Origin of the sequence: Variovorax sp. 3319 (genome assembly GCF_031456585.1) — a bacterium.
GTDB classification, from domain to species: Bacteria; Pseudomonadota; Gammaproteobacteria; order Burkholderiales; family Burkholderiaceae_C; genus Variovorax; species Variovorax paradoxus_P.
In genome coordinates this window covers 1-56,107 of sequence record NZ_JAVDUZ010000016.1, presented here as the reverse complement: position 1 = coordinate 56,107, position 56,107 = coordinate 1, and the positions used below count along the sequence as shown (strand labels likewise).

Here is a 56,107-nt window from a genome sequence, read left to right as displayed (position 1 = left end):
GGCCGCGGCGGCACCGTCCAAAATCGCGTCGATGGCCTTGAGGAACTGGACCGGGGAGCATCCGGGCGTGATGACACCCTGCGCACGACGCAAAAGGGCCGCCGTGTGGAGATCCGCGGCGGCCGGATCCATCAACAAAAGAAGCTTGGTGGGCTCAGTTCCGTCCGGGGTTTCGAACGTTCTCTTCACGACGTCGGCGCTTTCCATGCGTCCCAACATGTCCACGACCACCAGGTCCGGGCGCAACGTTTCAAGGTCCGCACCGATCTCGCTCAAGGCGCGGCCGTCCGCAATCACTGTATGCGGGGTCGCTGCATGAAGCATCAAGTTGATTCCGTGGCGCACGATGCCATAGCGGCTCGCAATCAATATTTTCTTTGACACGCAATGTCCTCTCGTAAGCGTGCAAACTTATGCACGTGATTTCCTGTCGATGAGCGACTTTAGAAATTCACCCGTTCCACATGCATCCCTCCCGCGTCCCACCAGCGTCCCATGAGATTCCCGTGAACGCGGACGTGCTGAGGCTCTTTGGAACGCCGACGCTGTCGCTGGCCGGCTCACGGCGCCAGGAGGCGCTGCAATGGCACAGCCATATCGGTCTCATCGCCTTGCTGGCCTGCGTCCCCGGATGGCACTCGCGCGAATCACTGGCGGCGCTCATCCGCCCTGACGCGGCACCGGCGGTGGCCCGGGCATATCTTCGAAGACTCCTTCACCGAGCCCGTGCGCTGTTGCCACAAATGACGGCGCTCGAGATCGACGCGACGCGGGTTCGCTGGAACGGCGGCAGCGACGTGGCCGCATTCGACCAGGCAGTGGCACGTAAGGAGTGGCAAGCTGCGGTGTCGCTGCATCGCTCGCCCTTTCTACAGAGCGTGGGCACCACGGGCCAGGACGCCATCGACGATTGGTTTCACGAGACGCGAGTGAGGCTTGCCGGCGCGCAGCAAATGGCGCTGCTTGCACTGATGACACAGTTGTACCCATCATCCGAAGTCGATCTGTCCGAGTTCATGCAGCAGCTCGCCGAAAACTCTCCGTTGGACGAAAGCTGCATCCAGTTTCTTTTGCTTCATGCGCGCACGCCCCTCGAAAAGCACACGGCTGCGACCGCGTACCATGTTTTCGAACGTCGCATGGAACAGGAACTGGCGGCGAAGCCTCGCCCGGAGACGCTCGCGTTGTTTCGCGAGCTCCAGGGCCGCAGCGGCAGCGCGCCGGCCGCGCCCAACCGGACGCGCGAGGCGCAGGAAGAACGGATAGGCGCTATCGACGAACTCCCGGACTATGGTGACGAGCAGCTTCTGGGCCGGGGGCACGAATTGGAGCTGCTGCGCGAGCTTCTCACAGAGAACGAGGCTCGCCTGATCGCAATTCACGGCATGGGAGGCATCGGCAAGACCCGACTCGCGCGCCGCCTGTACGACGACGTGGCCACCGAGGTTCCCAAACGCGCGCTGTGGGTCAGCCTGGAATCCTGCTCACCGCAGCACGATCTGATGAGCATCGTTGCCTCTCGGCTGGGTGTTGCAGGGCCGCGCGAGACAGCGGAATCGCGCGTCGTCGACCGGTTGCGAGGCCAGAAGACGATCTTGTTTCTCGACGGATTCGAAGCGCTCATTGCGGACACCGATGGGCTCGCGCGACTGGTCGACAGAGCCCGGGATCTGCGCTGTGTGGTCACGACCCGCCAAGCGATCCGCTTGCCGCAAGAGCGCCTGCTCCTTCTCAACGGTCTGGATTGGGACGGCACAAACTCGGAAGCCGCTCGCCTCTTCCACTACCATGCCGGTCGTAGTGGGTACCTCCAGAATGATGCAGATGGAGCGGCGGTTTGCCAACTGGTGGGGTATCTCGAGGGTCACCCGCTGGCGATTGAACTTGCTGCGGCATGGGCACCCCTGCTTCCGGTAAAGAGCATCCTTCTCGAACTCAAGAAGGACTTCCGCTTTATCGATGCGCCGACTTCGCGCACTTTGCACGGCCGCAAGGACCTGCGCGAGATCTTCGAAGCCGAATGGGCGCGCTTAGACAGCGCTGAGCAAACAGCACTGTCCGCCATCTCTGCGCTCGAAGGCAGGATCGATCTTGCAGCCGCGCGCGCAACCATCGGCGACGACGGACCGAGCACCCTCTTGCGCCTGGCGAACAAGTCGCTGCTCGGACGCGCGGCAGACGGATCCTTGACGATCCATCCGCTCCTGCGCCAGTTTGTCCGGTCGAAGGCACAGCCGAGCAGCTGAGAGGCTCGGCGGCCGCTTGTTCATGCCATGAACATCAAGACGGCTTCGTTGCTCTGCGCCGCCAACGTCAAAAAGGCCTGGAGCGCTTCGTACTCTGTCTGGCACTCCTGGCGATCCTCGTCGCGGCCCGTCCAGTCTTCCGGATAGATTTGTTCAGCCTGCACACGCGAGAGTTCAAATCGTGACCAGAGCGCCTCGAAACCGATGCTGTCGAGTTGGTGGCTGAGTGCTTGAACGTCCTTGGCTGTGTTGAAACGATAGGCCCCATAACCACAGTCGGTCCCGGAAATTTCAGAGCCTCCGAGCACCGCGTTCGCCAGGACGCCGACCCGCTCCCATGCCGCGCCCACCAGCAGGAAGTGAATCAGTTGCCACGAGCGCACGATCTCAAGGTTATGTTCATCCGTCTGCGCGACTTGGTCGACCGTGTCCTCGACGCCGACCTCCTTTTGCAACACTTGGGCGAGTTGGGTCTCCGGAAGTCTTTGAAAGTGGCAAGAAATGGCCATGGAAAGCGCCTTTGAAAGTTGTCGGCATGGGCGTGTACGCCCGATGGTTAGAAGCGGATTCTCCATTCAGCTGCGCGGGCAGAACTCGTGCCGGGGAATGAGGCCCCTCATGCATCCGCAGTAACCCCTCGGTTCGCTTTCACGATGAAGCTAGGCGGATGCAAAACCATGTTCTTCGGTTCGCCTTGCGCACCCTTCCCCGCACCATCGCAACCCGGCTCATGATTGCCGCAGCCAACCGGTCCATTCGCCCGGAGGTCTCGGCGGCAGAACAGGAGGCTCTCGAGGGCAGTTTCGAGTTTTCTTATGGCGACCCGCCGGGTCGGGTGGCCAGAAGTTGGGGCGACGGCCCACTGGTGCTGCTGGTCCACGGCTGGGGAGGCCGTGCGGAGCAGATGGCGCCTGTGGCGAAGGCCCTTGCCAAACTCGGCTATCGCGCGGTGGCGATCAACGTCACCGGCCATGGAAGCTCAGCAGGCGGATCCACCGCATGGTCGCATTTTGTGCACGACCTTGCCGCGCTCGGCCGCGAACTGAAAGTCCCGGTGCGAGCACTCGTGGGCCATTCGGCCGGAGGACTCGCAGCCATGGTTGCCCAATGGCGCGGCCTCATCGAGGCAGAACGCTACGTTTGCATTGCATCGCCTTCATACCCTTACCCGCCTCTCGAGGGCGTTGCACGACGGCTCGCTCCTCCTGCGGGATTGCTTCGTCGCTACCGCGCCTATCTGGCGAGCGAGCTTCAGGCGGACTGGTCTCAGCTCGAAGGCTGCGAAGCATTTGCAGGCCTCGGTAGCCGGCTCATGCTGATCTACGACGAAAAGGACCGGTTCGTCGCGCACACGCAGGCTGATCGCATCGCCTCCGTCTGCACGGGAGCGCGCGTGCACAAGACTTCTGCATACGGGCACACGCGGCTGCTCATGGCGGCGGAGGTCCGCGATGAAATCTGCAGGTTCATCTCTGAGTCCACGTGAACCGGGTCGAGCTTAGCCCGTTCTCCAATGCCGCCCTCACCCCCTGCACCAGCTCATGCACGCGCAGGATGTGCTTGGAAAGTTACCAGACGTAAATTTGGTACGCAAACATAAGTCGAAGTGTGGGCGCCTGAAATCCTTGTTCGCATGGATCCGCGACTTCCGCTCGAGCAGGGAAGGTTTGTCGCCGCTGCGAAGACCGTAGATGGCGAACTCGCGTGAGCTTCCAACGTCCGGAGAAATCGATGAAATTGTGGTTTGGATCAGCCCGGAAAAAAGCGGTGCCAAGCGTCACGCCGGCGCCGCCCTCGCCCGGCAGCAACGATCGCGCGAAATCTGCCTTGCACCGCGAGGTGGTCGATGTCGCCCTGCACGGCACGCTTATCCGCCATGGCATCCCAAGATCGTGGGTGGTCGCGGAGCTTCAGACGGCGCCTCCAGTCGCCGCCCAACCGCGCTCGGACATCTGCTTGATCGTTCGCCAGTGGGGCGGACTGCCCTGGATCCGCGCGGCAGCCTTCCAGCGGACGTTCATGCGCCGAATCAGTCTGCTCGACCGCAACCAGCATTTGTGGCTTCGATGCGTCGCATGGCAGTTCAAGCTTCATGAGGAGGGCGAAGGTGGCCGCGGGGCCCATCCCCCTTTCGCGGTCACGGAGCCCGCGCCGTTGACGGAACTGTTCGCGTCCCAGGAAGCGCCGGCCGTCCCAAAGGCAGAGCCCCCACAACCTCGGCAAGAGTCGGCAAAGGAAAGACAAAGCCGACTCGCCGCAGCCAGCGCCAAGCTCCTGGGCGGCCGCTGGCGCGATTCCAACGTTGCCGAATTCGAAGACACGATGCCCCTCGAGAGGGCGCATTGAATTGACCGCCATCAACCGCACCGATTGCATGAACAGCCATCTCAGAAACCATCCACAACGCCGCCGAGCGCCCTCGGCGATCCGTGGCTTCACACTGATCGAAGTTCTGGTCACGGTCACGATCATCGGGCTGCTTGCAGCGTTCGCGATCCCCCTGTACGGCGACTATGTGCGGCGTGGACAGATCACCGAGGCGGTGACCTACATGTCCGACTACCGGGTGAAGCTCGAGCAGTATTTTCAGGACAACCGAAGCTACGGCACCGCCGGCGCCAAATGCGCGAACCTCGCGGGCACGGCGCCCGCGTGGAGCGATTTCAAGCCCGCGAATGCGCGCTTCTTCACCTACGACTGCACGGTGACAGCGACGGGCGGCTACAAGCTCACGGCCACGGGTGCACTGAGCCGTGCCATCGGCCACGAGTACACCGTGACTGAGACCGGCGCAAAGTCGACCACCAAATACAAAGGCGAAGCGTTCACGACAAAGAATTGCTGGCTGCAGGCGGGGGCCGAATGCTGAGCGCGAAACAGCAGCGCGGCTTTTCCATGGTGGAGGTGCTCGCTGTCGTCGCGGTGCTGTCCCTCATGCTTGCAGCCCTCGCGCCCGGCGTGATGGACTGGGTCCGTGCCGCACGCGTTCGGAACGCGGCGGAAGCGGTCTACAGCGGTCTGCAAAAGGCCCGCATCGAAGCTATTAAGCGCAATGTGCCTGTGACCTTCTGGCTTGTCTCTGCGCCCGACTCGGGTGCGCTTCCCGGAAAAGATTGCAAGGTGAATGCGAAGTCGGCCTCGTGGGTCGTCAGCCTGGAGTCCCCCGCCGGCCAATGCGAGGTCAGCCCATCGACCACCACCACGCCCAAGATCGTGGCGACCCATGGCGCGGGCACTGTTGCAGCTGGCGTCTCGGTCTCCGGCTTGGCCAACGACGGAACAACACCAGCCATGTCCGTCACTTTCAACCCTTTGGGGCAGACGACGATGAACTCGGCCGCCTTGAGCCGCATCAACTTCGACCACGAGGCCGAAAGTGCCCGGAAGTACAGCGTACAGGTGTCCGAGGCCGGGGACATCAGGCTGTGTGACCGTGTGGTCAAAAACGCGGGCGACCCGAGGAGGTGCGCATGATGAAGCTGCGCATGAGGCAGCGCGGAACGCGGGAGCGCGGCTCGGTCCTGCTGGAGGCCGTGGTCGGCATCTTCGTGCTGTCGTTCGGCGTACTGGCGATCGTGGGACTCCAGGCCGCGATGAACCACGCACAAGGCACGGCCAAATTCCGCGCCGACGCCGCCAACCTGGCCGCCGAACTGGTGGGGCTGATGTGGGCTGACCAACCGGGCCTCGCGTTCTACACGACGGACCAATGCAAGAACCGTGGTGCCTGCCGCCAATGGGCGGAGAAGGTCGCGAGCGTTGTTCCCAAGGGCGAGGCTGAAATTCAGAATCTCGGATCAGGCGCGGTCGAAATCAAGATCAAGTGGACCTCGGCCATGGAGGGGGAGCATGTCTATGTGCTGCGCACGAATGTCAGCTTCTGAGTTCACTGGCCCGCGCACGGGGCAGGCCGGCTTCACCATCATCGAACTGATGATCGGTCTTCTGGTCGGCCTTTTCGTGACGTTGGGCGTCACCTACGTACTCATGAACATGGAGGGGCAAAAGCGCACCGTCACCAGCGGCAGCGACGCGCAGCTCACCGGCGCCCTTGCGCTCGCCACCCTCACCCGCACCCTCCAGCCCGCGGGTTACGGCTTCAACCAAGTCCCCGGCGTCATCGGCTGTGCCTTGGCCAACAAATACGGTGGCGCCGAATTCAAGGGACTGCCCGAGCGGCTCGTTCCGGTGGTAATCGAGGACGGCAAGGACGGCGCTCCGGACATCGTTCGTGTGTTCGCGAGCGGCAAGGAGTCGTATGCGATGCCGCTTCGGCTCAAGGAGACCTACAGCCCCTCCACACCTCTTACCAAGGAGCAGTTCGTGCCCTTGGCACTGGCCGGAGTCCAGCCCAAGGATTCGACGTATGCCGGCGACCTTATGGTCGCAGCCATTGATGCCATCCAGCCTTGCGAGATTTTTCATGCCTCTTCCGTCGCGGCAGGAGCCATCGGCCGAAAAGACGATGGAGGATGGAACGCCTCGGGCTTTCCCAGCCAGAACTACAGCAGCGGCAACTACCTCATCAACCTCGGGCAGCCTTTAGACGCGACCCTCGCCGTATCGCCTGACGGTGCTTTGACCCTGAAGACACTGACGTTCTCCAGCACGGGCGTGCCGAGCTACACCAGTGCCCTGCCCGTGCACCGCGACATCGTCAACCTCCAGGCGCTGTACGGCAAGGACACGACCTCGCCGCCGGACGGCGCCATCGATGCATGGAACACGGATACGCCCACCACCAATGCACAGTGGCAGCAGGTGGTTGCAGTGCGTGTCGCCGTGGTCGCGCGCAGCACCCAATTCGAGCGCGAAGAGGTCACGCTGCAAGCCCCCGAATGGGATGTAGGCAAGGAGATCAAGGTGAACGGAGCGAAAGCCTGCAGGGCCAACAGCGGCAGCGAGTGCCTGAGTCTGGACGTGTCGACCTTTCCGGAGTGGAAGCACTACCGCTACAAGGTGTTCGATTCCATCATTCCTTTGCGCAACATGGTTTGGAAGGCAGCGCTGTGAAAAGGCTACCGAACTCCGGCCGCCGAGGCTCACCCCGGATGCGCGGCGCGCAACAGGGCATCTCACTGCTCTTCACATTGATGGCCTTGGTGGTGATGGGCCTCGGCGCCATAGCGCTCGTGCGTTCGGTAGAAACCGGAACGACCGTGATCGGCGAACTCGGATTCAAGCAGGACGCGCTTGCCGCAGCGGCCGCAGGAACGGAGGAAGCCATCGCCTGGCTCAACAGCCGGGCAACCGGGGCTGCGCTGGAGACGGACGACAAGACCGCGGGGTACTACGCGACCGGCATCGATTCCCTCGACCCCACTGGCAACCAGACCACTAAGGAAAAACCGCTGCGGCTCGTGAGGTGGGCGAAGACCTGTTCGGACGACTTCTCGCCATGCGACGTGGATGCCTATGAATCGAAGGTTTCGGTCAACGGCAACACGGTCAAATGGGTGATCACCCGGCTTTGCGAGAAACAAGGCCCCGCCGGTGAACTGAACACCTGTGCGAGGCCGCCCCTTTCTGCCAACGCTGTCGCGAACGATCGCGGTGAAGTAACGCCCGACGGGCGCATCACCGTGGGCAACACCACACCTTACTTCCGGATCATCGTCCGCGTCGATGGACCACGCAATACCGTGAGCTACACCGAAGCAATGGTGCATTTCTGACGGAAACCTCTTTCTTCACTACTTCAATGTCATGAAACCACCACGCGCTTTAAAGACGGCTTCACAGACCCGCATCGCGCTGATGCTCGCCGGGAGCGGGCTCTGCGGCGCCGCCATGGCGGCGGGTACCGACATCTCCAGTGTTCCGCTGTTCACGGCAACGAACGTGAAACCGAATTTCATGTTCCTGATGGACGATTCGGCCAGCATGCTCAGGTGGTGGCTTCCAGATCAGGCCTCCCCCTGGGCCCCGGCGCAAGACAAGAGCACGGACCGCGACCCGCTAAGCCCTGCGCCCAACGCCTACTATGAAGAATCCAAGATCTCGAAGATCTTCAAGTATGGCCAATACAGCACGCAGTGCAACTACCTCGCCTACAACCCTGCGACCACCTACCTGCCGCCCCTGGATGAACAAGGGATTCCGCAACCACCTGGTCGCATGAGCGACTTCAAAGACGAGAAGTACCAACCTTTCTACTTTACCTACAAGGGCAAAGAACCAGTAATGGGCTTCAAGTGGGTGAACGGCGAAGTTCAGACCAACTCGTTTTATTACCAGTGCAATTCGCTGATAGGCCAGGGAGACGGCGCCGGCGTATTTGACAGAGTCGAAGTGGCAAAACTCTCCGACTGGCAGAAGCAAAACTTTCAGAACTGGCGGTATTACTACAGCACGCGCCGTGAGATGGCCAAAGCTGCGATCAAGCAGGTGTTTCGTCGCGTCAAAGATGACTATAGGGTGGGTTACAGCCGCACGTCCTATGACAAGGCCGTCGACCTGAGCAGCACGACAAAAGCGGACAGATGGAAATTTCTGGACATCCTTGACTTCGACGACAACCAGAAACTCAAATTTTTCGGCGCCATCCACAATTCCGATGGCGGCTTCAACACGCCGATACGCGGCGCCTTGTCCAAGGCGGGCCAATATTTCGCCAACAAGGCTCCGTTGCAAAGCCGAGATCCCGTCCAGCATTCGTGCCAACGAAACTTCACCTTGCTGGCGACCGACGGCGGATGGACGAAGGCAGGTGAGAGGACAAAAGGCGGCGAATACTTCGATTTCGGCCCATACGGCGTGACAAAGACAATGGCCACGCCGTTGTCCGTCGGTCAGCAAGACACCGGCGCAGATGTGAAGCGACCGATGCGCGATTCCGGAGGCGACAAAGTTGAAACGCTCGCAGACGTATCCGCGTATTACTACAACACAGATCTTCGCAGCGATGCACTCGAAAATTGCAAAGGTGACGGCGGCAACCTTGTCTGCAAGAACAACGTCAAGGGAGAGACTGCCGATGCGTTTCACTCCTTCGGCGACTCAGCAGACTACCAGCACATGACCACGATGACACTTGGGCTGGGACTGAACGGAAACGTTGCGTACCGACCGGATTACAAGACCGCCACAACGGCGACGTTGCCCCGCGACTTCTACGACATCGTCAAGGGGCCCAAGAACTGGCCCGCGATTGCCGATCCGGGGGACAAGAACGACTACCTGCCTCTAACGCACAACGACGACCTCTGGCATGCAGCGGTCAACGGCCGCGGCCAATATTTCAGCGCGTCGGACCCGACGTCGCTGATTCGGAGCCTGAGCGAGGCGCTGGACATCGTGAAGGCGTCGACCGGCGCGGCGTCGGCTGCGTCGACCAGCACGATTCGTCCCACTGGCGACAACAACGACGCATTCGTGGCGAGCTACGTGAGCCAGAAGTGGATCGGGGACGTGCAGCGGTTCCGCGTGAACCCGAAAACCGGCGCCTTGGAAAACCTGACCTGGTCTGCGCGAACCGAACTCGACAACGTGGCAGCAGCAGATCGCAACATCTTCTACAAGAAACCGGATTCAAATACGAACCGCGCTTTCACCGTCGACAACCTGCGTGACGACCGGTTGGGTAGGAATTTCAGGGACTTCTGCGACAAGCCTGGCGCCAGCGGCAACGGAAATCCGGATCAATGCGAGATGCTGGCTCCGGAAGAACTCGACGCGGCAAACAAGACTGAAAACCTTGTGAAGTTCATCCGAGGCGACAAGTCCATGTCGTACTACCGCAAACGCGAGAGCACCCTGGGCGACATCACCAATGCCTCGCTGCTGTACGCTGGAAGCCCCTCGTTCCCTTATCAAGACCCGACATACGTCAACTACAAGAAGGAGCCCGCATCCGTCAACCGGCCAAAGATCGTGCTGGCGGCTGCAAACGACGGAATGCTGCACGCCTTCGACCGCGAAACCGGTGCCGAGAAGTGGGCATTCATCCCCAGCGCCGTGATGCCGAACTTGTACAAGCTGGCGGACACCAACTATCCCAACAATCACGCGGCGTTCGTCGATGCAACGCCAGTGCTTGCAGACGTGTACATCGACAAGGGCAAGGGCGAGGGAAAGAAGTGGTATTCGATCGTCGTGGGCGGCCTTGGAAGTGGCGGCCGCGGCTACTACGCGCTGGACATCACCGACCCGTTAAAGCCCGAAATTCTCTGGGAGTACAGCGACAAAGACCACCCGGATCTTGGGCTGAGCTTCGGCAACCCGATCGTCACCAAGCGCCAGGGCAAAGACGGCAAATGGGTCGTGGTATTTGCTTCGGGCATGAACAACGCCTCGGGTGTGGGCAAGCTGTTCGTGCTGGATGCCGCGACCGGGAAACTCGACATCAAGGAACCCCTGACCACAGGCGTCGGCAATCCCGATGGACAGAGCGGCCTTACTTACATCAATGCCTGGGTGACGGCCGAGGGCGACAACCAAGCGCTGCGGTTCTATGGCGGCGACTTGTGGGGCAATCTCTGGCGCTTCGATATCGACGGCCTAGTCGAACCCAAGGGCGCCGCCCAGCTTCTGGCCAAACTCGTCGGTCCAGGCGACAACGGCAGGCCGCAGCCGGTAACGACGAAACCGTCGCTGGCCGAGGTCAAATACAACGGCATCAAATATGCCATGGTCTATGTGGCAACCGGCAAATACCTGGGCATCTCGGATCTTTCCGACAAAAGTTTCCAGTCGTTCTACGCGATCAAGGATCCGCTCGCTGCGAGGAGCTGGGGTAAGGTCCGGGGCAGCTTCGACTTTGTCGAAAACACCATCGTCGCAGGAACCGCCACGAACGGCGACCCTACGCGCCAGGTAAGTTCGACTCCGGTGGACCTTTCCAGCAAGGGCGGCTGGTACGTTGACTTCCCCGTCGCCGGGGAACGCGTATCGGTGGCGCCGTCCCTTGCGTTGGGCGCGATATACGTGCCGGTGAACTCGCCGGCGCCCTACACCTGCCAAGTCGGCGGCAGTTCTTTCCTGTATCGCTTCGACATCCTGACTGGCAGCGGCACCGCCTCGTTCCGAGGCGACGTCCTGATCCAGGGCCTGAGCGTCATCCAGCTGACTGACGGCCCGAACAAGGGTGGCATAGCGCCCATGAGCACGGGCAGCGATGGTAGCGTGCGACCTGAGAACGAAAACCCGCCCACGTTCGGCGTGGGTCTGAAGCGCGCCTCGTGGCGAGAGCTGGTGAAGTGAACGCAAGCGCGGGCTAAGCATGACCTCGTCACCCTCGCCGAGCAGTGCCTCGGCTGGCCCGCAGGGCCGGCCGACGGTTCTGCAGCTGGCATTCCGTGACAAGGCAGCGCTCGCTCTGGCTTACATCCCGTTCTTTTCCGAAGGCGGGATTTTTGTTCCCACCACGAAGCCATATCGCCTGGGCGACGAGGTCTTCGTGCTGCTGATGCTTCCGGAGGATCCTCAGCGGTATCACGTCGCCGGCAAGGTCGCGTGGATCACCCCGCCCAGCGCTGCGGGCAGCCGCACGCCAGGGGTGGGGGTCAGATTTCCTTCAGACGAGAAGTCGCGCCGGGTGAAGGAGCTGATCGAACACACCGTCGGGGCACAGTTGGCAGCCGATCGTACGAGTCAGACGATCTGAAGAATGGAGAACGCGCGGTGGGCGCAAGATCCAGCTTTCGACTTCTGAGCGATAGCGCTCTTCCATCTGGATAGACGACCTGACGAGGCTGGCTTCGTCAGCCTTTGAAATGAGCCCTACCTCGGCCAGGCGGGCCAGCCTCGGCTCGATCTGGCGGTGCAGCTGCCTCAACCAGATGCGCACGTGCTCGTGGGCTTGAGATCGGTCCCCCATGGCCCAGAGCAGTAGCGACAGATGGAAACGTGATCTCTGCTCGCACATGTACTCGACAACGGCCTCGGTGTTCGACAATCTGTTCAGCCAAGGCAGGGCCTCTGCGGCCACCCATTCATGGACCTGTGGAGCGAAATCATCGTTCGGACCGGCCGCATCGAATGACCATCGCGGGCCTTGCCGGGTGGTATCGAACGCGTACTGGAAGTGATGAAATGCAGTGTCGTAGTTCGGGGTTCTGAGAGATTGCGGCTGCCCCGAAAGCGCCAGTTGCACTGAGTGAACCAGGCATCTCGCGTCAGCGTACAGCGTGGCCTTCTCGCTTGTCCACCATTTGTCTCGGTAGAAAACGATCTCGTTCTCCGCAAATTTGTCCTCGCGGATAAATCGGCGCACGTTTGGGCCGAGTGCTTTTACCTTCTCGAACCCGGAGAGTGAGGGCGACACGGCAAAAACGCCATCCAGCATGATTCCGACGGACTTGTTGATCGAGCTCTTCATCGCGGATCACATTGCAGTCCAGGTCAGGCCAGTTCGAGAGCTCTAGGCAGGGCGTCGGCGCTGATAAATAGCGACCGATCGATGAGAGTGTCTTCATGCGCCGACAGCTCGAAACGTCTGAGCTGATAGCCGCGCCGATAGATGGGGATCAACTCGACGCCATTGCTTTCGCAAAGGTGCAACTTCCTGCGCAGATTGCTGATGCAGACATCCAGGACCCTGCTTCGATGGAATCCGGCCTTGGCCCCCCAGACGGTCTTCAGCAAGATGCCGCGTTCGAGCACGCGGTTCGCATTCTCGAAAAGAAGGAGCGCGACCTCGAACTCTCGTGGTGTGAGCTTGGCATCCTGCTCACGAATGAACGCCTTTCGACGCAACACGTTGAGCTTGTAGGCTCCGAAGGTCCGGTCGTTCTGCGGCCGCGGAGGCGGAGCGAGCGCCGGCCCGGGCCGCGACAGCAGACCGACCCAACAGCCAAGTTCCATGTCAGTGACCGGGACGGTGGCGAAGTTGACCTCCACGCGCCCCATGAACTGCTCTTTGGCGGTCACCAAGGCCTGGGCGAGCGCGGGCATCTGTGGCTCGCTCGCAAGCAGGATGATGGCAACGCCGGTGCGCGCGCATGCGTCGAGTACCGCGTGCCAGGGTGCCACGGGCAGCAAGGGCGTGAGCAGGAGGTCAAACCTGATTCCTTCTCGCGCAGCCGTCAGAAAGTCCGATGCGCTGGTGAATGGCACGACGAAATGCCCGAGGCGGCGAAGCCGGTTCTGCAGCGCCGCATCGCCGCTCTTTTCGCATTCGATGAGAGCGATCGTCGCCGCAGTCGTCGGGTTCGACATTCTGGAAAGCCGGCCGTAGTTCGAAGCTGCGTCAATCAATTCAGATCTCGAGAGTGTTTCGGTGAGGACATTCTCTCGACAAGTGATCGCCCGTGCGTCGTGCAGATGCAGGCTCGGCAGGCCCCTACCCACGCAGGATGTCCATCCTGTACCGCAGCGTAAACAATTCCGTGCGAAACAACCGGAAACGCTGCACATGTCCTTGGCACTTGGTCGATCGAAGGAAGTCGCAAGAGGCGAGGCAGACGCGTGCGACGAGGCGCCTGGCGGCCTGCGATGGTTTCGCAGCTGCAGTCTTCCGGGCCCGCGGTCGCGCGGTGCGGCCGAGCTTGCGAGCCTCGTGGAATTTGCGAGCCGGTCGAACCGCGTGTGTCCGAAACCGGTGTACTGGTCACGGCTCTACGCGATGTTGCTCGCCGGCTCGGCCGATCGTTCGAAGTCCCGGATACCACCGCCCCCGCCCATCCACGGCACCGAATGGGCCATCACCTCGTCGGTGATGAAACAGATGTGGCTGCGTGATCACCTCGAGTGGGCAGAACGCGCGTGCATGCTCGGGCTCGCATCGAGCTTCCTGAGAGAGATGCCCGAGGGCGATTGGTTCGTGGACTGAAGGCAGCCAGATGGAACACGCACAAGCCATCACCCTCAACGCGGCCATCACGCTGACGGCGATGAGCCGACGGACGCTGTGGCGCCGAGTCACCCACGGCAGCATCGCGACCGTCGGCCACTCTCCTGCTGCAAACAAGGGCCGCACCATGCTGGCCCTGTGCGACGTGGTGAACGCAGCCACCGTCGCGCTGGACGCAGAGGAGATCGCACTTGTGGTTCGTGCCGACGAAGGTGATGCGCAGGCACAGGCCGACGCCGGCGCGATGTTCTTCAACAAGGCGCAGTACAAATCGGCACTGTTCTGGCTGCAGAAGGCGGCGGTCCAGGGCAACGCGGATGCCATGCAGTGGCTGGGAACCTGCTACGCGTCTGGCGCAGGCGTCGAACGCGACGACAACCTGGCTGTGATGTGGATCGCCAAGGCTGCTTCCCTGGGCCATGTGATCGCGCGTGCGCAGATGGGACGCGTGCTGCCCTCTCGCTCCTCGTAATGGATGAGAGACGACCGAAATGACAAACGGAGCAATTTGTGCGGAGCTCAACCCATGAACGCGCGCGGACCTGATGGGCCGACGCCGGGCATGCCGACGGCCGCGCGCAAGTCGTTGCTGATCGCAGTTCTGGCTGGGAGCGATCCCGGTGAATCCTCGCTGCTGCATCGGCTGCGCGAACTCGGGCATTGCCCGATGTCGTTTCCTCGCCTGGACTGGTTCTTGGCAGCCTGTGAAAAGGGCCTCGAGTTCGATCTGCTGCTGACCCCAGCGCCGCAGCTTCACGCGTGGCAAGAGACGCTGTCGGCTTGCCGCGCGTTGAAAATACCCATTCTGCTGGTGACCCACGCGCTTCAGATGACCATGGTCGCCGATGCGCTGGCGGCGACAAGACACGGTGAGTCGGCGGGCGCGGCCGTCGATTTTGCAGTGCTGCCGGCCACCGATACCGAGCTGGTGTGCCGGCTCGATCTCGCGGCGCGATTGCGCGAAAGGACCGTGGCGACGCCGCGGCCTGTGAACCAGCAGTTCGGACCCTATCACTTCAGTTTTCCCCGTCGACGCGCGACTCTGCATGGGATCGACCGGAACCTCACGCCGCGCGAGTTCCAGATCGCGCTGGTCCTCTTCGAGAACGCGGGGCAGGTCGTGGAAAGAGAGCTGATGCACCGTCTTCTCTGGGGCAAGCCCAAGCAAAACGACCACAGCCGCGCGCTCGACATGTATGTGTCGAAGCTGCGAAGGAAGCTCGACCTTCGCGAGGCCAACGGCTTCGAACTGATTTCGATCTACAAGCGCGGCTACGAGCTCTTGCAGGTCCCGCCGGAGCCCGGACGCGCTCATGCCGACTCGGCACTGGCGATGAGCGCGGCTGTCGCGCGTGGCGCGATGTTCGACGTTTCCGAAGCGCTTTCCTGAGGAGGTGCCGTCCTGCCACTGCAGGAGTTACAACGTTTGGCTTACCTGACAAAGTCGCTGGACCACAATCTTCGAAGGCAAGCCTTGTTTACTCGACTCGTTGCCGCAGCCATGACGCTGTGCATTCCATTCGCTTCCCAGCAGGCCGTTGCAGACACCGTCACCGGGACGTTCCAGGTGAAGATCACCATCCGCGCGTCCTGTACGGTCACCGCCGGCGCCGCGTCAGATATCGACTTCGGAGCGAACCTCGGGAGCGCGACAAACCTTCAAGCTCAGAACAGCATCAAGGTGAACTGCTCCAAGGGTACGCCCTACTACGTCGGGCTTTCTCCGTCGAACGGCAACACGGCCGGGGCTGGCGTGATGGCTGAAACGAGCGGCGGCACGGACACCGTGGCCTACCAGCTTCGCTCGACGGCTGGCATGGCGGGAACGGTGTGGGGCAACACCGCCACGGCGTCGTCCGTTGGCAACGGTGTCGGCGGTGCGGGCAGCGGTGCCGACCAAGCCATTCCGGTGTATGCCACGGTGGCCAGCGCCAACTCGCGGCCGGGCAGCTATGCCGACACCGTGACCATCAGCGTTCACTACTGATCGCGAATGTCGCTACGCGCCTTCAGCGCGCTTGCCCTTGCGCTGTCCTGTTGTTTGGCGCCTGCACGCGCCGTCTCGTCCGGATTGCAGGTGAGCCCGGTGACACTGACGATCCAGCCCGACCAATCGGCGGACGGTGTCTGGGCCAGCAACGCAGGCATCAGCACGCTGCATGCACAGGTGCGCGTGTACCGCTGGACGCAAGAGGCTGGCGAAGACAAACTGCATCCCACGGAAGAGATGGTCGTGAGCCCGCCGATGGTGAAGTTGGGACCGAATGACCGGCAGCTTGTTCGCACCCTGCGCCCGGGTCCGCCGCCATCGGGCGCGACCGAACATGCCTTCCGTCTGCTGATCGATGAAATCCCTGCCGCCTCTCAGGGCCAGGCTCCCAGTGACGGTCTCAAGTTCCTGCTTCGCTATTCGTTGCCGATCTTTCTCGCGCCCAATGAGGGAGCTGCCCCCATGCAGCTGCACTGGTCGCTGGTCCTTCGGCGGGGTCGTCACATGCTGCAGGTCTTCAATGCGGGCGGGACGCACGCACAGCTCGCCGACGTGAGCTATACCGACATCCATGGCAGGCGCTCATTGCTGCATGTCGGGCTGCTCGGCTATGTCCTGCCCGGTGCAACCATGCAGTGGCCCATCCAAGCCAGCCCTGCCCGTCCGGACCATACCGGCGTCTGGGACGCCACGGTGAACGGCCGGGCGATACGGCCAACGGTCAAGATTGAGACGTTCTCTCCATAAGTCCTGCCTGCTCGCGGCCCTTCTTGCATCGCAGTGTCTCGCCGCATTCGCAGCGGGTGTGAGCAATGCAGAACTCGAGCCGATGCAGCTCTTTCTCGACACCACGGTGAACGGTGCGCATCGGGGCACGGTCCGGTTCGAGCTGCGCCGCGACGTACTGTGGGTACACGCCGCCGAGCTGAAAAGGCTCGGATTCAACTTGTCGACTTCGGAAGCCGAAATGCTGCGTATCGATTCGCTGGCATCCATGACTGTCGATTTCGATGCGTCGACGCAGACGATTCGATTGACGGCACCGATAGCTTCGCTTTCGCTGCCCACCACCGTGCTCGCGGCGAACGAGCCGGTCTCAGCCGTGGCCGCCTCGGGCGGCTCGGGCGTGCTGCTGAACTACGATTTCTACGTCATGCAAGCCGCGGGAACGGCACCGGCACTCAGCGCATTCACTGAAGCCCGGGCCTTCAGCGGAGACGCCGTGCTGAGCCAGACAAGCTTGAGCCGCGTGCCCTTGGACGCGGATGGGCGCGGCGCACAGCATCGCCGCCTCGACACCACCTGGAGCCGCTCGTTTCAGGCGGAGGCTGTCACGCTGCGCGTGGGTGACATCCTCACCGGTTCCCTCCCCTGGACGCGCACGACGCGTTTGGGCGGTGTGCAGCTGGCGCGCAATTTCGCGCTGCAGCCTTATCGTCCGACCGCACCACTGCCCAGCTATCTCGGCAGCGCGGTTCTGCCTTCCGCGCTCGAGTTGTACGTGAACGGAGCGCGCCAGCACATGAGCCAGGTGCCTGCGGGGCCGTTTCGTCTGGACGGCTTGCCGAGCCTGAATGCGTCGGGGAGCGCACAGGTCGTTCTCACAGACGTGCTCGGAAGGACCAGCGCGATGACTTTCCCCCTCTACGACGTCGGCAAGTTGCTGGCCGAAGGCCTGACTGACTGGTCCATAGAGGCGGGCGTCGTGCGGCAGAACTACGGTCTGCGCTCGTCCGACTATGGAAAAGACCTCGTCTTCTCAGGGATCTGGCGCCGCGGACTGACGCCGAGCTTCACGATCGAGGCCCATGCGGAAGGCACCCAGGCCCTGCGGATGGCGGGCATGGGCGGCGTGCTGCAGGCCGGCCCGCTCGGACTCATTTCTGGGTCTCTCAGCCACAGCCAACATGCAGGTCAATCCGGCACGCAGGCCACCGTGGCCTACAGCTGGATGCACGATGGGCTGAGCGCCTCGATGAGCACGAGCCACGTCTCTCGGGATTTTCGCGATGCCGCCAGTCTTCATGGCGCGTCGCATGCCCGCTCGACCGCCCGCGCCACCATCGGTTACGGGGCCCCGGGGATCGGAAACTTGAGCGCGAGCATGGTGCATCTCCATGGCAGAGAGCAGGACAAGTCACGCCTTGCCAGCTTCAATTGGCTGCTACCGCTCGGCCGCTCGCTCTCGATGAGCATTGGCGTCGCGCGGGACCTTTCTCGACGGGACGGCCGCAGCGTGTCGCTCAATCTCAGTTGGGATCTCGACGCCACACGCGGGATCAACCTGGGCGTCCACCGGGAGGGCAACCGGACCTATGCGTCGGCCGACGCACGCAGTTCCGAGCCTTCGGACGGTGGTTGGAGCTGGCGCATGGCCGCGAGCTCGGGAGGACAGGACGCCGGTCGTGCAGAGATCGGCCACGCCGGCCCGTACGGTCGGCTGAGCGCCGGCATCGGTGCGGTGGGAAAGCAGAACGAAGGTTTCTTGAGTGCATCAGGATCGCTGCTCTACATGGACGGCGAGGTGTTCGCGTCCCGCAGGCTCGACAACAGCTTTGCCGTTGTGTCGACAGACGGTCTCGCCGGAGTGCCAGTCATGCTCGAGAACCGCCTCGTCGGAAAGACGGATGCTCACGGCAAGCTTCTCGTGGCGCCGCTCAATTCATATCAGAAGAACCTGCTCGGCATCGATCCGATGCAACTGCCTGCCGCCGTGCGGGTCGATCGAACCCAGGTGCACGCGGTTCCCCCCGACAGAGGGGGCGCCATGGTGCGCTTTGCACTCCCTGCCCCGCGCGCGGCCTTGGTCGTGCTTGTCGACGAGAGCGCATCCCCGCTGCCCGCCGGGACCGAAGTGCGCCGCGACGGATCGGCGGATCCGCTCGTGGTGGGCTACGACGGGGAACTCTACATTGAAGGCTTGCAGCCCGCGGGCAACGGATTGACCGCCGACACGCCTGGCGGCCCCTGCCGCGCCACTTTCGCACTTCCGCCATCGGCGCCCGGCATTCCCCGCGTCGGCCCGCTGAGATGCGCAGGTGCATCCGCGCAATCCTGACGATCACCAACGGAGAACCCTCCATGTCCCGGCTTTCTCGTCGACTGTGCGCCTTCATTCTGCTGCTGATGGTCGGTGCCGCTGCGCCAGCGTTTGCCCAGGGCTGCTCGAGCAGCGATTTCATCATGGACTTCGGCAATGTCAGTCCGACGGCGAACAATGATCTCGTGGCGGTCGTGCCGATCAACTGCCGCTCGAATGGAAAGCCGACGTATTTCAAGGCTTGCCTGATGATCCCCGAGAGCACCGGCGACAACGCCGGCATCAATCCGCGCAGGATGAAGGCGTGGAACGGCTACCTTCCATACAACCTCTACACGGATCCGGCACGCACTCAGATCATCGGCCCTCCACCCACGGGTGGGGGGTACGCGGTCCACACGCTGGACCTTGTGGCACCCGCGTCGCCAGCGGTGACAGAATCGCGCTCGTTCATCGTGTACGGCCGCGTTCCTCCGTTTCCCGTCTCCACAAACGTCGGGGACTATCAGGCCCAGATCAGCGGCATACGGATCTACTACGCGTGGAGCAACACGGCGCCGCCCAGCGACTGCTTTCAGTCCATTCCGCAGGCCTATGCCACCGTTGGGTTCAGGGGCGCCCGGGCGCGCGTCGCGAGCGCCTGTGCCATCAGGCTGGCACAGGCCACCGATCTCAACTTCGGCAATGTGGACTCCCTGGAGAGAGCGCAACAAGCCAATTCGACCATCGTGCTGGAATGCCCCGGCAATGTCGCTTGGCAAGTGGGCCTGAGCGACGGGGTGAACGCCGCCGGCGTCGGGCGGCGGCGCATGGCCGGTCCCGCGCCGAACTATCTGGCCTACGAACTCTACCGCGATTCGGCACGTACACTGCGCTGGGGCAGCGACATAACCGGCGGCACCGACATCGTGAGCGGTTCTGGCGACAGCCACGGGAGCCCGGCCGTATTGCAGGTGTACGGCCTGGTACCCGTGCAGGGGCATCCTGAGCCAGGCATCTACACCGACACGGTGGTCATCACATTGAAGTACTGAGGGGTGCTATGAGGCTCGCCGCGGCGCCGCGTGATGGGCGCGGGGCTTGACGGACCGCGGAAGCCCGCCCTCGAACATCGCGTCGATCTCCCGCATCTCCCGCACTGCCGATGCTTCTCCGTCCAGGCCGCTCAGTATGCTCATCACGTCGGCTCGCAGGTACCACAGTGCTTCAATGTCGATCGCATACGAGATGCGCTCGGCAATCTGGGTGACTTGAGGGTCACCGCATATCGGCAGGCTTTCCAGCATGGCGCTGCGGACAAGTCGGAACTGCTCATCCCTCTGTGCCGGTGAGGAAGCCCGCGATTTCATGAGACGCAGGAAGGATTGCTTGAACATGGGAGGTCGTTTTTCTGGCTGTAGGCAGGAAGATTCACGTGAATGCCTAGTGCCCAACGGTACCGCCGGGCTCCGCCATCGAAAATCCTGCTGATGCTGTAATCAGGTGTTGCCTTCTGCCAGAAAGCGCGCTTCGCCGAGCACCGTCTTCGCATAGCTTGCGCGATGGATGTCGATGACCTCCACGGTGACCTGGACCTCAACGATGGCCTGGAGCGTCGAGCAGCCCAGGATCGCCTTGAGCACCGACTCGGACAGCTCCTTTTTCGTCTTATCGCTCCTGCCTTCGAGAATGGACAGCTGGGCAGCCACAAACCCTCGCCCCCGCGAACGGGTGCCAACTTCATAGCTCTCTATCCTGAGTGCCCGGCTTTTGATGTCCGCCTCCTCGAAGTGACGGGAGGCGGCCAATGCGTTATTCACGGCGACAAGGCACGAAGTCGCATCGAAGCCCCCGAGGTTCGCGCTGTAGTGCAAGGCGAAATGCGGCATGGGTGCTCAGCGCCGCGGGCCCAGTGCAAAGTCCACGGCCGACTGCGCATGCAGCGCGGTGCTGTCCAAAAGCGGCAGGTTGCTGTGTTGGGCCTGGATCAATAGCGTGATCTCCGTGCAGCCCAGAATCACCGCCTCGGCACCCCGAGCCTTGAGTTCATCGATCGCACGGCGATAGAACGATCGAGAGCTCTCGCGCACTTCGCCCTTGCACAGTTCCTCATAGATGATCCGGTGCACCTCTTGCTGCGAGTCGCTCGGAGGGACAATGACCTCGAGGCCGTAGGATCCCGAAAGGCGATCCTTCAGGAAGGACTCGCGCATGGTGAATCCCGTGGCGAGCAGTCCGACCTTGCGGCAGCCCAGCGCCTGCGCCGCACGCCCTGTGCTGTCTCCGATATGCAGCAGTGGCAACTCGCAACTGCGCTCGATCTCGTGCGCCAACTTGTGCATGGTGTTGGTGCACAGCACCAACGCTTCAGCGCCGCCCGCGGCCAACCGCCTTGCACTGTCTCGCAGAACGGCCGCCGCAGTGTCCCAGTCGCCGTCATGCTGCGCCTGTGCCACCGGTGCAAAGTCGATGCTGTGCAGCAAAAGATGCGCGGAGTGCAGCCCTCCGAGACGCCGGTTGACCTCTTGGTTCATCAGCTTGTAGTACAGGGCGGTAGACTCCCAGCTCATCCCGCCGATCAATCCGATTGCTTTCATTTCAACGCCTGAAGTTTGGAAAGCCGGCATGGTGCCGAGGAACGCGCGGAGGTTCTATCAGGAAATTGCAGATGCTCGACGCCGCACCTTTGCAAATCGAATTGCTCCCGCGCGCCGCTTACAGCGCCTTGGACAGTGTCGATGGGTGCGTGCTGGGTATCGCGATGGAGCCCCAGCGGGGGGTTCACGCCATCGACTCCGATCGTCGGATGGACTTCCAGAGCCGTTTCGGCGAGATGTCCTTCAAGCCCGCAGGCATGGCCGTGTTCTCCGAATCGCCCCAGGGCGGCGAATATCTGTTGGTGCGCACGCGCGCCGCCGACACATCTTTCGTTCAGGATCGCCCCCAATGGCTCGCTGACAAGCAGACGCTGAGCTGGGCGTGCCGGCTGCGTGCGGCGCTGACAAGTGGCACCGCCAGCTGGGACCAACTGTCCGGGCTTGCGCAGGGCTTTGTGTTCCATGCATGGTCAGCCGCGGGGAATGTTCCACCTGCTCAGGACAAGCTCCGCCGCGCTTACGAGCCGGTGGCGCTATGGGTCGAGCGGGCCCTCGATGAAGGCCGCCATGCCGATCTGCGGCTGGAGGTTCTGGCCGGTCTCACCGAGGAAAGTGTTTTCCAGTTCCTGCGTGGTTTCTCGAGGGCGTTCGGCTTGACACCGCACGCGTATGTGGCCGAGCGGCGCCTGCAGCAGGCCCGCCGCATCGCGGCGGATCCGTGGGTGCCCCTCGCAGAAGTGGCCGCCGCGGCGGGCTACGCGAGCCAATCGCACATGGGCGCCAGCTTCCGGCGGATGCTGGGCACGACGCCGGCCGAATGGCGTCTGGGCGCCTGCCGGGCCCGCATTTCGCGCACCGGCTAAGGCCCCGCCCGGCCACGGCGGCCCCTTTCGCAGGCGCCCCAACTTCAAGTGTGGGTCGACAGGCTCAGGAGCATCGCGCACACCCGGGAAAAGGTCCAATCCTTCGCGCGCTGGCGAGCTTGCTCGCGCTCGGCCTCGCTCACGCCAAGGTTCGACAGGCGCCGCTCGAAGATGACCCGGTCGGTGCGACGAAATTCCGGCTGATTCAATGCAAACTCCAGCACGGCGAGGCCCAATTCCCTATCCCGGAGCAACACGATCGCGAACACACCCAACGCGCCGACACAGCGCATCGCCGCCGGAATATTGTTGACCTGTTGGCAACGGACCAGCGCATCGCGGCTCACCAGCATGGACTGAAAGTGGTCCCCCGCGGCATCGAGCGCGGTAGCGACCGCAAAAAGGCTCTCGCCGACCTCATGCTGGTACGCACCGGCTCTGAAGGTTTCGAGCGCTGCCCTCGCGGCGAACATCTGGGCGGCCGGATCGCGCAGGCGGTAGTAGGAGTAGCTCATGGCGCGCTGGCTGGTCGCGACCTGGTAGGTGTCATCCATTTCCTGGAACACGGCGATTGAGGCTTCGAGGAGCTTCACGGCGTCCTGCGGTCGATCCGCCGCCGTATTGACGACGCCGAGCTGCTGCAACGAGCGGCCTTCGATGTGGCGGGCCTGGTGCTTGGCCGCGAGTTCCCGGTTCTCCTGGAGATACGCCAGCGCGGTCGAGAGCTCGCCAAGCGCGTAGTGGCATTGAGCGAGCTCTTCGATGACCACCATCCGAAGAAAGACATCATCCGCCTCGGCGCTGCGCAAGGCAAGATCCGCGTGGCTCAGCGCGGTGTCGTAACGCCCCCTGAACCAGTAGATGCGCGCAAGGCCGACGTGCAACCACGCGAACACTGCTCCTACGGGCCCCAGGGAGAGCGTGGCGCGGATCTTTTGCTCGGCTTCGTCCATTCGACCGAGCCTGATCGATGACGCCGCATGCCAGCTCGCCAGCCTGTGGGCAATGCGCCCTCGCGCGCCCGCGCGAAGCGCATAGTCGGAGAGCTCGACCGCGTCCTCGAACCGGGATGCGATGAAAAGGAACTGGTCCATATTGGGCAATGCCCTGCCGATCAGCTCATGCTCGCCGGTGTCCACGGCAAAGCGCCATGCGTGACTGAGGTCGTCGAAGCACGCCTTGAGTTCGTCGATGCGTCCCGACTGGAATTGTCCCGGCTTCAACGCCGGCGGCGCCGCCACCCGGTTCAGGAAGAAGGCGGCGTGACGTTGCCGGGCTTCCAGGAGCGCCCCCTCGCAGGCGTGTGTTTTGATCAACTCGCGCAGCAGCGGGTGCAGTCGGAAGCTGGTGGGTGCGACACGTTGCAGCAGCGACTTTCCGATCAGCGACATCAGCGCCGATGCGGTCGCGCCCGCGATGCTGCGACCCATCTCGATGCTCAACGACCCGACCACCGTCGAAATTGCGGTGAGCACATGTCGCTCGCTCGAAGTCAAGCGTCTCCAGGTCGCTTCAAAGACGGAAGTCATGCTGCGACGGGCCAATGACTGGCCGTTCGTGGCTGCATCGATGAAGAGTGGGTCTTTTCGAAGCTCTTCCAGAATCAGGCGGACTGGAAAAAGGGGGAGCCAGCTCGCCGCCAACTCGATCGCCAAGGGAAGCCCGTCCAGATAAGCCACCAGCTCCGCCACCTGCGGGCAGTCGCCCGGCGCAACGGGATGCCCCATGCGTGACGCCAGCACTTCGAACAGGCGCGCCGCCGCAGAATCGGCCCCCTTCGCGTCGAGTCCAGCAAGTGCGAAGATCCGCTCGTCCGGCAGCTTCAGCGGTTCCCGCGACGTCACCACGAATCGAAGTCCCGCAGAGGCTTGCAGAAGCGTCGAAAGAAAGCCGCGGTGCTCGCCCAGCTGCTCGAAATTGTCGAGGAACAGGACGAACCTGCGCACCCGCAGCCACTCGACCAGCTGATCCTCGATCGGTCCATGCTGGGGCGGCATGTTCAGTGCAGAGGCGATGGCAACGCGCAGACCGTGGCCCGACTCCACAGGCAGAAGGTCGATCCAGGCCGATGGCACCGCCGCATCGCAGACGAATCTCTCGTAGATGGTACGGGCCAGTCGCGTCTTCCCGACTCCGCCGAAGCCCGAGATCGTCACTAGCCTGCAATTCGCATCGGCAAGGCTCAGTTCGATGTCGCGAAGTTCCGCTTCACGGCCCGGGAGCTGTGGCAATACTGCGCCCAGGGTGGAGTGCTCTCCCGCTTTTTCGGCGGCCGGGAACTCATGTGGCGAACCGTCTTCGGGCATCGCGGCGGCGCCGCGGCCGGCAAGTTGCTCGTGGATAGCCACGGTTTCGGGTGAAGGACGCTTGCCCAACTGGGTCGCAAAAAGGCGGCTCAGCGTCTGGAACGCTGCCATCGCCGTGTGCTGCTCAAGCTGACTGCGCGCATTGGCGAGCAGGAATTGCACCGCGTTCTCGTCCAGGGGATCGTGCTCCGCAAGGCGGCGCATGAGGTCCACCCGGTCCGCCCCGGTGCGGTTTCTCGCTGCGGTGATGGCGGCCATGAGTGCAACGCTCAACCGCCGCCACAGCCGCACCCGGCACTCGACGAACCATTCGTCGAGGAAGGGCAGGCCGGTGGCCTGCAGGCCAGTCAAATATGCCTCCTGCTGCAGCGCGATGGCGCCTGTCCAATCTGCCTGGTCGAGCGCATGCTCGAATGCTCGAACGTCGCACTCGCCGCTCCAACGAATTCGAGTGTCCTCCACCACCAAGGAACTCATCGAGGGAAAGAGTTCGTGTGTACGGTGCAGGAGGCGGCGAAGGTAAGCGCGAGCCGTGTGCGCATTGGCATCCGGCCGCAGAACATCGGCCAGCGACTCCCGCGAGACCCAGCCCGGTTGGCTGGCCACATAGGCAATGAGTGCGGCGGGCCGGTTGTCCCCCAGCAGATCGTGGTGACCGCTTTGTGCAAAGCGTATCGAGGGCGTGCCAAACAACCACAAGCTATCTCGCAAACCGCCCCTCCCGCACTGCAGTCAAGAATGCCTCATATCGCACCGTCAAAGTTCTCCATGAAGGTAAGAAGAAAGTTAGAGAAGTTTACGCTGCATGTACATCCATCCTGTGCGTGCCGGTGCATTACCCGCGCCGGATGGCGCGCGTGTTGAGCAAGAAGGCGCGGCCCCGCCCTCCTCATGCAACCGCACGAGTCCGGATTCCCGCCGCTGAAGGCAGAATTGGTTTGCCGCTAGCGGAGCTCACCGTGAATGGCCACGAAGCCTGGTATGTTGATTTTCAGGTGAGACATACGCAGGCTTCACCTTATACAAGCGGACTTCGCCTTGCTGCGAACTCCGAGAGGCATGGGCAGGGTTCGCGTCGTGCGCGTTTCCCCGGAATCCTTACCCACGGGGACGGCAGAGACCCTGCCTGGTGCTGCTACCCGTGCAGGAAACGGGGTGCGCCAATGCCAGACAGCCATGTGCGCCACATCCAAGGCGCACGTGGGAGAAAAGCTGTTGATGTCACCGCCGCCGATTGCAGGTTTTCGTCGCCCAGGGCATCCTGAGAACGAACGCAGTCATCGGTAGAGGGTGCCGGCACTGGAATTACCAAAGAGCCTGCGCCGCGGCACGATGCAATCACGACAGGCGAGGAGCCGGGGTCTCACATAAAGCAGTGTTGACCGGGTGCATTTTCAATTGATCGCGGCGCTAACCCGCTTCTACCGCCGGCCCCTCTGCTCCGATACTAATGCGACGGTAAGAAAGGACCAGACCTGCATGGGCAGGAGGATATCCTTTTGCATCCAAGCGGGTGCTCGCAAGCCAGGTCGAAATTCTGAAGATATGAGCTGCGAGTGTCGGATCCCCGAAGTCGCCCGATCAACACGCTTGGTGGCACGTTGGCCGAAGCGCATCGGGTTCGAAATATTGTCATGTGGCTCTGTCACAACCATCGTCACTATTCGCATGCTTCGCCCACGGCGGCCTGCTGTCATTTCGCGGTGACCCGTGGATGCGCAAAAGGTCGCTCGCGATGCAGGCCGCCCGAGGTGAACGACGCGCCCAAGGGAAGCTCACATCCGAAGCGGGCCGAGAAACAGCGGCTCCCGGGTTACGGTGAAATGGCTCGTCCGAGCGCTTCGACAGTCATGGACGTTGGTCGCAAGTGCGTCAACCCGGTCCCGGCCCATGCAAAGGTAGGAGCACGAGATGCATTGCTGATTCATAGACTCGACGGTACCGGTCTGCCACGCTTTCGTCACCTCCGGCCCAACGTCGATTCATATGCCCAGATTTTTCACCCGATACTGTCATTCACTTCTCGCTTGTGCATTGAGCTTGTCGCTCGCGGGATGTGAAGATGAGAAATCGAGCGGACTTGCCGCGCCTCCCGGCATCCAGGCACCGTCCTCGACCGCCGAAGAGTGGGTCGGGAAGGCCGACGACTGGGGACTGCGCCTGCGACTCGAGAGCACCGAGCTAAACGGCACGAAGTTTCAGCAAGGTGAAGCCACCACGACCAAGGCGGATTGCATGCCCAGAGGCAAGATCTCCGGCAACACCAACGCGAACGGCGGCGTGAACTGGATTGTCGTCTCGGACAACATCGAGTTCGTCATATCGGGCACCATCATTGGTGACTCGATCAAAGGAACATTCGAAACACGCGGCGAGCTCGAGCGATGCAACATGCGAATTCCGGTGACCCTTACTCGTCAGCCAACATCGTGAATTGCACGATGCGATGAACGCGACGGTTTGTGTGCCTACGGCAGCAACAGTCGCCCATGTTCCGGCACCCGCGCTTGTCGCCGGAGCCCGTCGACGGTGTAGACCACCGTCAGCGTCTTGGGCCTGCCGGGAACGGGATCGGTACCAAGAGTGTGATTCTCGACGGCCATGTCAATCCGGCCGCCACGAACCATCGCGCGGACGACGTCTGTCACTTCGCGGGAACGCCGCCCCGAACCATAGCTCGCGGCCAAGACCGTGACCCTCTCTCTTGCGTCAGAGATCCCGTCATCCCAGCGGTGCCCCCGCCCATTTCGATCGCCCCAGCGTCCCTCGCTCCAGCCGTTGAAGTGGGAACTGTCGATGAAATCTTTCTCTTGATATTCGAAGACACGCGTTGCACGATTTCGACCACGGGCATAGATCCGCAAGGCCTTGTGTTCCCCTACAGCGGGGTCTTCCCCAAAAAGCTCGTTGGAGATTTGTATCCGGCGCTCGTAGCGCGCCAACTGCTTGAGGCGTTCAGTCACATCGATGTTGCGTGTCGCCGTTCCATAACGAGCTTGCAAGATCTGGTATTCCCCTCGGTCATCCCGCCTTCGCGCGAGGGCTGGTTTCGACGGGATGACGGCTCCGATGAGCGTGACGGCCAAGGCGGCGAGAAACTGTCGGGAGTGCATGCTTTTTCGGGAGAATTGTTGAGAAAAAAACTCGGCGCCCGCGACGCCGCTGGGTGGCGGAAGCCATTGGCGACGATTGAGGCCGCAGAGAACGCCCGGTCGACCATCGCAGAACTATTGGTCCACAGATACTCTTCGGATGCAGGAGATGATGACTGGCTTCTAAAAAGCGCATTGCGGCCGAAGCAAATCTGGTGAAGGCGATTCACCATGACTTCCCACTCGCGACGGCCGGCCAACCGCCACTGGCGGAATCAGCGGAGCGGGCACCTCTTGTCTAAAAAGAGGGCGACGACATGCTGGTGTCGCGCCTCCTCGAAATACAAGGCCTGTTGAGCGTCCATCGCCTTTTGCATCGAACTTTGCGCGGCGCTGGTGGAAGACGACTGGCCAGATGACACGGCGCTTGCTGCATCGCTTGCGAGGCCCACCGCAAGCCCGCCAAGGGGGCCAACCCCCGGAATCATTGGCAAGAACGAAGTTGCAGCCTGGAGCCCCGTGCCCGCGTAAGAACTGGGCACAGCCGACAATTTGTCGATCTCTGTCGCTGTCGCGCCCGCAATATCCAAGGCATCCGCCATCGTCTGCTGGTGCGACTGAATCATGCGTTCGAGCGACTGAGCTTCCCGTTGCAGGTCGCCGCAAGCCATCGACCCGTCCGTCGCGCGATGAACTCCCGGAAGCGAACCAGGCATCTCGCCGTCTTCTATGCGCGACACTTTTGGAGCACCTGGAACCTGTCCTGAAGCCAAAGTGCAGGCAACAAGAAAACCAAGGAACAACGCCGATCTCTTCACTTTTTTCTCGCCTCTCACTCGGGCAGATGCCGCGTGCTGCTTCATGGCGCAACGCCTGCACAATGGTTGCGCGTATGCAGCTCGCGCAAGTGGTCGCGCCTGGCCGCAGTTGCATACTGAATCATCTGGAGTTTTCCGGTCTCCATCACCGAGCGCAGGGCGGCAGCATGCGCCTGCGCCGACATGGCGGGTACAGCAGGCGTCGCAACGGACCGCGTGATCACGCTGGATGCCAGGTTGCCAGCAATGGGAACCGCCTCGAGGACTGTCACGGCTGCACCCGTCGCCAAACTGCTCGCCGGCGGCGCGGGGATTGTTGCTCCCGCAATCAACTCGCGTTGAGCGTGTTCGACACCGGTCGCCGCGGAGTTGGCTTGCTGCGCCGTCCCTGCCGAGAGACGATCCAGCTCGGCGACCCTCGACTGAAGCTCGGCACACGACAGCGTTCCGTCAGTCAGACGCTTGATCGACGAAACCGCGCGGACATGCTCTTCTGCAGGCAGCGTCGCCCTTTGCACTTCTTGCGCCCCGACAGGTGTCGTTTGGCAGCACGCGGCCGCGTGGAGCAGCGCAATCGCTGGGGCGAGAGCGAAGCGGACAATGGAACGCTTGCGAATCGACATCGGGAAACTGGGCCTGTCCATCACGAAGGCCGCGTCGCAATGAGGGACGGACGCCCGGCGAGCGCCTCATGGTGTGCGGTCAGTTGCGGACGTCCATGTCGCCAGTTCAAGTGAGCAAACCGGAAGTCCAGATACCCCAAGGCACACGCCATTCCAATGTCGGCAAGGGAGGGCATCGGGGTTGCCACATTGGCGGCAGAGCGCTCCAGAAAATCCAACGCCTGCGTGATCTTCTTCTCGTAGGCTGCAACCCACTCCTTCCATTGCACGGCCTCGGGCCTGAGCCCGATTTCATAGCGCACGACCATGGCCGCATCCATCAATCCCTCGGCGACGGCGGCGCGTGTTCGCATCGCCCAAAGCTCCGCGCCGCTTGGAGACAGGGCCGGCGAACCGTAGACATCGAGCAGATAGTCACAGATCACGCGGCTGTCCAGAAGGACTTGTCCATCCTCCAATAACAGCGTCGGCACTTTTCCGAAAGGATTGTGCAGATTCGCGACCGCGTCGTGCGTCGTCGGCGTGACCGTGGCTGCAACCAGTTCCAGCTGCTCGACAATGCCCAGTTCGTGCGCGAGCACGAGCACTTTGCGCGCGTAGGGAGAGAGGCGTGAATAGATGAGTTTCATTGGAGATCGTTGCGCGATTCATCGTGAAGGCGCATGTTGTGAATGAGCTTTGCCAAGGATCCAGTGCAAGCGTCTTCAGGTCGCCAATGTCATGTACGCCGCCGGTGCTAATGCGTCGATGGAAAGCATGATGTTGATTGGAGCCAGGCAATTGACGAGCTGCGATTCCCACTCGGTTGAGCCTCGAAGCCATGAGGCAAATTCGCAGGGTACCTTGAGCCTATCGGCTCGGACAGCTGCGTTTGCATGATTTTCATTGCCATCGCTCTGCGGTATTCGTCTGTCGGTGCTCGGCAGCGATTGGCCCTGCCCACGATCATGTGTCGCGGCATTTGTGCAGGTTTTCTGCCAGCGGCATGTCTATCGGAACGCACCGCGCAGGTCCACTGATGAGACGTGCGTCTATTCGATGCGGTGCACGACGTCAATCCGCCAAAGGCGGGCCGCCCCGCAGCGCCTGTGCGAGGAAAATTGAGTGCTTTTCGAACGCTTGAACCATGCAACCGAGATCTCTTCTGGCGCCCCTGTGCGCCGCCGTGCTGCTCGCACTCGCAGGCTGCGCTTCCAACAAGGCTACCAACGCTGCGGCTACGGAGCCTCCACCGCCCAGCTCTTCTGTCGACCCAGCACTTCAGCCGGAGCCACTCGCTTCCAAAAAGCGTGCGGATCTCGACTATGAGCAATTGAAAGCCGCTGTGAAGAGTCGTACTTCCAGTCCTCGCTGGCGCGCAGCACTCATCGGCAAATCTGTGCATCTGTCGCTCGTGCGCTCAGAGAGCTCACGAGACGCCGCGCAGTATCTTGTCGATCCGGATGACCGGATCGTCTTTCGCTGTCGCAAGAATGCATCGTCATCGTCTTTCCAAGGCGGCGATCTGGTGGCGCGCGTACAGGATGCGCGATATGAATCCAAGGCCAGGCGCACCCTGATCGATCTGGACGACTGCGGCGCAGCTCCAAAGGACGCAGCCAAGCCTGTCGAGGCAACGACGTCGGCGACATTCGGTGCTGCCGCTCCCTCCGGCACACCGAAGCCCGGCATGGACGCCCAAGGCAATGTCATTGACTCCTCTAAGGTTGAGTCCGGAAGCGGACGCCTCGTGAAGGGATTGAACGACTACGAGGGAGAGATCACCGGCAGGCCCGCGCGTGGGAGCAAGTTCGGCAGCCTGCAGATCGGCATGAGCGTTCGCCAGGTCAGCGAGGTCGTTGGCCAGCCCACCGACCAGGGCGCCTACATGACAGGAAAGGCGTGGATTCCCTTCTACATGGGAGCGGACCGCCACCGTTTCGAGATGACCTACAAGGGTCAAGGCCGCCTCATCTTCGCGGGCGGTGGCATCGGAGACTTCTCCAACGGCCATTTGATCTGGATTATTCACAATGCCAATGAGCCGGGCTACCGCTGAGTCTTCAAGCGCCGGAACGATGAAAAGCCTCATTCGGCGCCGGGTGATGCGCACCGCCTTCCTGGCGCTCCTCGTTAGCGGGGGGGCACTGGCGCAATCGAGAGACATCCCGCCGGAGTTCAAGACGCCGGGGCCGGTATGGCGCTCTGGCGCCCTGAGTCCCACCGTGTCGTACGACCGCGCAAGCGGAATGGCAAAGGCGCCTACCGGTGGCGCACAGGTGCTGCATTTCGAAAAGGACGGGCCGGGCACCGTCACGCAGGAGACCTTCCTGCAAGCGACAAGCCCCGCGGGGCAGGTAAAGTCGAGCTTGACCACGGTCCGCGCGACGGTCGCGGTGGGGAGCGTCACTGACGACGAGGGCACCACCGCAAAGACGCTCACCCTGACACCGGTGAGCGGGCAGTACCGCATGTCCGACAACGGCATGGTCACCACGCGCGAGATCGCTCCCGCAGAACTCCACTCGTCGAAATTCCGCAAGACCTATGCGGTGATCCGCATGACCGATCCCAACTACGGCCGCCCGCAGGAAGCCTTGCTGTTGATCGATCTTGGCGAGAACAAGAAGGTGGACAACACCGACGCCGTGATCAAGTTTTTTCCGCACCACGTTGAGAAGTGATTGCATTGGCAACAACGGTGCATGTGCGTCGGTTTGCCAAATTTCGCAGTCCGACAGCCCCCGGGGCTCCGGCCTCGCGGATCACCCCGGGAGCCCGCGCTACCAGCCATTCTGAACGTCGATCACGACCTTCCCGATCGTCCGGCCACTCTCGATCTGCGCGTGCGCCAGCGCCAGTTCGCGCACAGGCCAGCGATGGCCGATGTGTGCGCGAACGCCGTGCTCCAAGGCCAGTTGCACCACACGGCCGAGCGCGCGTCCCTGGCTACGGGGGTCGATCGCCCACAGCGACTCGGCTCCCATCACGTGGTAGACCAGCGATGCCGCTTTTGGAAAAAGCCTGTCGGCGACCGTGCCCTGCGTCGGCACGATCGAAACGAGCACGCCCAAAGGCGCCAGCGCTTCCATCGAGCGCATGAACACATCGCCGCCCACGTTGTCCATGATGATCGGCATGCCGCCTGGCCCCGCTTCGGCCCTGCAGGCCTGAACGAAATCCTGTTCGCGGTAGTCGCACACTCTGTCGGCACCAAAGCGCTTGCAGGCCGCGACAGATGCGTCGGATCCCGCAGTGGCCCAGACTTCGAAGCCGAGCGCCCGCGCCAGCTGCAATTGAAGATGCCCGACGCCCCCTGCGCCCGCATGGATCAGCACGCGCCGCGCGTGCGTAATCGACTGCGCGCGCTCCAGGCATTCAAGCGCCGTCACGCCTGCGAGCGACAGCGCGGCAGCTTCGGCATGCGACCAGTCGGACGGCTTCGGCTGCAGGGATCGCTCGTCGACCAGGACCCATTCGGCATTTGCGCCCTGCCCCTTAAGGCTCGGTGAGCCGAACACTTCATCGCCCGGCGCGAATCTCGTGGCACACTCCCCAACGCATTCCACCACCCCCGACACATCGTAGCCGAGCACCACCGGGAAGGTCCGCGCGATCACCCGTTGCGCCGAAGGCGTGCGCGCTCGGATGTCCGCCGGATTGACACTGCTGCACACGACACGCACCAGCACTTCGAACGGGCCGGGCTTCGGTACCGGGAGCTCCAGTTGCCCGAGTTCCGCACTTGTTCCATGACGAAGAATTCCAAACGCCTTCACCGTTCCTCCTCTTGCGTTGATGTTCCTTGCCTTGAAGTGGCAAGTCACCAGCGTAGTGGCGGCGGGGTTGAGCGTCTTGTACGAAACCGACATGGTGCGGTGCTTCGGATCCATACGCTGGGAGCGCCCGCGATCTCAATTCCAGGCCTGGTGTCGATCGTGGACGTGTGCGGGCGAATGGGCGACGCCGATTGGACGGGCAGAACTCTGCCGGCCAATGTGGCCGTACTCAGCGTCACAACAAGGGGAGAAATCGCGAGCGACAAAGACGACCGCGCCGCGCCCGTTCTCGCGCTCACGGGTGCCGCCACACGTGCAGGCCGCTACGCCGTTTCGCGTGACGTTGCGGTGACGCTCGCCCTGCTTGATCCCCGCTGGATCTGCACCGTGGGCGCGACGCCCAGTTCTGCATGCACCGATCGAAGGTTGAGCATGACGGACCTGGCACCGGCTCGGCATTGCAGACGGCTGTTGTCGGCCATGCGCGAAGCAGGCAACGCACACGGTCGCTCGTGGGTTCTTCTGCATTGGTTGGAAGACGCCTGGAGGCAGGCAGCAGGTCGCTCGACGCCGCGCGCCGGTCCGGGGTCAGCCGGGCCGGGATCTCTTCGCAACGCCAGCCCAAGATCTCAGCGCCAGCGGGAGCGCGTCTTTCTCCGCGAGCATGGTGTTTCCATGTCTCGCTACAGAAGCATCGAGCGCTTCCAGCACGCCGTGGCCGGTCTGGCAGGTGGTCAGTCCGGCGCCGCACTGGCCCTCGAAGCGGGCTACGCCGACCAAAGCCACATGTGCCATCAGGTGCGCAGCTTGTCCGGGCTCGCGCCTACACAGCTCAAGCGTGCGCTTTCGGCGGGCTTGTTCACAGCCACGTATGCCGCGATGCCGGGGTTCGAAAAGCAGCTGGTGCTGTGAACGCTCTGACGATGCTCAGGCAGCCTTCTGCGCGATCACTTCCCAGAGCGACTTCTGCCGGAAGTACTTCCCCGTTGTCATGTGCTCCAGCGAAATCACGCGCCATGCGGGACCGAACAAATCGGCGGCAGTCTCCCGGTCAAAGAACCGCTTGGTCTGCCCCTCGAACTCGAAATAGTTGGTCTCGAGTTCCACACCATGGCCGGCCCCGAAGTTCCGGTCCTCGGTGGAGTTCAACCGGCACAGCAGCACGCCATTCTCGCCCAGGGCCTTTTGGATGCCGTCGACGATAGCGAGTGTCTCCTGCCATGGAAAGTAGTGGAGCGAAAGGCTGGCGATCACCGCGCCGACCGCCCCATCGCCAACTGGAAGGGGCGCGCGCGCATCGCGCCGCATGACCCGCGCTCGGGGCACTCGCAACTTCGTCGCGGCCACGCAGGCTGCCGAGAGATCGAAGCTCACGACGTCGAAGCCGGCCTCTGCAAGCGTCGATGTGTCGTCCCCATAGCCGCAGCCGATCTCCAGCACCGGGGAGGATGCGCTCCGCTCCGCGATCAGAGCTAGCCAGCGGTCGAGCCAAGGGTCGGAGAACATGAGCTGTATTGTGGTTGCTGCCGCGTGCAAGGCGATCAGGGTCGCTGAACGTGCGAAGCCGCGTGGAGGCTGCGCTGGAGTCCTTTCCATGGGAGGCAACCCAGCCCCGCGCGAGGGCCTGCGGAGCCGGTCGCGAGCGCGCAGTCGCCGCCGTCGCTCCATTCCACCACCGCCATGGGCTTGGACCTGAATGCGGATTTCGGATCGGGACTTTCCACCTCTTTGACTCTTGCGATCATCACGAAGGGGCGATCCGAAAACAGCGGCAGTTCGGGAGGTATCTTCTCTATCCTGATGTAGGCATTGCCCGAAGTCGCAATCGCCGAATCTGCGCTGCGCCGCTCAAGCAACCGGAACGGACCTGCAATCGTGGCGCCTTTGAGCAGGTGCGGGTTGTCCGCCAGGAGCATCAGGCCATCGGGCCTGAAACTCGAATCGATGCGGGTAAGCCATCTCTCGACCAGCCGGTGGACTTCATGTTCCTCCGCCTCAAAGTTGGTCTGTGCCGCCTGCAGATCGACCCGGGCCTTGGCCAGATCGGCCGCCCGCGAGGCATTCTGGCGCTGCACCCTGGCGATCTCTTCCCGGTTTGCTTCTTCCCAGATCGCATTGGTCGCCTCGCACTCCCTCACCGCCTGGGCGCGCGCCGCCGGCGAGGGCGCCCACTTCCCGGTGCTGTTCTGCCGTGCCTCCTGCTCGACCTCTTCGCTGCAGCGGCGCAGCTGCTTGCGCATCGGCTTGATTTCAGAAAAGTCGCCGCGCAGGGTCGGGGAGGGCCGCCCGGTGCCGTGTTCATATGGGGGTGCCGGCGGCGCGGGCAGGACGGTGGCCATCAACACCGAGTGCATGCCGAATGCGGCAAGGGCAGCGGCGCGTGGCCACCCGGCGGCTTGCCGCAGCCATGCGCCGCCGCGTTCGAAAGAGTAAGGAGGCATGAGAGGCTGGACAATCCGGTGAGAGAAGGTGATTGGAGCAAACCGCCATGGACACTGTCCATCGTCCTCCCCGCGGCGTGTCGAAGGGGGTTCAGAGACTCTGATCCAGCGTCCTGACCATTTCCAGAATGGCCCGGGACGCATCGCCTTCGAGCAGAAGCGGCTCGGCGATGGGCTGCGGATTGTGGTTGATGTATTCCACCGGCTGAGCCAGCACCGCCGCACCTGACGCGGTGTACCAGACGTCCAGGCACACGGCGCTGGTGTCCGGCTCGTCATCGTCATCAAGGCAGAATGGCAAGGCTGAGATGGCTTCGAAATCCTGCCGATGGAACGCCTCCACCAGCTCGGCGCTTTCGCAGGAGAAGTAGCGGAAGCCCTGGCGCACTTTCTCCGCCGTCTCCTTGTATTTGATCTGGCTCATGATCAGCCACTTCGTTTCCTTGTAGAAGCGAGGGTGTGAAAGCACGAAGTCGTCGAGGTAGGGATGAGATGCCATTTTGCGAATTGAGCCGTTCCGCACATGCGGTCGGTGTCGAATTTCGCAGATGGCGGGCGCACTTTCACTCCTGCTTGTGCAGGGTTCGCAAAGGGCTCTGCGAAGAGCCCACACGGGGCGCTCGCGCGATCTATCCCCGGTCGCGCGCGTTGCTTTCAGGCAGTGCCATCATCGCGACAAGCGTGACAAGGCTGGTTCCCGCGACATACCAGGCCGGCATCAGGGGACTGCCCATGAACTCCGTGAGCCACGCCACGACGAACTGCGTCGACCCGCCGAAGATGCATACCCCCAAGCCGTAGGCGATCGCCAAGCCGGTGGCCCTGACACCTGCGGGAAGCAACTCCGGAATCGCAGCGAACGAGCCCGCAGCACTGAGTGCGGTGAGCGCAGCCAGCGTGGAGGCCACGAGGACCAGCAAGACGGCGCTGGGCCAGTGCACCAGCAGCATGAACGACGGCACCGTGATCAGCGCAGCGACGGCCCGGGGCCACACCATGACGCCTTTGCGTCCGCACCGGTCGCTGAGCCAACCACCCAGCAATGCGAAAACGCAGGTTGCCAGACCGCTCGCAAGCGTGGCACTCAGCGCGCCACCCGTCGACAGCTTCAACGTCGTCATCGCATAGGTCGTCATGAAATTGACGACGTAGGTGGAGACCGTCGCACCCGCCACCACGAAAACCGAAAGAACAATGGTGCGCCGGTGCAAATGAAGTTCCGAGCCTGCCCAAGTGCCAGCTTTTGCGCAGGGGGCCAAGAGCGTTTCTGGCAGCCGGCGTCTCGCATACAGGGCGACGGGGATCATGACCAACCCGACGAGGAACGGGACTCGCCATCCCCAACTTGCCATTTGCTCCGGCGTGGTGATCGCGTGCATGGCGATCCCGGCGACCCCAGCGACGAATGCCGCGGCCCCCTGGCTGGCCAACTGGAAACTGGCAAAAAGTCCCCTGCGCCCGAGAGGGGCGGATTCGACCAGAAATGCCGTCGTGGGTCCAATCCCTCCACCGATGGCGAAGCCCTGCAGGAGCCGAAATGCAACCACCGCCGCAGGCGCGGCCAGCCCGATGGCAGCATAGGACGGTGTGAGCGCGAGCCCCAGGGTTGACAGTGTGATGAGCCACATCGTCCACAACATGGCCGGTCGCCTTCCGACCCTGTCGGCATACATGCCGACGAGAACGCCGCCCAGCGGCCTGGCAATGAAGCCAACGCCGAACACGGCGACCGAGAGTAGCAAGCTCGTCGAGGGCGAGGAAGCCGGGAAGAACGCCTGGCCGATGAACACCGCGAAAAATGCGTAGGTGACGAAATCGTAGAACTCTAGCGCGTTGCCCAGGACGGCCGTCGCTGCGTATCCGCGCGGGACGCTGTTGGCGGAGCTTGGAAGCGAGAATGAAGCGGATTCGTTTGTCGCGGTTCTGGAAAGCGCATGGACCATGTATGGATGCTATCGGTATGGATGGCACAAAGAACTTGAGTGGGGCTGGCAGGTTACCCGCAAGCGCTGGAACGGTTCACCGGTTCGGCGGCCGGCTGTGCAGGCAAATTGCTCATGTGGCGGCAAGCGAACGCCGGCAGCGCTTCGCGGGAAGGGGCCGGTTGGATCTCCCGCCAGTCAATTCCTGAGCGCCACGGCGTGGCCGAGAAGCGCTGCCGACGATCGCATACCTAAACACGCGGGGGCCACGCTCCGCACGGAAAGCGAAAGCCGCCAAAACTCGTCGGGGCCCCTGAGCAGTAGAGCGGCCCAGTGCGCTCCAGCGCCCGTTTGAAGTGACTTAGATCGTGAGTCGCCCCCGGCCGGGCGAATGATCATTCAGGGACCCAGGGAGGTAGCTGCTCCAGCAGAAACTCGTACAAGCAATTGGCCCCCCTTGGCAGTTCGCGGCTTGACCGCTCCAACCACATTTCGGATGACGGCAACTTCGGAAAGCCTTCCTCGGGCGTCAACACTCGCATGTCCGCCACCGGACTGATCGTCGCCTCTTGGAAGACCCCGACCGCCAATCCCGCTGACACGGACGCCTTCAGCACCTCGACGCTGGAGCTCTCCTGCACCACCACCCACGGATGACCCGCGGACGCCAGCGCCTCTTGCGCCCATCGCCTGAGAAGCGACCCTTGCGGAAGCAGCGCGAGGGGAACGGGCCGCTTGTGGTGAGGCGAAGCATTTGTCGACACCGCCCACACCACCGGATCTTTGCGGAGAAGGAGACCGTTGCCCTCGCCGCCTTGGAAGGCGTTGATCGTGAGATCGAACGCCGGTCCAAGCTTTCGTTGCATGTCCTCCGCAACGCCCACCTGCAAGTCGATGTGAATGGCAGGGTAGAGCTCCGAGAACCGGGCCAAAAGAGACGGCAACACTGTGGTGGCATAGAGGTTCGTCGCGCCGATGCGGACCGAGCCACTGACGACGCCGGGCCGCAACTTGTCCATCGCTTCATTGTTCAACTCCAGCAATCGCCGAGCGTAGTCGAGCAGCACCTTCCCCTGCTCCGTCAATCTCAGCTGCCTGGTAGGTTTCTCGAAGAGATCGATCCCGGTGCAATCTTCAAGGCGCGCGAGTTGTTGACTGATCGCCGCTTGGGTGCGATGCAGGAATTGCGCCGCAGGCGTGTAGCCGTTGCATTCGACCACCGCAACAAAGGCGCGCAGCAGTTCGGGAGCGAGAAGACGCCCTCGCAGCATGTCCTTGCTAGCTGCAGCCCGTTCGCGCGCTTTAAGGCGCAACGGCGATCGCAACTGGGGGTCCAAATTCATTCTCTTTGCACAACGACTATTTTCACAGGACCAGTTTACGCGAACGGCCATAGCAAAATGCAACGAGCGCGACTGCAATGAGCTGCGATTGAGAGCTCGCGCGCTCGATAGCCTCCTCAGGCTTCAAAAAGGGAGAGTGGACTTTCGAAACTATCACGAACTGTTATCCACTTCATAAGTATCGATTGTTTGCAGTGTCTGGCGTTCACAAATACGATGCTTAGAACAAGCCGTTTCAGTCAGCATGAACATATGATTTGGAGATCTGCAATCCTAGCTACTGGCGCCTTCTGGGTGTCGAGCGCAATGTCGGCGTCCCCAACGCCAATAGAAAAACTCGTTGCCGACAAAGAATTCTGTGCGTACATGGTTTCACTTCCGGAAAACGAGAGCGAAATCTTCCTGTCTCGCTACAAAGCTGCAATGGATGCAGCCATCTTCTTTGTCCAAGACAAAAATCCAGGAGCAACGGACACTCAGGCTATATATTCGCTGAAGGCAAAGTGCGATGAAGCCCTTGACCGACGGACCCATTACGAGAACTCTATCGACACGGATTGAGATATCCGATGCCGATCACCACCGAAATTAACCCGACCAACGCACCGATTTCCGTCAAGACGGACCACGTGAAACCTATCCTGCGCATTTTTTAATTCAGGGGATCTGAAGTGATAGCTGCGCCGACATTAAGTGTCATCAGACGCTGAGGCCTGAGCGAGCAGATGTCTATCCGCGATTGCACGGCGTACTCGCCTGTCTCTCGACACCGTGAAGGACTACCCGCGCGCTACGAACGCCGCGCTATGCCAAGCGGGCGAGCCTGAGCAAGCTTCACCCCTGCGGAAAAGCTCGCGATCTGGCCCGCGATCGCGGCCACCAAATCGCGGAAACAGCGGCGCGATCTGCGCCGATCCACACAAAGGAGCACATCAAGCACTTGCCCAGATCGTGAAGCCGTTGGGCTCACAAAGCGGGCAAGTCGGTTCGATCGAAATCTCGGGTCAGAGACGGGTGGAATCAACAAACCGGCGTTGAAGCTCGCCTTCCCCGCCTGAAAGTCATGCTCAAGGCTCCAGGGCTTGCATCCATGCAGGTATGTCACGCTTCCCATGAAGGAGGCGCCAGACGTCGATGCATTCAGATTGCTCGAAGTAGAAGACCAGGTACGGAAAGCGAGTCAACGGCCAGAACCGCAGTCCTGGCAAGTCGAGCTCATGGGCATAGCGGGTCGAGCCAGTGCCAGGGTGCCGGCTGATGTGGCCAAAAGCCTTTTCGAGCTCGGCGATGAAGCTAAGCGCGGCGGTACCTGCATCTTCACTCAGGTAGTACGCGATCGCGTCGTCAATGTCTTGGTTTGCGAGTTCCCGCGGGATGATTGTCTTCGCATTCACAGGCCTCGGAGCCGGTCAACCGTCTTGCCGCCCGCGATGCGCACCCTCTCTCGCAAGCTCTCGAAGTAGGTTTTGTCCGCCTCGGCGGCCGGGGCCGAGAGGCCCCCCTGGACCAGGAGCATGCGCAACTCGCGCCGCTGTTGATCTTTTCGAATGAGTTCCCGCACGTATTCACTGCTCGTGCCGTAGCCGCGTTCGACCACTTGCTCATCCACGAATGATTTCATGGCTTCCGGAAGGGAAACGTTCATGGTGCTCATCGGGGAAGTCTACGTTGTTTGCCAAAATTTGGCAACTTCGTTGGCGCCGCAATTCGACGGTCAAATGCTGCGCGTGAGCAGGCCGCCGCCCCACGGGCTCGAGCACGCCTCAGCCGTGGCATCGACCCTTGACGACCCCACCGTCTATCCGGAAGCCGAAATGCCGGGGCTACATCCAGACCTGAGCGTCAGCGCGCTTGCCGTTGCAATGTGAGGTTCTCGCCCACAGCAGCCGTTCAAGCCCGGAATGTGAAGGCGCGGTTATTCAACTCACCTTGGCCAGGGCTACGGCATCGGCCCCCGCCGCAAAGTGCAGCCGCTCCGATTGGTCGTTGGTGGCTTGCCAGACCACTTCGGCCACGTCCTGTTCGGTCGTAATGGCCGCCGGTTGCGCGTAGGCGGCAAAAATCGGCCCCGCAAAAGACATGTATGCCTCCGGGATCAAGCCCTCGATGCGCGCTGCACCGTTCTCGGCGAAGCGCGTGGTGGGAGCGTAGCCCGGCTCGACGAGCTTGACGCGCACATCGAAAGCCGCGAGTTCTAGGGCCACCGAGCCGCTCAGGCCGGTGATGGCGGTTTTGCTGGCCGTGTACACGCCTGCCAGCGGCATAGCCGCTAAGGTGACGCTGGAGGTCACGTTGACGATAACGCCCGAGCGACGCTTCCTGAACTGCGGAATGACGGCCTGCATCATGGCCATGACGCCGAACGTGTTGGTCTCGAACACCTCTCGCGCCAGTGCCATAGACGTCGCTTCCAAGGCGCCGATCACGCCGATGCCGGCGTTGTTGACGAGCACGTCAATGGGGCCGGCGGCCTCAATGGCCCCGGCAATGCTTTCGGGCTTGGTCACGTCGAGCGTCAACAGGCGGAGCCTGTCCGACGTCGGCAGAAGGTCTTCGCGCAGCGTGCGCATGGTGGCGATGACGTTCCATCCCTGGACGAGAAAGTGGCGCGCGGTTTGCAGGCCGTAGCCCGAGGAGCAGCCGGTGATCAGAACAGTTTTCATATGCAGATTCTGTGAAGCGGTGAAGAGGAGACCTCACGATATCGCCCCAAGACCGGACTCGAAACCTGCAACAATCCGCTTTTTTTTAGCCATCGTCCAATTCGCCGGCAAAACAGGCCATGAGTGATCCGCTCGCCGAAGTCGTCCGACTGCTGAAGCCGCGCGCAGTCTTTGCCAACCTCATCAGCGGCAAGGGCGACTGGGCGGTGCGCTATGCCGAGTACGGACAGCCCAGCTTCTGCATCATGCTGGAGGGCCAATGCCTGCTGGCCGTCGACCGGCACGAACCGGTGACGCTAAGCGCTGGCGACTTCGTGCTGTTGCCTTCCACCCCGCCCTTCACCATCTCCAGCTTCGGCCCGGCGCCGTTGATTCACATCGACCCCAAGGTCGTGCCCGGTGGCGAGGGAGAGCGGCGCCATGGCGACATGGCAGGCGAGCCGGACATGCGTTCGCTCGGTGGGGCGTTTTTGTTCGACGGGACCGACCCTAAGCTGCTCGTCGCCTTGCTGCCGCAGTTGGTCCATGTGAAGGGTTCGGAGCGACTGGCGCAGCTCGTGCGTATGGTGGGCGAGGAGTACCAGGCCCTCCAACCAGGCAAGGAGCTCGTGTTGTCGCACCTGGTCGGCATGCTGCTCATCGAAGCGATGCGCTATACGACGGCCGGCACGGCACCACCTGGCATGCTGCGCGGGCTGGGCGACACGCGCCTTGCACCAGCGCTCCAGCAAATGCATGCAGATATAACACGCGCCTGGACGGTAGGCCAACTGGCCGAAGTCGCCGCCTTGTCCCGTTCGGCCTTCTTCGATCGCTTTACACGCACCGTCGGCGCGACGCCAATGAACTATCTCCTGCATTGGCGCATGGAGATCGCCAAGGACCTGCTGCGTCACCGCCGCCTGGCTGTTGCCGACGTGAGCGAGCGTGTCGGGTACGGGTCGACCAGCACCTTCAGCGTGGCGTTCTGCCGGCATGTCGGCACAACGCCCCGTCGGTATGCGCAAGGTGGCAGAACGTCGGGCGCTCAAGCTGCTGCATTTGCTGATTGCGGTCATGCCATGTAAGGCGTGTTGGAAGCGCTTGAAGGTCTAGTTGCGGCCGACAGTGCCGATTGCGATCGGCAGAACTAGGGGCCAGGAGCGTCACGATCGCATCCGCGTACCCAGTGATCGCAACCGCCAGCACGTGGCGCTCGTCAGGGTCCGGTAGCCTCACGCCCTCGATCAGGTGTTCGTAGCCGGAGACGAGGCAATCCGAATGGCGTCCTCCATGGCTTGGGCGGCGGCCGCAATCTGAGCTCCCATACCATGCCGGTCTCGCAGCAAGCTGCGTGTCCACTTCTCGCGGAGGTGGACTGACCACTTCGCGCTATAGAGGTCCGCGTCGGCCAGGCTGAGCAGCACATCGCGCAGCAACGCCGGATTCAGGACGTTGGCATCGAGCACTTCTGTGTACTGGGCGCTCCCCCGCCACTCGCAGTTCCTCGCCCATCTCCTGGGAGAGGTCGTTCGATCGTTTGAGAGCGCCGGCCGATCGCTGCTTCTGCGCGTCCTTGTAGCGCATGAGCTCTTCGATCTCGATGCGGCGGTGCCTGTGATCAGCCGGCACTTCAGCCGGCCAGCCTCGATCTCGTTGATCACGAAGGGACGCGACACATTCAAAAGTGCCGCAGCTTGCTGCGTTGTGAGTTCCAACTTCTGCGGGACGAGCATCATCGGCTCGCGCTTGGCCATCTTGCGCCACCCCGACAAGCGACGACAGCCACATCGCTAGCGCGGGGGCTAAGCGCTGGACAGCGCCTGCACTGGCGCGGCAGGCAAGCTCCGCGCATGCGCCTTCAGGCAGGCGATGAAATCCATGAGTGTGGCTGAGGCGTGTTCGCGGTTCCACACCACGGTGATCGGGCCGAAGCGGATGTTCGAATCAATGGCGACCTTCCTGAACAGCCCCAGCGAGGCCATGTAGTCCGCCATGGATTCCGCACATACGCCGACATAGTCGCCCTTTTGCAGCAGTGCCTGCATCATGGCCAGCGAAGCGGTTTCTGCCTTGGGCACCAGCCACGATGCTTGTTGCTCGATGAGATAGGCATCCATCTGGATGCGAGTGAGCGTGCCAAGGGGCGGCATCACCCATTGCTCCCGCAGAACGTCGGCAAAGCCCAGCGGCTGGTCGCTGTTCCAGTGCTTGCTGCCCTGGCCGATGACGATGCTCACCTGGTCGTCGAAGAGCACGTGATGCGCCAGTTGCGGCTGGTGCGCCCGCGCATCCAGAACGCCGATCACGGCGTCCATGGCACGCGTGTCCAGGCCCTTGAGCAGGTCGTCGAACAGCCCGTCATGGATGGATACGGCCACATCGGCATGGCGCTGCTGGAACGCGGTCACGGCTTCGGGCAGGCCGCCGGCGATGCCGGCCCAGACGCTGCCCACGTTCACGCGCGGCACGCGTCCCGCGGCCACCGCATGCATTTCGCGGCCGGTGCGGGAGATGTCGCCCAGCACGGTGATGGCCAGCCGCTTGAGCAGATGCCCCGCAGGCGTCAGCTGCACCTTGCGCCCGCGCACCATCAGCGGCGTGCCCGCCACGCGTTCCAGTTCTGCCAGCCAGTGCGACATGGCAGATTGCGTCATGTGCAGCCGCGCCGCCGCCTCGGTCAACGTGCCCGCTTCGTCCAGCACCAGGAAGGATTCCAGATGCCGGACCTTGATGCTCCGCGCCCAGGAGAGGCCTTCTGAACGTTCAATCATGAGTAAAGCTTCATATATGCATTTTGCTTTTTCACTAGGCGGTTGTCAGGGTTGTCATGAAAATTACTTCATCTTTTTATCAGACCACCGAGGAATTCCTGTGCCTAAAGCAATCACGAACGCCTACAAGATCCTGATGGGCATCGCGGTCGCGGCCGCCACGGCCACCACCGTGCACGCCCAAGCCTCCTACCCCAGCCGGCCCGTGCGGCTGGTGGTATCGCAGGCCCCGGGCGGCAGCAGCGACACGATCGCGCGTATGTGGGCCGAGCACGCTGGCAAGGCCATTGGCGCCACCATCGTGGTGGAGAACAAGCCGGGTGCAGGCGGCATCATTGCCGCGCAGACTGCGCTGAACGCGCCCGCCGATGGCTACACCCTGCTGTTGGGCAGCGTGTCGCTGATGGTGCTCAACCAATTCACCTACAAGCCGCTGCCCTACAACCCTGAGAAGGATTTTGTGGGCGTGACCATGCTGACCACTGTGCCGTTCGTGCTGTTAGCCAATCCGGCCACGGGCATCAAGACGCTCAAGGATCTGACGGGAAAAGCCAAGGCAGCGCCCGGCAAGCTGAACTTCGCGTCCGCCGGCCTGGGCAACTCCACCCATCTGGCGGTCGAGCTCGTGTCCAACGCCCTGGGCATTTCGATGACTCACATCCCCTACAAGGGCGAGGCCGACGGCATCCTGGCCACCATCGGCGGGCAGACCGAAGTGATGGCCCCGGTGTATGGCACTGCCCTGCCCCACATCAAGAACCACAAGCTCAATCCACTGGCCGTGTTGTCACCGCAGCGCACGCTCGAGTTGCCCGAGGTGCCCACGCTGGGCGAGTTGGGCGTGAAGGGCTTTGACAACATGGGCTGGAGTGCCGTGGTGGCACGCACCGGCACGCCGCCCGAGATCGTGGAAAAACTCAACACGGCGACGGCAGACTTCCACAAGAGTCCCGAGGTGCAGGCCAAGCTCAAGAGCATGGGCGTGATTCCCATGTCAGGCCCTTCCGCTCTGGTCATGGAAACCGCTGCGCGTGATGCCAAGGCCTGGGGTCCCACGCTCGGGGCGCTGAACCTCAGCGCCAAGTAGGCCGGCGGCAACGCAAGCGCCCTCCTCTTCTTCCTCCCACCTTCACTCCTTGGAGTCTCGGAGATGCAGCAAGGGGCTCGTCCTCACACCTCATGAAAAAAGAAGCAATGGTGGTCTGCCCACAGCCGGAAGCCGCCGAATCCGGCATCGACATCCTGCGCGCAGGTGGCAACGCGGTGGATGCCGCCGTGGCCACCGCGCTGGCGCAGACCGTGGTCGATCCGCTGATGTGCGGCATCGCAGGTTTCGGCACCGCCGCCGTGTACCTGCCCGGCGCGCAGGTGCATGAATATTTCGACTTCCACTCGCCTGCGCCGCTGGCGGCCAGGGAAGACATGTGGGAGCACTTGTTGGAGGGCGAGACCAAGGACGGCTTTGGTTTCATCCTCAAGGGCCGCGTCAACGACATCGGCCCCCAGTCCATCGGCACGCCCGCCACGCTCAAGGGCCTGGAGGCCATGCACCAGGCGCACGGCCGCCTGCCGTGGCAGCAGGTGGTGGAGCCGGCCATCCGATGGGCGGCGGACGGCTACTTTGTGCGGCCCGGCATGCACGCCTTCTGGATCGACGAGCCCACGATGGGCCGCGTTGGCAACCTGGAGCGCCTTCAGTATTGCGAGGACAGCCGTCAGCTGTACTGCCGCCCCGACGGCCGCCCCAAGCCCATCGGCGCGCCGCTGCGCAACGAGGGCATGGCCGCCGTGCTGCGCCAGATTGCCGAGGAAGGCGCGCGCCCGTTCTACGATGGCGACCTGGCGCACAAGATGGTGGCGCATCTGCAGTCGTTGGGCGCGCTGATCACGGGCGAGGACTTGGCCCGCTATGAGGTGCAGCGCAACGCGCCCTTGGTGGGCCGCTACCGCGACCGCACCATCACGACCAACCAGCCTCCGGGCGGCGGCGCCATGCTGCTGGAGATGCTCAACATCCTCGAACACTTCGATCTGGCGAGCCTGGAGCACAACAGCCCCGCTTACCTGCAAACGGTGTGCGAGGCCATGAAGAAGGCCACGATCGACAAGGACCGCTGCATTGGCGATCCAAAGTTCTTCGACGTGCCGCTGAACCAGTTGCTGTCCAAGGTCATGGCCCGCGACGTGGCCGAGCAAATCCGCACGGGCCATCGCTTCAACGTGGAGCGCGTGAACCCCGGTGCGCCCGTGCCGCGCGACACCACCCACCTGAGCGTGGTGGACGCCGACGGCAACGCCGTCTCCCTGACCCACTCGCTGGCCATGCCCTCGGGCATCATCACCCCCGGGATGGGCTTTCTGTACAACGGCTGCATGGGCGTGTTCGACCCGCGCCCGGGCCGCGCCGGCAGCATCCAGCCGGGGAAGAGCCGCTTCACTTCGTCATGCCCCACCATGACCTTCAAGAACGGCGAACTCGACGTGGTACTCGGCGCCCCCGGTGGTACGCAGATCGCGATGGGCGTGCTGCAGGTGCTGCTCAACGTGATCGACCACGGCATGGAGATGCAGGCTGCCGTGTCGGCGCCGCGCTTCTCGTCCACCAGCAATGCCATCGACGTGTGCAATCGCATTCCGCGTTCCACCACGCGCACACTGGAAGCACAGGGCTATGGCATCGGCCGCAACCCTTACAACTACACCATCGGCTGGGTTCACGGCGTGCAGGTACAGGCCGATGGCCTGCACGGCGGCGCCGACCCGGGCCGCGATGGCGTGGCGTACCGGCTGCGCATGGAGCCTGCTCGCGCTGATCGGCCGGGTCCGAATTGTCGTGGGGCGCTAGACTGATCGTGCCCCCGTATTTCAGGACACGGGCTATTCGCAATGTAGCGTCTGCTCGATCTGAGCATCGCGCTGCTTCGCAGCGCGATGCTGCCTGAACTACCTGGGTGATTTCATCTTCAATGCAGAGTGCGGACGCACCTCATTGAAGTGCTCGAAGGCTGCGGCCATCCGCGCTATCACCGTTCTCGCGTCGGCAAGGTCCATGCGGCTGAAGTAGTCGCGCTTGTACGTGTTCACGAAGCTGTCGGCCATGCCGTTACTCTGGGGCTGCACATGGGCGTGTTGAGCGGGGGCTCAGACCTAGCTGTTGGGCGATCTGCCGGGTCTCAGCCGCAATGTGCGCGCCCCCTTTGTCCGAGAGGAACTCCAGGGCGTGCGTACTCTGCGGGTCGTCGTGCACGAGACCACCAGGAGCACTAGCAAGAGTGCGCCAGGCCTCGGGAGGAAATGGGACGCGGCGCCAACTTGTCGGTGTGCTGGTCGCGCCAGCTGGGCAAGTTTCGGCGGACCGACGCTTGTTCCCTGCTGAGTCGCTCGATTCATAACGCTTGACGTATAACGTTCAGCGTTATAAAATCTGCTGAGTGGCAATTAAATCCTTTTCCGACGCAGATACCGAACAGCTTTTCGTCACCGGTAAGAACCGCAGGTTCGCAGCCATTGCCAGCGTGGCGACGCGCAAATTGACGCAGCTTGATGCGGCCATCATGAACGACGATCTGGGCTCGCCTCCCGGCAATGATTTGAAGTTCTACGACGGCTTCTGGCATATCCGGATCAATGACCAGTGGCGGCTTGCGTGGCAATGGACCGGCGACGGCCCGGAGAACGTGAAGATTTACGACCCACATTAGCGCGGGTCGGGCGGCGCAAATGCTCGAAACTTATTCTTCGCAAGACGCGACAGCCCTCAGGGCAGAAAGGCAAGAAGCCATGTTTAAGAATGGAATGCGTCCGGTTCATCCCGGCGAGATTCTTCGTGAGGACTATCTGGCTCCCCTCAACATGAGCGCCAACGCGCTCGCAAAGGAATTGCACGTTGGCGCGCCGACGGTGAACGAGATCGTTCGTGAGCGCCGTGGCGTGTCCCCGCTCATGGCACTGCGCCTGTCCCGCTACTTCGGCGGTTCGGCGCAGTGGTGGCTCAACATGCAATCCGTCTACGATCTGAAGATCGCGGAGAAGGATGCGGCCAAGCAGATCGAACGTGAGGTGCGCCCGCGCCAACGCGAGCATGCGGTGGCATGACTTCGATCGCATCAGATTGCCACTCCCCATTCTGAAGACAATGTAGAGAGTAGCCGTCCGCTCCATCAGGATGCCTTGCTATTTCGGGGCATCTGATAGAGGCGCGAAGACAAAACGGGCCTCGGGCGCGCCGTGTTGGATTCCGCTGATCTCTGACCCTTAGGGGGTGCGGATAAAAATTGGACTGGTTTTATGTCGCAAGTCCCAGGCTCACCCGGTTTCGGCGCTGGTAGAGGCAATGGGAAAAGAGAAATTGCTCAGTGAGACGCGTCGATGATGCCGGCCGCTGTCACTGCTCAATGGCGCTTGGCCAAGACGGGCGTCTACGAGAGCGGTTGATGCAGAGGCACCGTGTCGAGTATTGGCGTGCGCAGTCGGGGCGAATGGCCCGGCGGGCGTGACCTCTCAGCCTAGAACCTGTTCGCGCATGCGGCAGTTCTTCAAAACCTAACCGCCAGGCTCGAAACTTCAACGCTGTTGGGAGAAATTCCCCGGCCCCACACCGACTTTCTCAAAGCGTCGAGCTTCTACTCTCCTGAGCACCGGACGTGTCGCAGAGCGGCACTATGTCAGAAGCGAAGATGTAATTCTGACATCGTGAAATGATGATGGCCACACTTCCCGAATCCATCGTGCTGCACGCCAAGTCCTTGCCTGAGGGAGGCGTGCTATCGCCCAAGGAGTTCCTGCACCTCGGAAGCCGCGCGGCCGTCGACCAAGCCCTGTCTCGGCTCACCAACGAAGGCAAACTGCTGCGCGTCGCGCGCGGAACCTGCGTCACTCCGGTGTCGAGCCGTTTTGGAACACGCGCGCCGGCGCCAGAGAAGGTGGTGAACGCGCTGGCGGCCCAAAACGGCGAGGTCGTGACACCGCACGGCGCTAACGCAGCCAACGCGGTGGGATTGACCCGGCAGGTACCAATCCGCGAGGCCTACCTGACCTCGGGACGCACGCGCAAACTCAAGCTCGGACGCTCCGAAGTCATGGTGAAGCATGCCCCGCACTGAATCGGCGAAGAGGCACTGCGTGGCTGAGCACTACTTCGCTCTGAGCAAGGACGATCAGGGCGAAGTCCTGGAACAGGCCCGTGCAAGACTGGCTGGTGGAATCCAACATGCTGTGGTCTACCTCCGTGTGCTCGCTCCAGATCTGGCGACGCAGGCCAATACGCCATCGATATGCCGACCACCTCGCTTCGCTGACGTTGCTTCAAGCTGCCGTCCCACCGAGCCAAGCTGAACCGCCCCATCGCGCTCCGCGAGCAGCAGGATTATCTAGAAGTATTCTGCAGAAGATGGTTGCCGTGCAAAAGCAATGGACTGCGAACAAGCAACATTAAAGACTTACATTTGATGCGCCAAAGATAGCCAGCGTTTTTTGGTCCAGCAAGAGCCGTCACTCGGAGAGTCGAATGCCCTACTTGTTCTTGTTAAGGCTGCTGCATCTGCAGCTTCCATTGCGGATCACCGATCCTGAGGACTTGCAAGCTATCTCGGTGCTTCTTGCCACCGGCTTGATTGATGCCGAGATCGAGACATTACATTCAACGCCCCGCTATGCGGCGTCCCGGGCCGCCATGGTGCTTCGAATCACCGAGGCAGGTCATGCCGAGGCGCGCACGATGTGGGATACCCGAACTCACAGTAACGGCAAGGGCTGAGCGGGCCTGATCCCCCGCTCGGCAGTCAGCGTACGCGACTCATTCGCGCGCCGCCCGCAGGTCGTCCGGCGCCCGCGTCTGCTTTGCCCGGAGGCCCCCAAGCACTAAGTCATTCCAGTCCCGCCTGCGCGATAGATCCGGAGCGCGATGCAGTTCACCGACCCGATTTCCGCTTCATGCAGGAGTTCGCGCTCGGTTGTGATCGCAGCTTCCTTGTCGAAGACATCATTCGAACTGACCGCTCTGTGCATGGCTCCTACGCCGCGGCACTCGAAAAGAACGCACCAACTTCCGCCGTGAAGCACGGCAGCTTACGATGGAGCATGGACGATTCGAACGTTTTCGACGTTTTGGTTGGTTGCGAGACGCACAGTGCCAGATGCTGAACATCGGTCCCGTCTGCTTCTTCTCACTGACGCAACACAGAAGACAAAGTGGAGGCAGTGGGTGTGGAGCTACTCGCCTCCGAGCGCATGCAGCGTCTCTTTTTGGTCTCTTGCAATTGGAAATGCATGTCGAGTCGACGTGCCTTGCGAGGAGACGCTGGTAGCGGGGGAGCACGGCCAGGCGTGCCGGGTAGGAATATCCTGTCTTCTTGAGGTGGCGAGAATCGCAGTCTGACCCGAGATGTCAAAATCCCGGCCGGTTGGCGAGCTGGCGCCCGCTATCGAAGGCAGCTGCCGGGATCTCAAGGGCCCTCCTCTCCCGAACAGTGGAATCCCGCTGATCGGGGCGTGGAGGCCCGGTTCAATTTACAGCCGCCTAGAAATCAGCCATGGACACCAGCGACCTTCCCGATGACAGCAGGCAGATTGAACTGCAACGTTTCGAGTTGCTCGTTTCGGCAATCCACAACTACGCGATCTACATGCTGGACCCACAGGGCCATGTGGTGAGCTGGAATGCCGGCGCCGAGCGCTTCAAGGGATACGCGGCTGCCGAAATCGTGGGCCACCACTTTTCGCGCTTCTACGCGCCAGAAGACCGCGAGGCGGGAATTCCCGAGCGCGCCCTGCAAACCGCACAGAAGGAAGGAACGTTCCAGGCCGAAGGCTGGCGGCTGCGCAAGGACGGCACGCGCTTCTGGGCGAACGTGGTCATCGACCCCATTTATTCCGCCGATCGGCGCCTGCTGGGCTTTGCCAAGATCACCCGCGACGTCGGCGATCGCAAGGCCGCGGAGGAGGCACTCCGCAAAAGCGAACAGGAGTTCCGGCTGCTCGTGCAGGGCGTGACGGACTATGCGATCTACCTGCTCGATCCAAATGGCCTGATCACGAAATGGAACGCAGGCGCTCAGCGTATCAAGGGATATGCCGAGGCTGACGTACTCGGAACCCATTTTTCACGCTTTTATACGCCGGAGGACCAGGCCATCGGGTTGCCCGCTCAAGCCCTTGCCATTGCGTCGGCAGAAGGCCGCTTCGAGCAGGAAGGCTGGCGGGTCCGCAAGGACGGGAGCCGATTCTTCGCCCACGTGATCGTCGATCGGCTTCATGATGACGACGGAAGGTTCTTTGGCTTCGCCAAAATAACTCGCGACGTTACAGAACGTCGAGAGGCGGCCGAGGTGCTCAAGCGCACGGAAACGGCGCTGATGCAGGCGCAGAAGATGGAGTCCATCGGCAAGCTCACGGGCGGCGTCGCACACGACTTCAACAATCTGCTGCAAGTCATCGCTGGCAATCTGCAGCTTTTGGCCCGGGACGTGGCAGGAGTGGAACGGGCCGAACGGCGCGTCGAGAACGCGCTCGCCGGTGTGCGGCGAGGGGCCAAGTTGGCCGGGCAGCTGCTGGCTTTCGGTCGCAGGCAGACGCTCGAGCCGAAGGTCGTGAATCTCGGCCGCGTCGTGCAGGCCATGCACGAGATGCTGGAACGCGCTCTGGGCGACGCTGTGCTGCTGGAGACCACCGTTGCCGATGACCTTTGGAGCACGTCCGTCGATGTGGCGCAGGTCGAGAATGCTCTATTGAACTTGGCCATCAATGCGCGTGACGCCATGGAGGGGTCGGGCAAGCTCACGGTGGAGATTGCCAACGCGACCCTCGATGCCGCATATGCCCTTGTACATGCCGAGGTCGTCGCCGGAGACTACGTCATGCTGGCCGTGTCGGACACCGGCGCGGGCATGCCGCCCGAAGTCATGGCACAAGCTTTCGATCCGTTCTTTACGACCAAGCCAGAGGGCAAGGGCACGGGCTTGGGACTTTCCATGGTGTACGGCTTCGTGAAGCAGTCGGGCGGCCATGTGAAGATTTACAGCGAGTTGGGCGACGGGACTACCGTCAAGCTCTATCTGCCGCGGTCACGCAGTCCCGAAGAGGAAGTGGCCTCACCAGACATGGGCCCGGTGGTGGGTGGGAGCGAGACGATCTTGGTTGCGGAAGACGACGAGCACGTGCGATCCACTGTGGTGGAGATGCTGCAGCAACTGGGCTACAAGGTGTTCGCAGCGAGCGATGCCGAGCAGGCACTCGCCGTCATCCAGAGCGGTATCAAGATCGACCTCCTCTTCACCGATGTCGTGATGCCAGGTCCCTTGCGCAGCCCAGACCTGGCGCGCAGGGCGCGCGAACTGGTGCCAGGGCTTGCGGTGCTGTTCACGTCGGGCTACACCCGGAATGCCATCGTGCACGGCGGACGCCTTGACCCAGGGGTAGAACTGCTCGCCAAGCCGTATGCGCGCGAAGATCTCGCCCGCAAGGTCCGGCACACGCTCGCGAATCAGCGCTAGCGGGCGTTAGCTCGTGCCGGCGAGAACGGCGTGACTCCGGTGGTGTAGCAAGGAGAGTCTGCACTTCAATGGTGGTCGAAGACGATGACATCATTCGTGCGGCAACTGCAGAGATGCTGATTGCACTTGGCCATGTGGTGACGCAAGCGTCCAGCGGCGAGCAGGCGCTTGCGGATTAGAGAGGCACCCAGGTATTCATGTCCTCATGGTGGATGTCGGACTGCCCGGGATGTCGGGTACGGCGCTCGCAGAAGCCGCTTGCCGACGCCTGCCTGGCCTGGTGGTGGTGTTCGCTACAGGGCAAGATGTCGCCCTTCTCCCCACAACGCTCAATTGCTTGTTAAGCCCTATGACCGGCAGGCCATCGGTGAAGTAATGCGCAGGGTGGCGATGGACGTTGCTCGTGCAACGTAAATGATTCGGGCACGCACCTGCTGGCTTCGAGGATCGGACGCCAGGCTGGTACACGCTGCTGGAGCGCTTCATTACCGGACCGTCCAGTTTCCACAACGCCGGACTGCGACGGCGCATTTCGTCGGTTGGATGGTTCGTCAATACGACCATCCTTCGTGCGAGGCTCGGTCCTTGCAAGTTCGCAGTACCGTCGGGCCCGAACCCTCGACAAGAAAGAGATCCGCCACGCCAGGCCCAAGGTATCGCCGAGCTTTTCCAGCACCGCGACCGCTTCGCTCCCGATTTCGGTGGCGATCCACACAAGCCGCAGTCCCGTGCCTCCCCTTGCTATTGACCCGCTTTCGGCAGGTTCAGGCTCTTCACAATGGGGTTCCAGCGTGCGATCTCTGCGTTGAGAAGCCGCTCCATGTCTTCAGGACTTCCACCTTGTGGCTCCATGCCGATGGCCCGCGCGCGCTCGACGAAGGCCGGATCCACAATCACCTCGTTGATCGATTTGTTCAGTCGGGCCACCACATCCCTGAGGGTGGCCGCAGGCGCGGACAGGTAGTAGCGCAGCGGCGCCTCGAAGTCGTAGCCGAGCTCCTTGAAGGTCGGCGCTTCGGGTACCTGTGGCAGGCGCCTGGCGTCCATCACCCCGAGCACGCGGAATTTTCCGGACTTGATGTGCGGCAAGGAGCTCGTGATCGAGGTGCCGTACACATCGATGGAATTGCTGAGCATCGCCTGGATGGCGGGTGCGTCGCCGTTGAACGGTATGTGATTGGTGCGAATGCCAAGCGACTTCTCGAACGCCACGGGTGCCAGGTTGCTCAGGATCGCCGCGCCCGGGGAGCCGCGGTTGATGGCGCCCGGGTTCGCGCGGGCGTAGTCCACCAGTTCCTTGATGTTCTTGTACGGCAGTTCGGTGCGGCCGACGATGATGGTCGGCTGGTACGCCACCTGCGACACCGCCGTGAAATCCTTCTGCGGATCGTAGGGCAGCTTGTCGAACAGGACGGTATTGGTGCCGAGCATGCCGACGAACGACATGACCAGGGTCTGTCCATCCGGCCGGGCCTTCGCCACGTAGTCGGCGGCGACCACCGCGCTGCCGCCGGGCTTGTTCTCAACGATGGTACGTGCGCCGCGCTTCGTCAGTTCGTCGGCCAGCAGCCGCAGGTAGGCGTCGGTGCCGCCGCCCGCGGCGAAGGGCACCACGATTTTGGTCGACTGTTGCTGCGCCATGGCGGCACCGACCATCGATGTGATCCCCAGGATTCCGAAGAAGAGTCTGCGGCGGTTCATGGTTGTCTCCTGTTCTTTCCTGTTGGCGCACCTGGCGGGCGGGATGCCAACCCGGGCGCACGAATTATTTGGGGGCATGTGCCCCGCGGCTTCTCGTGAGGTGCAAACCAACTTTGCACAAGGCTCAGGGATTGCGTGAAACGGTCCTCCTACACTGCTCCAGGCGCGGCTTGCCCGCCTGCCTTCCCACAACCCACAGGAAGTCCCCCAAGACCATGCGAGCAGCAGTCCTCGAAGAATTCGGCCAGCCTTTGGTGATCCAGGACGTGGCGATCGGCGCGCCGGGGCCGAACGAAGTTCTCTTGCACACGGCGGCCGTCGGCCTGTGCCACAGCGACCTGCACTACATGCAGGGCATGCGCAAGATCCCGCTCCCCGGCGTGCTCGGCCACGAAGTGGCCGGCGTCGTCGCGGCGGTCGGCAGCGGCGTCAAGGACCTGCAGCCGGGCGACCACGTGGTCGGCGCGCTGTCGGTGTTCTGCGGCACCTGCATGCAGTGCCTGGGCGGCCGGTTCGCTTTGTGCATGGACACGGACGTCAAGCAGCCTCCAGGGAAGGCCCGGCGGTTGTCGCACGCAGGCGAGCCCGTCAGCCAGGTGTTCAATCTCTCGGGTTTCGCCGAGCAGATGCTGGTGCACCGCAACGCACTCGTGAGAATCCGCAAGGACATGCCGCTCGATTGCGCGGCGCTGCTGGGCTGCGCGGTCATCACCGGCACTGGCGCGGTGTTCCGCAGCGCCCGGGTGCCAGCCGGTGCATCGGTGGCGGTCGTGGGCTGTGGCGGCGTTGGCCTGGCGGCCGTCAATGGCGCCAGCATCGCCGGTGCCGCGCGGATCATCGCCATCGATAACGTGCCCTCAAAGCTGGAGCTCGCGCGCAGGTTCGGCGCCACCGACACCGTGCTCGCGAGCGAGGGCGACGTCGTTGCGAAGGTCGTCGAGCTCACGCAGGGCGGTGTCGAATTCTCCTTTGAGTGCATCGGGATCGCAGCCACCGTGGAGCAATGCTTCAAGATGCTGCAGCCCGGCGGAACAGCGACTGTCGTCGGCCTTTTCGCGCCGGGCGTCAAAGCTTCCATCGAAGGCAGCGACTTCTTCCTGGAAAAAAGGATCCAAGGTTCGGCGCTGGGTTCGGCGCGCATCCGCGAGGACATTCCGCGGCTTGTCGAGCTCTACATGCAGGGCCGGCTGAACCTCGACGACCTGGTGTCGCGTCGCATCCGCCTGGAAGACATCGACGAGGGCTTCGCTGCGATGACGCGCGGCGAGGTCGCCCGCAGCGTGATCGTGTTCGATGGGGTCGGCGCTTGACTGCCGTGCAGCCTTGTCTCCCGTGGGCGATCTGGCTTGAGTGAACGGCGCGGCGGGCGGCGTCGACTGCGCGATCTGCAAGGCCGGCTGGAAGCCATTGCCAGTGCCGACGCCACCGACAGGCGCGGCCGGCGCCGTCTTTCGACCTGCCTCAGCGCACCATGCAAGGCTTTTTATTGTCGAAAGTCCATCCCGGAATCAGGTATTGCATGGCCTGCGCATCGTTGCGAGCACCCAGCCCGTGCTTCAGGTAGAGCTGGTGCGCCTTCTCGACTTCGTCCATGTCCAGCTCGATGCCCAGCCCGCCGCGGGTCGGCACCTTCACGAAGCCGCCTTCGATCTGCAGCGGCGCCTTGGTCAGGTGCTGGCCGTCCTGCCAGAT

General features: G+C 62.5%; 55 protein-coding genes and 2 pseudogenes (1 of these 57 cut by a window edge). 31 read left to right on the top strand and 26 right to left on the bottom strand.

The window, feature by feature from the left end; translation table 11 throughout:
- A protein-coding gene (locus tag J2X67_RS26065) for a response regulator transcription factor (protein ID WP_309957794.1) crosses the window boundary here: on the bottom strand, positions 1–384 show its 5' portion. Its footprint begins 270 nt before the window's first position; the window shows 384 of its 654 coding nt (coding positions 1–384); its start codon is at positions 382–384; the stop codon falls past the left edge of the window.
- Between the two features lie 122 nt (positions 385–506).
- Between J2X67_RS26065 and J2X67_RS26060 the strand changes: the two genes are divergently transcribed.
- Positions 507–2,246 (top strand): NB-ARC domain-containing protein, encoded by a 1,740-nt coding sequence (locus tag J2X67_RS26060; RefSeq protein WP_309957792.1) that lies wholly within the window; start codon positions 507–509, stop codon positions 2,244–2,246.
- Between the two features lie 20 nt (positions 2,247–2,266).
- Here J2X67_RS26060 and J2X67_RS26055 read toward each other — a convergent pair whose 3' ends face one another.
- A complete protein-coding gene (locus tag J2X67_RS26055; RefSeq protein WP_309957790.1) occupies positions 2,267–2,755 on the bottom strand; it encodes a YfbM family protein in 489 nt (162 codons plus the stop codon).
- A gap of 158 nt (positions 2,756–2,913) precedes the next feature.
- On the opposite strand from J2X67_RS26055, the gene J2X67_RS26050 reads away from it, so the two are divergent.
- From J2X67_RS26050 to J2X67_RS26010, 9 genes are all read left to right on the top strand, one after another.
- A complete protein-coding gene (locus J2X67_RS26050) occupies positions 2,914–3,732 on the top strand; it encodes an alpha/beta hydrolase (RefSeq protein WP_309957788.1) in 819 nt (272 codons plus the stop codon).
- A 245-nt stretch (positions 3,733–3,977) separates the two neighbouring features.
- A complete protein-coding gene (locus J2X67_RS26045) occupies positions 3,978–4,592 on the top strand; it encodes a hypothetical protein (RefSeq protein ID WP_309957786.1) in 615 nt (204 codons plus the stop codon).
- A 1-nt stretch (position 4,593) separates the two neighbouring features.
- Positions 4,594–5,115, top strand: coding sequence for a prepilin-type N-terminal cleavage/methylation domain-containing protein (locus tag J2X67_RS26040; protein WP_309957784.1), 522 nt, complete (start codon positions 4,594–4,596; stop codon positions 5,113–5,115).
- On the top strand, positions 5,109–5,720 hold the full coding sequence (locus tag J2X67_RS26035) for a GspH/FimT family protein (RefSeq protein ID WP_309957782.1): 612 nt from the start codon (positions 5,109–5,111) through the stop codon (positions 5,718–5,720). The genes J2X67_RS26040 and J2X67_RS26035 overlap by 7 nt, the downstream gene beginning before the upstream one ends.
- Entirely contained in the window at positions 5,717–6,130 is a 414-nt protein-coding gene (locus tag J2X67_RS26030; protein ID WP_309957781.1) for a pilus assembly protein PilV, read from the top strand. The genes J2X67_RS26035 and J2X67_RS26030 overlap by 4 nt, the downstream gene beginning before the upstream one ends.
- On the top strand, positions 6,117–7,259 hold the full coding sequence (locus tag J2X67_RS26025) for a PilW family protein (RefSeq protein WP_309957779.1): 1,143 nt from the start codon (positions 6,117–6,119) through the stop codon (positions 7,257–7,259). The genes J2X67_RS26030 and J2X67_RS26025 overlap by 14 nt, the downstream gene beginning before the upstream one ends.
- 38 nt (positions 7,260–7,297) lie before the next feature.
- Positions 7,298–7,921, top strand: coding sequence for a hypothetical protein (locus J2X67_RS26020; RefSeq protein ID WP_309957777.1), 624 nt, complete (start codon positions 7,298–7,300; stop codon positions 7,919–7,921).
- 31 nt (positions 7,922–7,952) lie between these two features.
- Positions 7,953–11,447: a PilC/PilY family type IV pilus protein gene (locus tag J2X67_RS26015; RefSeq protein ID WP_309957775.1), complete on the top strand. Its 3,495-nt coding sequence runs from the start codon at positions 7,953–7,955 to the stop codon at positions 11,445–11,447.
- A 19-nt stretch (positions 11,448–11,466) separates the two neighbouring features.
- Entirely contained in the window at positions 11,467–11,850 is a 384-nt protein-coding gene (locus J2X67_RS26010) for a PilZ domain-containing protein (RefSeq protein ID WP_309957773.1), read from the top strand.
- Here J2X67_RS26010 and J2X67_RS26005 read toward each other — a convergent pair.
- Together J2X67_RS26005 and J2X67_RS26000 are read right to left on the bottom strand one after the other, a co-directional pair.
- Positions 11,761–12,564, bottom strand: a complete 804-nt coding sequence (locus tag J2X67_RS26005) for a hypothetical protein (protein WP_309957771.1) — start codon at positions 12,562–12,564, stop codon at positions 11,761–11,763. The genes J2X67_RS26010 and J2X67_RS26005 overlap by 90 nt on opposite strands.
- A 23-nt stretch (positions 12,565–12,587) precedes the next feature.
- The gene (locus tag J2X67_RS26000) at positions 12,588–13,442 is read right to left on the bottom strand and encodes a winged helix-turn-helix domain-containing protein (RefSeq protein WP_309957769.1); all 855 of its coding nucleotides are present in this window, start codon (positions 13,440–13,442) and stop codon (positions 12,588–12,590) included.
- Positions 13,443–13,599: 157 nt separating this feature from the next.
- Here J2X67_RS26000 and J2X67_RS25995 point away from each other — a divergent pair, with 157 nt between their 5' ends.
- The 7 genes from J2X67_RS25995 (at position 13,600) to J2X67_RS25965 (ending at position 20,101) form a co-directional block, all read left to right on the top strand.
- Positions 13,600–14,016: a hypothetical protein gene (locus J2X67_RS25995; protein WP_309957767.1), complete on the top strand. Its 417-nt coding sequence runs from the start codon at positions 13,600–13,602 to the stop codon at positions 14,014–14,016.
- A gap of 10 nt (positions 14,017–14,026) precedes the next feature.
- Positions 14,027–14,509: a hypothetical protein gene (locus J2X67_RS25990; protein ID WP_309957765.1), complete on the top strand. Its 483-nt coding sequence runs from the start codon at positions 14,027–14,029 to the stop codon at positions 14,507–14,509.
- 54 nt (positions 14,510–14,563) lie between these two features.
- Positions 14,564–15,427, top strand: coding sequence for a winged helix-turn-helix domain-containing protein (locus J2X67_RS25985; protein ID WP_309957763.1), 864 nt, complete (start codon positions 14,564–14,566; stop codon positions 15,425–15,427).
- A gap of 84 nt (positions 15,428–15,511) precedes the next feature.
- Positions 15,512–16,024 (top strand): spore coat protein U domain-containing protein, encoded by a 513-nt coding sequence (locus tag J2X67_RS25980; protein ID WP_309957761.1) that lies wholly within the window; start codon positions 15,512–15,514, stop codon positions 16,022–16,024.
- Between the two features lie 6 nt (positions 16,025–16,030).
- Positions 16,031–16,774, top strand: coding sequence for a molecular chaperone (locus J2X67_RS25975; RefSeq protein WP_309957759.1), 744 nt, complete (start codon positions 16,031–16,033; stop codon positions 16,772–16,774).
- A gap of 82 nt (positions 16,775–16,856) precedes the next feature.
- Positions 16,857–19,085, top strand: a complete 2,229-nt coding sequence (locus tag J2X67_RS25970) for a fimbria/pilus outer membrane usher protein (protein WP_309957757.1) — start codon at positions 16,857–16,859, stop codon at positions 19,083–19,085.
- Positions 19,086–19,108: 23 nt separating this feature from the next.
- Positions 19,109–20,101: a spore coat protein U domain-containing protein gene (locus J2X67_RS25965; RefSeq protein WP_309957755.1), complete on the top strand. Its 993-nt coding sequence runs from the start codon at positions 19,109–19,111 to the stop codon at positions 20,099–20,101.
- Positions 20,102–20,107: 6 nt separating this feature from the next.
- Here J2X67_RS25965 and J2X67_RS25960 read toward each other — a convergent pair whose 3' ends face one another.
- The 3 genes from J2X67_RS25960 to J2X67_RS25950 all read right to left on the bottom strand — a co-directional run bounded on the left by J2X67_RS25960 (position 20,108) and on the right by J2X67_RS25950 (position 21,643).
- Positions 20,108–20,443, bottom strand: a complete 336-nt coding sequence (locus J2X67_RS25960) for a hypothetical protein (protein WP_309957753.1) — start codon at positions 20,441–20,443, stop codon at positions 20,108–20,110.
- Between the two features lie 102 nt (positions 20,444–20,545).
- A complete protein-coding gene (locus J2X67_RS25955) occupies positions 20,546–20,935 on the bottom strand; it encodes a 5-carboxymethyl-2-hydroxymuconate Delta-isomerase (protein ID WP_309957751.1) in 390 nt (129 codons plus the stop codon).
- A 6-nt stretch (positions 20,936–20,941) separates the two neighbouring features.
- Complete coding sequence (locus J2X67_RS25950) at positions 20,942–21,643, bottom strand: aspartate/glutamate racemase family protein (RefSeq protein WP_309957749.1); 702 nt, start codon at positions 21,641–21,643, stop codon at positions 20,942–20,944.
- Between the two features lie 71 nt (positions 21,644–21,714).
- On the opposite strand from J2X67_RS25950, the gene J2X67_RS25945 reads away from it, so the two are divergent.
- On the top strand, positions 21,715–22,506 hold the full coding sequence (locus tag J2X67_RS25945) for an AraC family transcriptional regulator (RefSeq protein WP_309957747.1): 792 nt from the start codon (positions 21,715–21,717) through the stop codon (positions 22,504–22,506).
- Positions 22,507–22,550: 44 nt separating this feature from the next.
- On the opposite strand, the gene J2X67_RS25940 is transcribed toward J2X67_RS25945, so the two are convergent.
- A complete protein-coding gene (locus J2X67_RS25940) occupies positions 22,551–25,511 on the bottom strand; it encodes a BTAD domain-containing putative transcriptional regulator (RefSeq protein ID WP_309957745.1) in 2,961 nt (986 codons plus the stop codon).
- 1,335 nt (positions 25,512–26,846) lie between these two features.
- Here J2X67_RS25940 and J2X67_RS25935 point away from each other — a divergent pair.
- Positions 26,847–27,245: a hypothetical protein gene (locus J2X67_RS25935; RefSeq protein WP_309957744.1), complete on the top strand. Its 399-nt coding sequence runs from the start codon at positions 26,847–26,849 to the stop codon at positions 27,243–27,245.
- 35 nt (positions 27,246–27,280) lie between these two features.
- Here J2X67_RS25935 and J2X67_RS25930 read toward each other — a convergent pair whose 3' ends face one another.
- From J2X67_RS25930 to J2X67_RS25915, 4 genes are all read right to left on the bottom strand, one after another.
- The gene (locus tag J2X67_RS25930; protein ID WP_309957742.1) at positions 27,281–27,898 is read right to left on the bottom strand and encodes a hypothetical protein; all 618 of its coding nucleotides are present in this window, start codon (positions 27,896–27,898) and stop codon (positions 27,281–27,283) included.
- 281 nt (positions 27,899–28,179) lie between these two features.
- Entirely contained in the window at positions 28,180–28,767 is a 588-nt protein-coding gene (locus tag J2X67_RS25925) for a hypothetical protein (protein ID WP_309957741.1), read from the bottom strand.
- Positions 28,764–29,345: a hypothetical protein gene (locus J2X67_RS25920; protein ID WP_309957738.1), complete on the bottom strand. Its 582-nt coding sequence runs from the start codon at positions 29,343–29,345 to the stop codon at positions 28,764–28,766. Before J2X67_RS25920 ends, J2X67_RS25925 begins: the two co-directional genes overlap by 4 nt.
- 20 nt (positions 29,346–29,365) lie before the next feature.
- A complete protein-coding gene (locus J2X67_RS25915) occupies positions 29,366–29,974 on the bottom strand; it encodes a glutathione S-transferase N-terminal domain-containing protein (RefSeq protein ID WP_309957736.1) in 609 nt (202 codons plus the stop codon).
- 497 nt (positions 29,975–30,471) lie between these two features.
- Here J2X67_RS25915 and J2X67_RS25910 point away from each other — a divergent pair, with 497 nt between their 5' ends.
- A complete protein-coding gene (locus tag J2X67_RS25910) occupies positions 30,472–31,383 on the top strand; it encodes a hypothetical protein (RefSeq protein WP_309957734.1) in 912 nt (303 codons plus the stop codon).
- 19 nt (positions 31,384–31,402) lie between these two features.
- Complete coding sequence (locus J2X67_RS25905) at positions 31,403–32,008, top strand: hypothetical protein (RefSeq protein WP_309957732.1); 606 nt, start codon at positions 31,403–31,405, stop codon at positions 32,006–32,008.
- Between the two features lie 99 nt (positions 32,009–32,107).
- Here the strand turns inward: J2X67_RS25905 and J2X67_RS25900 are convergent, their stop codons facing one another.
- Positions 32,108–33,196 (bottom strand): NADP-dependent oxidoreductase, encoded by a 1,089-nt coding sequence (locus tag J2X67_RS25900; protein WP_309957731.1) that lies wholly within the window; start codon positions 33,194–33,196, stop codon positions 32,108–32,110.
- Between J2X67_RS25900 and J2X67_RS25895 the strand changes: the two genes are divergently transcribed.
- Positions 33,077–34,015 (top strand): helix-turn-helix domain-containing protein, encoded by a 939-nt coding sequence (locus J2X67_RS25895; protein ID WP_309957730.1) that lies wholly within the window; start codon positions 33,077–33,079, stop codon positions 34,013–34,015. The two genes, J2X67_RS25900 and J2X67_RS25895, sit on opposite strands and share 120 nt — an antisense overlap.
- Positions 34,016–34,030: 15 nt before the next feature.
- Here J2X67_RS25895 and J2X67_RS25890 read toward each other — a convergent pair whose 3' ends face one another.
- The 8 genes from J2X67_RS25890 to J2X67_RS25855 all read right to left on the bottom strand — a co-directional run bounded on the left by J2X67_RS25890 (position 34,031) and on the right by J2X67_RS25855 (position 41,472).
- On the bottom strand, positions 34,031–34,609 hold the full coding sequence (locus J2X67_RS25890; RefSeq protein WP_309957729.1) for a class I SAM-dependent methyltransferase: 579 nt from the start codon (positions 34,607–34,609) through the stop codon (positions 34,031–34,033).
- Positions 34,610–34,644: 35 nt separating this feature from the next.
- A complete protein-coding gene (locus J2X67_RS25885) occupies positions 34,645–35,442 on the bottom strand; it encodes a hypothetical protein (RefSeq protein ID WP_309957728.1) in 798 nt (265 codons plus the stop codon).
- Positions 35,443–35,635: 193 nt separating this feature from the next.
- Positions 35,636–36,043, bottom strand: coding sequence for a hypothetical protein (locus J2X67_RS25880; protein WP_309957727.1), 408 nt, complete (start codon positions 36,041–36,043; stop codon positions 35,636–35,638).
- Between the two features lie 130 nt (positions 36,044–36,173).
- The gene (locus J2X67_RS25875; RefSeq protein ID WP_309957726.1) at positions 36,174–37,487 is read right to left on the bottom strand and encodes an MFS transporter; all 1,314 of its coding nucleotides are present in this window, start codon (positions 37,485–37,487) and stop codon (positions 36,174–36,176) included.
- Between the two features lie 374 nt (positions 37,488–37,861).
- Entirely contained in the window at positions 37,862–38,803 is a 942-nt protein-coding gene (locus tag J2X67_RS25870) for a LysR substrate-binding domain-containing protein (protein WP_309957725.1), read from the bottom strand.
- 1,073 nt (positions 38,804–39,876) lie between these two features.
- Positions 39,877–40,203 (bottom strand): type II toxin-antitoxin system RelE/ParE family toxin, encoded by a 327-nt coding sequence (locus J2X67_RS25865; RefSeq protein ID WP_309957724.1) that lies wholly within the window; start codon positions 40,201–40,203, stop codon positions 39,877–39,879.
- Positions 40,200–40,463 carry a type II toxin-antitoxin system ParD family antitoxin gene (locus J2X67_RS25860; RefSeq protein WP_309957723.1) on the bottom strand — a complete coding sequence of 88 codons (264 nt, stop codon included), beginning with the start codon at positions 40,461–40,463 and terminating at the stop codon, positions 40,200–40,202. The genes J2X67_RS25865 and J2X67_RS25860 overlap by 4 nt, the downstream gene beginning before the upstream one ends.
- A gap of 265 nt (positions 40,464–40,728) precedes the next feature.
- Positions 40,729–41,472 carry an SDR family oxidoreductase gene (locus tag J2X67_RS25855; RefSeq protein WP_309957722.1) on the bottom strand — a complete coding sequence of 248 codons (744 nt, stop codon included), beginning with the start codon at positions 41,470–41,472 and terminating at the stop codon, positions 40,729–40,731.
- 119 nt (positions 41,473–41,591) lie between these two features.
- On the opposite strand from J2X67_RS25855, the gene J2X67_RS25850 reads away from it, so the two are divergent.
- Positions 41,592–42,539 (top strand): AraC family transcriptional regulator, encoded by a 948-nt coding sequence (locus J2X67_RS25850; RefSeq protein WP_309957721.1) that lies wholly within the window; start codon positions 41,592–41,594, stop codon positions 42,537–42,539.
- 159 nt (positions 42,540–42,698) lie between these two features.
- On the opposite strand, the gene J2X67_RS25845 is transcribed toward J2X67_RS25850, so the two are convergent.
- Both J2X67_RS25845 and J2X67_RS25840 read right to left on the bottom strand, forming a co-directional pair.
- Complete coding sequence (locus J2X67_RS25845; RefSeq protein WP_309957720.1) at positions 42,699–43,208, bottom strand: hypothetical protein; 510 nt, start codon at positions 43,206–43,208, stop codon at positions 42,699–42,701.
- 48 nt (positions 43,209–43,256) lie between these two features.
- Positions 43,257–44,225, bottom strand: a complete 969-nt coding sequence (locus tag J2X67_RS25840) for a LysR family transcriptional regulator (protein ID WP_309957719.1) — start codon at positions 44,223–44,225, stop codon at positions 43,257–43,259.
- A 100-nt stretch (positions 44,226–44,325) separates the two neighbouring features.
- On the opposite strand from J2X67_RS25840, the gene J2X67_RS25835 reads away from it, so the two are divergent.
- Together J2X67_RS25835 and ggt are read left to right on the top strand one after the other, a co-directional pair.
- Positions 44,326–45,312, top strand: coding sequence for a tripartite tricarboxylate transporter substrate binding protein (locus J2X67_RS25835; protein ID WP_309957718.1), 987 nt, complete (start codon positions 44,326–44,328; stop codon positions 45,310–45,312).
- Positions 45,313–45,404: 92 nt separating this feature from the next.
- Positions 45,405–47,075, top strand: a complete 1,671-nt coding sequence (ggt, locus tag J2X67_RS25830; RefSeq protein ID WP_309957717.1) for a gamma-glutamyltransferase — start codon at positions 45,405–45,407, stop codon at positions 47,073–47,075.
- A gap of 27 nt (positions 47,076–47,102) precedes the next feature.
- Here ggt and J2X67_RS25825 read toward each other — a convergent pair.
- Positions 47,103–47,478, bottom strand: a pseudogene (locus tag J2X67_RS25825) (integrase core domain-containing protein); the annotation flags it as partial.
- A gap of 178 nt (positions 47,479–47,656) precedes the next feature.
- Here J2X67_RS25825 and J2X67_RS25820 point away from each other — a divergent pair.
- The 5 genes from J2X67_RS25820 to J2X67_RS25800 all read left to right on the top strand — a co-directional run bounded on the left by J2X67_RS25820 (position 47,657) and on the right by J2X67_RS25800 (position 52,714).
- A complete protein-coding gene (locus J2X67_RS25820; protein WP_309957716.1) occupies positions 47,657–47,926 on the top strand; it encodes a type II toxin-antitoxin system RelE/ParE family toxin in 270 nt (89 codons plus the stop codon).
- Between the two features lie 79 nt (positions 47,927–48,005).
- On the top strand, positions 48,006–48,320 hold the full coding sequence (locus J2X67_RS25815; protein ID WP_281147525.1) for a HigA family addiction module antitoxin: 315 nt from the start codon (positions 48,006–48,008) through the stop codon (positions 48,318–48,320).
- A gap of 602 nt (positions 48,321–48,922) precedes the next feature.
- Entirely contained in the window at positions 48,923–49,327 is a 405-nt protein-coding gene (locus tag J2X67_RS25810) for a DUF6088 family protein (protein ID WP_309957715.1), read from the top strand.
- 404 nt (positions 49,328–49,731) lie between these two features.
- Positions 49,732–49,980: a hypothetical protein gene (locus J2X67_RS25805; protein WP_309957714.1), complete on the top strand. Its 249-nt coding sequence runs from the start codon at positions 49,732–49,734 to the stop codon at positions 49,978–49,980.
- A gap of 775 nt (positions 49,981–50,755) precedes the next feature.
- A complete protein-coding gene (locus J2X67_RS25800; protein ID WP_309957713.1) occupies positions 50,756–52,714 on the top strand; it encodes a PAS domain S-box protein in 1,959 nt (652 codons plus the stop codon).
- A 741-nt stretch (positions 52,715–53,455) separates the two neighbouring features.
- Here the strand turns inward: J2X67_RS25800 and J2X67_RS25795 are convergent.
- Positions 53,456–54,415 (bottom strand): tripartite tricarboxylate transporter substrate binding protein, encoded by a 960-nt coding sequence (locus tag J2X67_RS25795; protein WP_309957712.1) that lies wholly within the window; start codon positions 54,413–54,415, stop codon positions 53,456–53,458.
- A gap of 215 nt (positions 54,416–54,630) precedes the next feature.
- Here J2X67_RS25795 and J2X67_RS25790 point away from each other — a divergent pair, with 215 nt between their 5' ends.
- Positions 54,631–55,725, top strand: a complete 1,095-nt coding sequence (locus tag J2X67_RS25790) for a Zn-dependent alcohol dehydrogenase (protein WP_309957711.1) — start codon at positions 54,631–54,633, stop codon at positions 55,723–55,725.
- 151 nt (positions 55,726–55,876) lie between these two features.
- On the opposite strand, the pseudogene gudD reads toward J2X67_RS25790, so the two are convergent.
- Positions 55,877–56,107: pseudogene (gene gudD, locus J2X67_RS25785) on the bottom strand (glucarate dehydratase); the annotation flags it as partial.

Excerpts from the sequence above, each read along its gene's own strand:
- J2X67_RS25925 (WP_309957741.1), bottom strand. The coding sequence starts at position 28,767 with ATGAAGCAGCACGCGGCATCTGCCCGAGTGAGAGGCGAGAAAAAAGTG.
- J2X67_RS25960 (WP_309957753.1), bottom strand. The coding sequence starts at position 20,443 with ATGTTCAAGCAATCCTTCCTGCGTCTCATGAAATCGCGGGCTTCCTCA.
- J2X67_RS25855 (WP_309957722.1), bottom strand. The coding sequence starts at position 41,472 with ATGAAAACTGTTCTGATCACCGGCTGCTCCTCGGGCTACGGCCTGCAA.
- J2X67_RS25805 (WP_309957714.1), top strand. The coding sequence starts at position 49,732 with ATGCCCTACTTGTTCTTGTTAAGGCTGCTGCATCTGCAGCTTCCATTG.
- J2X67_RS25985 (WP_309957763.1), top strand. The coding sequence starts at position 14,564 with ATGAACGCGCGCGGACCTGATGGGCCGACGCCGGGCATGCCGACGGCC.
- J2X67_RS25905 (WP_309957732.1), top strand. The coding sequence starts at position 31,403 with ATGAAAAGCCTCATTCGGCGCCGGGTGATGCGCACCGCCTTCCTGGCG.
- J2X67_RS25900 (WP_309957731.1), bottom strand. The coding sequence starts at position 33,196 with ATGTCGGTTTCGTACAAGACGCTCAACCCCGCCGCCACTACGCTGGTG.
- J2X67_RS26005 (WP_309957771.1), bottom strand. The coding sequence starts at position 12,564 with ATGAAGAGCTCGATCAACAAGTCCGTCGGAATCATGCTGGATGGCGTT.
- J2X67_RS25850 (WP_309957721.1), top strand. The coding sequence starts at position 41,592 with ATGAGTGATCCGCTCGCCGAAGTCGTCCGACTGCTGAAGCCGCGCGCA.
- J2X67_RS25790 (WP_309957711.1), top strand. The coding sequence starts at position 54,631 with ATGCGAGCAGCAGTCCTCGAAGAATTCGGCCAGCCTTTGGTGATCCAG.
- J2X67_RS26020 (WP_309957777.1), top strand. The coding sequence starts at position 7,298 with ATGCGCGGCGCGCAACAGGGCATCTCACTGCTCTTCACATTGATGGCC.
- J2X67_RS25910 (WP_309957734.1), top strand. The coding sequence starts at position 30,472 with ATGCAACCGAGATCTCTTCTGGCGCCCCTGTGCGCCGCCGTGCTGCTC.
- J2X67_RS25845 (WP_309957720.1), bottom strand. The coding sequence starts at position 43,208 with ATGGCCAAGCGCGAGCCGATGATGCTCGTCCCGCAGAAGTTGGAACTC.
- J2X67_RS25945 (WP_309957747.1), top strand. The coding sequence starts at position 21,715 with ATGCTCGACGCCGCACCTTTGCAAATCGAATTGCTCCCGCGCGCCGCT.
- J2X67_RS25995 (WP_309957767.1), top strand. The coding sequence starts at position 13,600 with ATGTCCTTGGCACTTGGTCGATCGAAGGAAGTCGCAAGAGGCGAGGCA.
- J2X67_RS25815 (WP_281147525.1), top strand. The coding sequence starts at position 48,006 with ATGTTTAAGAATGGAATGCGTCCGGTTCATCCCGGCGAGATTCTTCGT.
- J2X67_RS25880 (WP_309957727.1), bottom strand. The coding sequence starts at position 36,043 with ATGGCATCTCATCCCTACCTCGACGACTTCGTGCTTTCACACCCTCGC.
- J2X67_RS26035 (WP_309957782.1), top strand. The coding sequence starts at position 5,109 with ATGCTGAGCGCGAAACAGCAGCGCGGCTTTTCCATGGTGGAGGTGCTC.
- J2X67_RS25840 (WP_309957719.1), bottom strand. The coding sequence starts at position 44,225 with ATGATTGAACGTTCAGAAGGCCTCTCCTGGGCGCGGAGCATCAAGGTC.
- J2X67_RS26025 (WP_309957779.1), top strand. The coding sequence starts at position 6,117 with ATGTCAGCTTCTGAGTTCACTGGCCCGCGCACGGGGCAGGCCGGCTTC.
- J2X67_RS25860 (WP_309957723.1), bottom strand. The coding sequence starts at position 40,463 with ATGAGCACCATGAACGTTTCCCTTCCGGAAGCCATGAAATCATTCGTG.
- J2X67_RS25890 (WP_309957729.1), bottom strand. The coding sequence starts at position 34,609 with ATGTTCTCCGACCCTTGGCTCGACCGCTGGCTAGCTCTGATCGCGGAG.
- J2X67_RS25800 (WP_309957713.1), top strand. The coding sequence starts at position 50,756 with ATGGACACCAGCGACCTTCCCGATGACAGCAGGCAGATTGAACTGCAA.
- J2X67_RS25795 (WP_309957712.1), bottom strand. The coding sequence starts at position 54,415 with ATGAACCGCCGCAGACTCTTCTTCGGAATCCTGGGGATCACATCGATG.
- J2X67_RS25970 (WP_309957757.1), top strand. The coding sequence starts at position 16,857 with ATGCAGCTCTTTCTCGACACCACGGTGAACGGTGCGCATCGGGGCACG.
- J2X67_RS25810 (WP_309957715.1), top strand. The coding sequence starts at position 48,923 with ATGATGATGGCCACACTTCCCGAATCCATCGTGCTGCACGCCAAGTCC.
- J2X67_RS25875 (WP_309957726.1), bottom strand. The coding sequence starts at position 37,487 with ATGGTCCATGCGCTTTCCAGAACCGCGACAAACGAATCCGCTTCATTC.
- J2X67_RS25955 (WP_309957751.1), bottom strand. The coding sequence starts at position 20,935 with ATGCCGCATTTCGCCTTGCACTACAGCGCGAACCTCGGGGGCTTCGAT.
- ggt (WP_309957717.1), top strand. The coding sequence starts at position 45,405 with ATGAAAAAAGAAGCAATGGTGGTCTGCCCACAGCCGGAAGCCGCCGAA.
- J2X67_RS25950 (WP_309957749.1), bottom strand. The coding sequence starts at position 21,643 with ATGAAAGCAATCGGATTGATCGGCGGGATGAGCTGGGAGTCTACCGCC.
- J2X67_RS26010 (WP_309957773.1), top strand. The coding sequence starts at position 11,467 with ATGACCTCGTCACCCTCGCCGAGCAGTGCCTCGGCTGGCCCGCAGGGC.
- J2X67_RS26015 (WP_309957775.1), top strand. The coding sequence starts at position 7,953 with ATGAAACCACCACGCGCTTTAAAGACGGCTTCACAGACCCGCATCGCG.
- J2X67_RS25990 (WP_309957765.1), top strand. The coding sequence starts at position 14,027 with ATGGAACACGCACAAGCCATCACCCTCAACGCGGCCATCACGCTGACG.
- J2X67_RS25965 (WP_309957755.1), top strand. The coding sequence starts at position 19,109 with ATGTCCCGGCTTTCTCGTCGACTGTGCGCCTTCATTCTGCTGCTGATG.
- J2X67_RS26050 (WP_309957788.1), top strand. The coding sequence starts at position 2,914 with ATGCAAAACCATGTTCTTCGGTTCGCCTTGCGCACCCTTCCCCGCACC.
- J2X67_RS26055 (WP_309957790.1), bottom strand. The coding sequence starts at position 2,755 with ATGGCCATTTCTTGCCACTTTCAAAGACTTCCGGAGACCCAACTCGCC.
- J2X67_RS25975 (WP_309957759.1), top strand. The coding sequence starts at position 16,031 with ATGTCGCTACGCGCCTTCAGCGCGCTTGCCCTTGCGCTGTCCTGTTGT.
- J2X67_RS25885 (WP_309957728.1), bottom strand. The coding sequence starts at position 35,442 with ATGGCCACCGTCCTGCCCGCGCCGCCGGCACCCCCATATGAACACGGC.
- J2X67_RS25915 (WP_309957736.1), bottom strand. The coding sequence starts at position 29,974 with ATGAAACTCATCTATTCACGCCTCTCTCCCTACGCGCGCAAAGTGCTC.
- J2X67_RS26030 (WP_309957781.1), top strand. The coding sequence starts at position 5,717 with ATGATGAAGCTGCGCATGAGGCAGCGCGGAACGCGGGAGCGCGGCTCG.
- J2X67_RS25920 (WP_309957738.1), bottom strand. The coding sequence starts at position 29,345 with ATGTCGATTCGCAAGCGTTCCATTGTCCGCTTCGCTCTCGCCCCAGCG.
- J2X67_RS25895 (WP_309957730.1), top strand. The coding sequence starts at position 33,077 with ATGACGAAGAATTCCAAACGCCTTCACCGTTCCTCCTCTTGCGTTGAT.
- J2X67_RS26045 (WP_309957786.1), top strand. The coding sequence starts at position 3,978 with ATGAAATTGTGGTTTGGATCAGCCCGGAAAAAAGCGGTGCCAAGCGTC.